This is a genomic window from Brucella sp., from assembly GCF_032066345.1.
Lineage (GTDB): Bacteria > Pseudomonadota > Alphaproteobacteria > Rhizobiales > Rhizobiaceae > Brucella > Brucella pseudogrignonensis.
In genome coordinates, this window is the sequence record NZ_DAMBKZ010000006.1 from 170,688 (window position 1) to 228,358 (window position 57,671).

A 57,671-nucleotide genomic window follows, 5' to 3' on the forward strand; every position below is an offset into this window, starting at 1 on the left:
TCACGGCTGAGATCACTATTGACGGAAGGCTGTCACGAGCGAAAATATCCAGATCATTCGAACGTGATCTTCAGCCAGCCGCGGTCCGCACTATTTTGTTTTCAATCATTCAATTGCTGCTATCCTGCGATCGCGTTGGTGAATATCAGAACCACTCAAACGCTGAGCCCCGGCAGACTTCACGGTTTGCCGGGGCTTTTGTTGGGCATTCATGCGGGATTGACGCAATCCTGGGTTTTCACGGGATCACGAAGTGCCTATCAGCTTGAAATGTCTCATTCTATCCTCTGGCCTTTTGCGCGTCTTTCTGGGATGATCGGCGGCGCTGTCAACCGAACATCGTTCTGGCGATCGTGCAACCCCGGCCAGGTCGCGCGCTGACCTCCGGGGTTTTTTCTTGCGCTGCAGCTGCGCCAGCTGATGATCGGACACGGTAAAAGCGATATCATCTCGACGCCGCGTGTCAGTCACGGGGTTTATAGCAGAAAGCCATCCACAAGCATTGATGCTCAGTGGCGGAGCGAGGCTCATTTGGGAACAATATGGAGCGGTTTCAGTTAACCTGCTGAAACAATATAAGGAGCTCCGATGTTTAAGAAATCCTGGATTGCGGCTTTCAGTTTTGCTGTTGCTGCAACCTCCTTCACCCCGGTGATTGCTTCGCCTCTGTATCCGACCTCGGATGCAGCTATCAATTCATCACAAGTTCAGCAGGTTCAGCACAGACGAATTATCGACGAACGTCGTAACAATTGGAAACGTTCGCATCGCGACGGATGGCACAATGGTCATCGTGGCTATCGCGAACATCGTCGTGGCTATAAGCGCCATTCAGATGGCTGGTGGTATCCCCTGGCGGCATTTGGAGCGGGCGCGGTCGTTGGTGGCGCTTTGAACAATCAGCGGCCAGCAGCGCGTGGTTATGACAATCGTCATTATCAATGGTGTTCTTCGCGCTACCGCACCTATCGTGCGTCCGACAACACCTATGTCCCAAGTGTTGGTCGCCGTGCCGTCTGTAACTCACCCTATAGCTAAGCGATGCTGATAGAATGGATGCCTCACGACAACCCGTCGTGGGGCATCTATGCGCAATGCCCCGCCTATCGGCACATCATCCTCATCCCGTTCACCGAACTATTGCGCCTTCGCGTTATGAAATAGCAGTTGCCGTGAAGGTTTTGCCTCTGGTCGGATTGGCATAGGGCAACGCGTCTGCGCTTCATCGCTTCAATCGAGCTTCGCTTTGAGATCGGCTTTCCCAAGCGCTATGCATCAATGCCTGTCGCCACTCCGACGCAAGCTGCGCCATCCTCGGTTGTTCTGAGCTCCTATTCAAGACAGCCACGGCTATGCATGTGGGGGGCTGTGCTGCATCCCTGCTTCGTCAAGCGCGCACGACTGTGCCATAAGGGCAGAATTAGTCGCGGATTTCAATCAACGCGATAAGACCGACAGCAACAACAAGCTGCCTGATCAACTGAATGCAGACATAGCGATTGAGAAAAGCAAGTGAGAAGAAGCAGGTGAGCAGAAGTAAGGGGGGCACTCTGGTAAACCGTGATTGCTTGGAGGCAAGTATCACCAGAGTGCAGCGCTTGCAAAATGAATAAAGCAAGCGATATCCGCTTAAACCATAATGGCCTGATGCCAACAATCGTAAGAGTGTGGGAGGAATATCAGGGCTTGCTGCGCTTCGCCCTTGCTGGCATCCATGGTTTTCATCCCTGTATTTTTCCAGTGGTAGTGACCCGGTTGAAAGAAGACACGGACCTGGCACTGTCACCGGCTCGTGCGGATCAAAGGCCGCAGCGGTAGCATGGGAGTGAAATCCACCCTATCTGCGCAGGTGGAATGTCTGTCTGGAACTGGCCCCAATGCCCCCATCAAGCACCGGGACCTATGCGCCTCCGCATCGCCACAAGAGGCAGCATTCGCGTGGATCCATAGCAGTCTCTCATCATTTTAGAAGAAACCCGCCGAAGCCAGGGTCTAATCGGGAGACATGTTTAGCTGTTAGCCTGCACTTAGAAAAACATAAGCGCAATTCGCAAATTGTTGGGTGTTCACCAGCTGAGGACCGCTGAGATGAGGTTAGGCGCAAGATTAAGAGCATCGCCAGTCCCCTGGCAAAGGAAGAGAGGTGTTTGCAAACCACACACCCTGAAAAAATGCGCGTCGCATCAGCGAATATCATGCTCTGGCTTGCCGCAGCATCACCGCGTCGTCTGCCGCTCACCCCCCAGGAAGAAACTCCGCAATCTCGGGATGATCATTCAGGCCGAGGCTTCACCGCAAGGCTCACTTGTCCCCTGAGCCGTTCTCCTGCTTCTTGAACTCCATTGTATATCCCAGTCGAAACAGGACCAAGCCGACATATCGGATTGACGGATTCGTGCCCTCCATGAACAGTTGACTGACGCGGGATCTCGATACACGGAGAAGTTCAGCCAGATCGGAATGGGACATTGCCTTCTCCTTGAGAGCGGTCTTTAAGACCTCTTGAAATGCGATCACGTAATCCTCGGAAATATAGTTCTCGACGTCATCCCATCGCCGCATAATTCTTTTCAACTGTGCCTCCAGCAGACTGTTTGAAATAGGTGGCAAAACGCGAGAGGATCTGAATGAGACCCAATGGCATTTGGGTTCAAATCCTTAAGCTCTTCCTAGGAACAGCGTGTGACTCCCCTCACGGCATTCAATCTGACGCTCTTGCGCTGCGCGGCAAGAAACTTCAGCGACGTCCACGATGTCGCGCTGTATGCCATCATAGAGCTTGATGATGGTTTCTGCCACTGCTCTCCCGCATTCTTATAGTCACTTGATTTCAAGAGTATCGCAGCGCTTGAAAAAATCGCAGCATACGCGCAATTTCTGGCGCACGCCCGCTCAGCGCCTTTGTTTGAAAGAGGATGACCTGGCCTCAAGATCATCGAAAAGTTGTCACCCAATCGATAGCAGTCCTTGGCTGCTCACCTATAGGCCTGACCCGAAGGAACAAGCTGCGCCGTAGCACGTTTCATCTTTTTATGGAGAACGAGATGCGAAAGTCTGTTGTGTTATTTGTGTTGGCGGTGGCAGTTGTGCTCGCGTTCATCGTCGCAACGCCCTATTATTATGGGGCCAGCCCGCAGAACAAAGGTGAACAGTCAGCGCCTGCAAATTAGTCGATCCACTCAAACTCTCTCAAGGCGATCGTGTAAACAAAAGCCTCGGCTTGACCGAGGCTTTTTTTGGTCATGACTGCAATCGCCGCGTGTGGTTTCTTTGATATTTAATCTCTTTCCAAGCCAGCATTGTTACGAGATAGCTCAGAGCGGCGATGATAATTCCTTCAATGATCAGAAAATAGAGCATAATCCCCTCCTAGGCTTGCATTCTTCCGCCGCCAGATCTTTTACTGCTCATCCAGGGAAGTGCGACATCTGGCTTTTCCAGAATCCCACGTTTGCTGGCGAAGCCCCGAATGGCGCCTTCTGCTGCATCGACTGGTTTGAGGCCGTCGTGAGCATCGCAGCACGCCTTCCACGCTGTCTCATGGATCAAATCGCGGTCGTGCTCGGGCCATTGATCGAGAAAATCAAAAGCGTCCCCGAGACTGGCAATCTCGCGAACAAGAAAAGGGCCGTCCTTCACGAAAACAGGACTGTCAAACAAACGGTCGCTCATCGAAACCTCCATTTGATCGAACGTGTTAAGTCGGATTGACGGTCTCGATTTAGGAATGCGTTCTTAAGTTTCAAGATCTCCATCGAGTAAAATCGCCTGATAAAACAAGAGGGGAATTGCACGCATAGACGCGAGGCTTCGGGCTTTCTGGCGGTAGCAGATTGCATGGTCAAGCCATGGACTGCGGGAGCGGCACCTCCCACCGCACCAATCACTCTTCAGCTCACCATCCTCATATCGATAAAGCTGTGGTGGGTCTCATACCAAATCCTTTTGAGAACAGATACCGGTAACAAATTCGCGCCGGCTCCCACGATAAGACCGAGTGCATTTGCGGTACAGGCAGCGCGACGAAGGGCCATGCTTTGCAAGAGGATTCATCGCAGCAAAATTCCGCCGACCATGCCTGCGATCAGCATAAAACTGCGGGCATACCGAAGCCGGACCATCTGATGAGCATTGTAGAAATTTCCCGGTTCTTCTCAGGCAGCTGTGTTCATGGTCTCGCTGCCGCAGGCGGACAAGCTCGGATATTCCCTGATAAAATCAGATTGTGGCCACCCTTCTTGTATCAGGAAAGGACCGGCTGATGGTATCAACGCCTCGCGAGGCCAGCAGCGAAAGCGTATCCATCGAGCATTGGGACCACCCGAGGAAGCTATGATGCTGCGCGCGGATTGTCAGTGCTGGAACGCAGAGCTCCGCTTGCTGCCCGGCAGATTGTGGTTGCAGCGATGCTGCTGGAGAAGTCCTTGACCGCAGATCCCAGTGATTGTCAGGCTGTCAGTATCCGCCACCCTAAAAACCCCGGCAGCGGGTTGTTTATCGCCGCCTAGCAGAACCATTCTGCCGCATCATGCCCGCGATATTTCCGCAGGATTTGCTCCTTGTTACGGTGTTTTTAAAATCTTTGTTCAAACACGATTGGAATTCAGCACGGAAGACTTCTCTCCTCTACTATGCTGTTTGATGTGCAATGTCCTGACATGAAGTGTGGTTGATATGAACGAAATAGAGATTCTTGCCGCTTTGGTCGGCTTCCCATCCGTTGTTGGGACCAACAACAATGCGATTGTCGACTGGATCAGTTCCTATGCAAAATCGGTCGGTGCTGACGTCTCTGTGTTGACCGGACCGGAGGGGGACAGGGCTAATCTGTTGATGAGCATCGGTCCACGCAATGTACCGGGCTATGTTCTTTCTGGCCATACTGATGTTGTTCCTGCGCAAGAGGCAGAGTGGGTGACGGATCCGTTCAAACTGCACAGGGCCGGCGACAGGCTTTACGGACGCGGTACCACCGACATGAAAGGCTTTCTGGCCTGTGCGCTTGCAGCTCTGCCCATGCTCGCCTCCATGGCACTGAAACGGCCGGTTCATCTGGCCTTTTCTTATGACGAGGAAGCGGGTTGTCGGGGTGTTCCACATCTGCTCAAAGCGCTTCCAGATCTTTGTGCAAAGCCAGTCGGAGCGATCATTGGCGAGCCGAGCCAAATGCAGCCTGTCCGGGCCCATAAGGGGAAGGCCGCGGCGCGGCTTGAAATCATTGGCCGATCGGGCCATTCGTCGCGGCCCGATTTGGGATTGAATGCCGTGCATGCCATGGCAGGCGTGATTTCGAAAGCTGTCGCCTATGGGCGCAGTTTGGAAACCGGACCAGCCGACACCGATTTTGAGCCGGCCTCATCCACGTTGCAGTTTGGTGTCATCTCTGGCGGACAGGCGGTGAATATCATTCCTGATCGCTGCACGGCCGATATTGAAGTGCGGACAATTCCTGATGTGTCGGCCATCGCCTTGCTGGAACCGGTAAAGGCCGAATTATACGCTTTGCGCGACAAAGGCTTTGACGTTCTGTGGCACCCATTAAGCGCTTATCCAGCCTTCGCGATCTCAGATCAGAACCCACTCGCGGAGCTGATGGTCGCGCTGACGGGACAACAGACCGTGGCCGCCGTCAGCTATGGCACGGAAGCGGGTCTGTTCCAACAGGCAGGCATTGATGCGATCATCTGTGGGCCCGGTAATATCAGTCGCGCGCATCGTCCAAATGAATATATCGAATTGGCAGAAATGCAGGCCTGCAAGCAAATGATTGAAGGCCTTGCCGCGCATCTGGTCTCCTGAATCCGCAAGGCTGCGGAAATCACGCCAAGAGGCTTCTTTAACATGCATCGCGCAGAGCTTCGATGCTCGATGCGCCAGATTATTGCATCGGGTTGCCGGGTGCGGCTCTTCAGCTTGAGCGCATTTCAAACCTGCCCGCAAGTCAGGGCCGCTTTGAGCAGAATAATCGGCCGCTTTAGCCCGTTTGACGCAATTGCCCTCCGTCAGCCGGCCATTTTCAACCGAAAATGCGGCACGCCTTGCACTAGGCTTGAGGAGACAAATGCGAGGTGCGACATGACATTAAGCTTCGACCCCAAAACGCTTGAACTGCCGGTTTATCATTTTATCGGGGGGGAACGTCTGGATGCGACGGGCGGGCTAGAAATACACCGACCGTCGGATGGTAACCTTTATACCAGCTGCCCGATCGCCGATGAGATGCTGGTCGATCGCGCCGTCCAAAGCGCCAAGGAAACCTTGAAATCAAGCGGTTGGGCGGATAGTCGACCGCGGGAACGGCTGAATGCCATGCACCGCTGGGCAGACCTCATCGAACAGGAAGCGCTGGCACTGGCCCGGATGGAAGCGGTCTCCTCAACACGGCCCATTGCGCAGCTTATTGAAGGGGACATCGCCGTTACCGCTGAACAGATCCGTTTCTTTGCAGAATTTGCGGACAAGGAAGGCAGTGAGGTCGCCCCAACCAGCACCAACAGCTTTGGCATGACGTTAACAGAACCCTACGGCGTTATTGGGGCGATCACACCGTGGAACTTTCCGATTTCGATGGCGGGCTGGAAGCTTGGCCCGGCACTGGCGGCGGGCAACGCAGTGGTTCTCAAGCCGTCAGAAATCACACCCTTTACCACGCTTTATATGGCAGAACTCGCCGTTAAGGCTGGCATTCCCGCGGGCCTTATCAATATTGTTCTGGGGGATGGCCCCACCACTGGCAATGCCATCACCGGTCATCCGGATATTGCCAAGGTAAGCTTTACCGGATCAACAGCGGCAGGCGCGGCGATTATGGAAAATATCGCGCGCTGCGGTATCAAACCGATGACGCTGGAGCTTGGCGGAAAAAGCCCGCAGGTCGTGTTCGCCGATGCGGATATTGAACTGGCCGCTTCCGCTATCACCCGTGGAATTCTCAGCAATGCCGGACAGGCCTGCGTTGCTGGTTCGCGCGTCATTGTTGCAGAAGAAATTGCTGACGCTTTGAGCGAGGCGATCGCCTGTCATATGGCGAAAGTCACTCCAGGGGTGACCTGGGACGAAAAGACCCAATATTCGCCGATAATTTCCGAACGCCAGATCTGCCGTATCGACGAAATCGTGCAGAAAGCCATCCGACATGGCGCTCAAAAGGTTGTGGGCGGTAAAAGGATGGATCGCGACGGCTATTTTTATGAGCCGACGCTGCTTCGCGGCGTCGATGCAAGCTCTCCAGCTGTGAGCGAAGAAATCTTCGGTCCTGTTCTGACGATCCAGACATTCCGCGAGGAGGATGAAGCGCTGGCGCATGCCGATCATCCAACCTACGGATTGGCAGCAGGTTTGTTCACACGTGATTTATCGCGTGCAATCCGCGTTACCAAGGCTTTGCAGGCAGGCACCATCTGGATCAATCGCTATGGCCGTTCGCGCGATCATATCTTGCCAACCGGCGGTTACAAGAGCTCAGGGATTGGTAAAGATCTCGGGCGCGATGCCTATATCGCAAATCGCAAATCGAAAAGCGTGCTGATTGACCTCTAAAGTGCCTTACATATCCTGCGCGAAAATTCTTGGGACTTGCTGATTGCAGCAGCTGATAACGACAGGACGCGCGCGATTGCAACGCTCGACGCGCAAGATCGCGAAACGGTGTTGGCAAGGACGAAACGGAGATGAAAAGCCCCGTCTGGCCTGCAACGGCAAAGATCAACAAGCCGTTGCCGATCGGCGAACATCAGACACGAAAAACGGCGGTTTAACCGCCGCTTTTTCTCGCCGTTACGCATCCAAGCCTGTCGAGGCTCTTTGCGAAGAGGCCGGCCGACGGTCAGACGTCAGGACTGGGTGTTGAGGCAATATCAGCACGACGAAAGACCGTTTTAAGGTCGCTTAAGATGGGGCTTGCCCATCCGCATTAGCCGATGGTCGGGTGTTGCCTGCAAAAGGCTTCCTCTTCGGCTTTGGCAGCAAGCCTTCCCGTTGCGCTTTCTTCTTCGCGTCTTTTCGAGCCCGGGCGATAGCCGCTTCCTTCTCGCGAATGCGTTTTTCGGAAGGCTTTTCAAAGGCCCGGCGGGCTTTCATTTCACGGAAAACACCTTCACGCTGCAGTTTCTTTTTCAGAACGCGTAGGGCTTGATCGACATTGTTATCTCGGACAATAACTTGCACAATATCTCCTTTGTTGGCTTATAATAGTGAATCTCGGGCGATCCTCGCCGCCCTCAATCGCTCGGTTTTTGCAGAGGCCGCTGATTTTTCTTCATCCACAATGGCCTTTGCGGTGCGATCCGTTCGTGACTTCACGGTCGCGGGATGCTTGATAAGCGGCTTGAACAGCGTCTCATTCGGATATTCTACGGTCACTGCATAACTCTCCATGTGAAAACCAAACATGTAGCGCATGGGCTCAGCGCTTAAACGCCTGATAGCGTCGACATTTACAATCCTACCGATCCCAAGGTTAATCTCCTCGGATCGCAACCATTGACACCTCATCATGAATTCGACGCGCAGGCCAACAAAAAAGGGCCGAGCGTGCACTCGACCCCTTAAAAGTAAACCTCTTTCATCTCTGCCAGTACATCCGTGGTCAGAGGAAAGAAGAAAACCTATTAAGCAGCTTGCAGATTGCAGGCCGACATTTTGCCCGATTTCATATCGCGCTCCAGATCAAAGCTGAGCTTTTGACCTTCGAAGATTTCGCGCATTCCGGCGCGCTCAACGGCAGAGATATGAACAAAGGCGTCAGAGCCGCCATTGTCAGGCTGAATGAAGCCAAAACCTTTTGTTGAATTAAACCATTTAACTGTGCCAATAGCCATGATGAACCCTTTCGGTGAAATAAAAAAACAGCAAACGTCGCGATGACGCTAAGTGGAAACGATTTTTAAAGGGGGGTTCGATCAAGACGCGGTGCTAAACGCGCAATAAGCAAAACTCAACAAGAAAATATCGATGCTCAATACATAATATATGGATTGGAACTTGTCAAGTTATATTAAGGCGGCGCAAAATTTAGGATATTAGTCTGAACGAATACATATTCGGATTTGTATTTCACCACATCCCAAGTTGGGCGAGCCCTTGCACAAGATGCGCTCACCCAAATCAGACCGAGTGGATCACATCGTACAAAATGCCAGGCGGGGTGCAGGGAAGGCAGCGATATCAGCGCGATGGTCGCGCATCAAACCGGTCATGAAATTCTGCAAAACCAATTTAGACTGCTCAGAAAGCGGCTCGGGTAGCGGCTTTAACCTCGAGGTAACATACCCAGCTCTCGCCATCATCTGGTTGAGAATGCGGTTGTTGCCGTGACAACCGGCGAGATGTGTCGTGGAAGACATGATGTCCTCCTTTCAGATTGCGGGTCAGGATCATTGAATCCCCGCCAGCATGCCCAAGAAAAATGTAGGGCTGGCCATTCAGACTTATAGTGTGCGGCTAAAATAGCAAGAAGACAATTGGGGTAACTTAGAGGCATGATCTGCGTGACAACTCAAAACCAATACATGCATTCAGCATAGGAAAGCCGGACTAAATAGCCGGCAAACTGGCCTTTGCTCACACCGCCTTGGCAAAGAGTGCAGGTGCTGCAACTTGGGTCTGCCACCCGCTCATGGAGCCTCCATTCTCCGAGCTGTGCTGCGGCTCAGTCTTTAATGTTCGGCAAGCTCGAACGTCAAAGCGCTGTGGTTTAAGTTGTAATGGAGCAGTCCCTTATCAAATTCGATTGCAACGCACCGTCCTCGAGCTGAGTCGGTGCCCGGTCCTCGCCTTCGCTGCCGTCGAGTACGGCCGCGTAATCGGCCTCAAGCGACTTGGCGCGATGGCTTCACCATAACAATCCGTCTTGAATAGTGCCTTGGCTGATGTGGGAACTCACTTTCTAAAGCCGCTGCATGCCACGGCTATTCCTCTCTCATGCCAATGCAAAAAACCGCTGAATACGGCGTGAGTGCCGACTGTGTCGGCCCTTTTCGACGGCCACAATGATCCTCTCCCCGATCCTGGAAACAAAGGCTGGAAAGGCGATATCGGCTACGATCGGCCTTTGCTAGTTACCGGTGGGTTGAGTGGCGCCGGGTACATGGTCGGTCGGGATAATGCTTCGGCCTTGCTCGTATCGGGCGATCATCACCAGAGCACCCAGCGCGGCGATGACCGGTATTGCGATGCACAATATCCGCAGAACCGCGCCGACAATTTGAAAGAAACTGTGCGATCCCTGTCTCATGCTGCAATCCTAACAGCAAAGTCGTTAACTGAATACAAAGCGAGCCTTTAACCATTAAGGCAGCTGACGGAGGCGCAACCGAACCGCGAATAGGCGCATGCGCGGATTCACCATGCTGCTGGCCTGATCCGTATCAAAGCTATCGGAAAGGCATCGCGCGGCCCTCAATAAGCAGAGGCAAGAGCCGCGACTGCAGTCATTGGGGATGCCGCTGGGTTGAAATCGCGCTGAAGGCCTCGCTGATAGCATCGATCGCTTGTTTAAAAAAAAAGGAGCGTCTGGCGGCTCCTAGGGGCTTCTATTAGCGGCATTTTGACGGCGCGGTCGACCTTCACAAAGCCTGCTTGTCTTCTTCGCATGGGTTTAACCCCTTGGCTGGCCTCATATCGGGGTGAGGAAAGCGCATTTTGCGCGCTCGTTGAACAATCGAAGCTCAACCTTTCCAATGCGAGGTCGCAGCGATCGATCATCAAGACTGCGCGGTGATTGCCCGGTGCTGGACAAAAAAAGCCGCCCGGATTTCTCCGGACGGCTTTCAAACTCTCACACCGTGATGATTAGAATTTGTAGGCAACACCAAGACGAACTTCGTTGGTCTTGAACTTGTCGCGCACACCAGCATCCGGAACGCCAAAGTCGAAATCCTTATGACCGTAATCGGTATAACGATATTCGAGACGCACGATAACATTGTCGGTTGCCGCGTAATCAACACCTGCGCCAGCCGTCCAGCCGGTCAGCGTCTTGCTCTGCGACACGCTCACTTCGTCAATGCCATCTGTCGAAGACAAGGTGTTCTTCACGCTACCAAATGCAACACCACCTGCGATATATGGCAGGAAGCGATCCATTGCGACACCTGCACGGGCGCGAACTGCACCCGACCAGCGCAGCTTGCTCTCAAGGCTGTCGGTCACACCAAGATCAGTTTCCGAATAGCTGTCCTTGAGGTTGTTATAGGTGACGTCACCGTCAATACCCAGCACGAAGCTGTTGCCGAGATCGAAATTGTAACCGGCATAAAGACCGCCGAGGAAACCATCGGGCTTCACGTTGATCGCGGTGAATTCATTGCTGAAGCGCGACTTGCCCCAGCCATATCCGATCTGGCCACCGAGATAACCGCCGGTCCAGGAAAACACCGGAGCGGCAACCACTGGCACTGGCTCTTCATACTGAATGGCATCGGCAGCCTGTGCGCCAAATGCACCAGCAAGAATAACGGTCGAGGCAAGAAGAATGGACTTGATATTCATTTCTGATCTCCCAGCTCCCTTAAGAGCCCAAATTGTTCACTCACTTCAAGGTAGTGCATTGCACCAGAATGTCTGTAGCAACATGGCAACACCACCTACTCAAATGCGCGGTCTATATTTGACTTGGAAAAAACATCGCCAGGCCCTCAATCATGCGTTGCCTTCTGACCGATGCAGCCCCTGTGCGCGTGGCTCTGCCCGGCCTTGCTCAAAGGCGCTGGGCGCAAGACTGCATTCAGGCCCGCAGGTGAAACTGTTCTGGTCGGCTCATGCTGGAGAGCGCGGCAGGCCGCGACAGCCAACTATTGGCTCCCAGCCATGCCGGGCAGGCTCTGTGTCGACGTCAGGGCACCGGAAAAGAACGCTAGATTTGCGGCGGCAATCAATGCAGCCGTGTGCGCATCAGTCTGTGCCAATCGGGCGTCCAGCAGCCCATTATTGGTTTCATTCACCGTGGTGATGGTCCCAAGCCCATTGCGATAGGAATCGAGCGCGGCATCAAAGGCTGTGGCCGAGGTCGAAACCAGCACCAGCGCCGCCTTGTTGGCGGCAAGCGCCGTCTTCAGAGCATTGGAGGCCAGGACGATTTCGGCAACCGCATCGAGCTGGATATTGCGGAAGGTTTCACCCGCAGCATCCTGGGTCGATTGCGCCTGCTTGAGCTGCGCTGCTCGCAGACCGCCGTCGTAAAGCGGCATGGTGGCCCCAACCAGAATGCCAGCCCCCGACGACTGATTGCCGATCGAGGGCAAGCTGCCCGCATCAAAGCGGTTCGAACTTGACGACAGCGCGGCCGACACAAAAACCTTCGGCATAAATTCCGCCTGCGCCGCCTTGATGCCGGCCTTGCTCGCCTGCAACGCAGCATAGCTTGCAATCACATCCGGACGCCGTGACAAGGCGCTCTCCAGCATCCTTTGCGTGACGCCGTCAAATGTGGAGGGCAGCGCCCGGCGCGCCGAGCTGTCAATGTTGATTTTCAGCATGGCATTCACGCCCATGGCAGCCAGCAGTGCCTGGTAGGTATTATCCTGCTGTCCCTGCGCCTTCACCAGCCGCAGTTCAGACTGCGCAACCTGCTGGCGGGCAAGCGCCAGCTCGATGGTTGTGGCGCGTCCCTCATTGAGCCGCGCCTGAACCGCCGCCAGTACCGACTTGGCATTGCGCAGGGTCTGTTCAGCGATCCGGTGACCCGCCACCGATGCGCCATATTCGTAATAGGTGCGGCTCACATCAAAAATAAGCTTCTGATGCATGGCATTGAAGGTGACATTGGTCGCAAAGGAGCCCTGTCTTGCAACCTCCACCAGCGCATTGCGCTGACCAAAATCAAACACCAGCCATTGCAGCGCCAGCGCCGGGGTAACCCCTTTCAGCGTCGTGTCCACATCCCGTCGCCCGATGAGCGGAACGTCGACCGGGGTGCTTGTCTTCTGCACGCCACCAATTACATTGGCGGTGAGAACAGGCAACAGCGTGGCTTCCGCCATCCCGACCCCAAGCGCGGCCTGACGCGCCTTTTCCCAGGCATTGCGCGTGGTAGGATTGCTGCGCTGCGCCAGATCAATCAGTTGCGCGAGATCATAGGAGGGGCGGGTGTCGATGGCAACCGGACTTGCAATCAGAGCTAGCTCGGGATTGGCCGGCACACTGAAATCCTTGCGCTCGGCCAAGGATTGTGACGCGGCGGTTTTTAGACCCGGCTCCTTTGCGGCTTGCCAGGGTTGGTCAGCGGCCGAAGGCGCAAGCTTGAGGGCATCCACCGCACATCCCGCAACAGCAAGGCTCGCACTCAAAGCCCATGCGACAAACAAGAGCCTGGTGCTGCCTCTCATGCCCGCTCACCCGCAACCAGTGCTTCCAGACGTTCGAGACGCGTGCCGATCTGATTTCCCCCCGGATCCCTCGTCAAGCCTTCTGCAGCCTGCGATGTGTTAAAAAGACCAATTTCGTTGAAAGCCGCCTGTTCAATGCCCAGCGCCAGCGCTTCGAGCCGCCTGGCACTGTCATCAGCCTCTCCTTCACAGAAATAGACGTCCTTGTTGAGCGAGGCAAGTTGATCGCTCAGGCTCTCAAAGGTTTTTTCCATCGCCTCTGATGGTCGCAATCGCAAGGGTTCAAATGGCAGCAGATAAAAGCAATAACGCACCTCGCCCAAAAGCTGCTCTACCTCGGCTGCGGTGGTGATCATCTCCATGCGGGTAGCGGCAGGACAGGCGGCAATCTGTGCGATTTTTCTCGCGGCCTGTGCCAGATGCTGCCTTATCACGGTGACAACCGGTGCCGGCCAGATCAGGGTCGAGACGAGATAGACTGCAAGATTTCCGACCAGAACACCAAGAATACGGTCACGCGCGGTATCCATATCGGTGGTGGGACCAAATCCTTGCAGGACCGTCAAGGTGAAGGCGAGGCCGATTTGAACCCCGGCATAGGACAGCTTTTCGCTTCCCCCCGCAACCCAGGCGGCCAGCAGGGCGACAAAGAAGACCAGCAGCATCAGACCGCCAACGCTTTCCATCTGCGGCATCAGGAAGATAATCGAGGCGACGCCAATCACCGCACCAATCAGACAACCCGCGATCCGCAGCGCAAGCTTGTGCAGCGTGTCGCCGGCGGTTCCCAGCGAGGCGACATAGCAGGTCACCATCGCCGTGTGGATGCCCTGCCAATTGATCGCTGCATAAAACATATAGCACAGAATTGCTGCCAGCGTGGTCTTCAGCGCAAAGCGTTGATAAGCGGGATTTGTGAAAGCATCGGCGGCAAAAAAGCGCTCGCCCGCCCCTTTTTTATAGGAGGGTTCTTGCTGTCCTGCCAGCGTATTCAGCGCCTGACGGATGGCTTTGAAAGGTCCGCAAGGCAGATCGTTCTCGGCAAACCCTGGCGGGGGCAGCGGCTCGCCGCGGTCAAGCGCATCCACCATTGCGTCGATCTCGCCGGCAATGGACTGCCGGCTCTCAACGCTTGCCACTTGCGGAACCGCGCTGACCGCAAATAATAATTGATAGGAGGCGGGAATATCCGCCTTGATCTGTGCTGCATTCTGCTGCGATGTCTGATGCAGGATCTTCACCAGCATTGCCCGCTTGCTTTCGACGTCATTGCCTTCAGCAAGCTTGTCGGTAACAAGCGGCGAGGGGCCATTGAGCAGGGCCTCGCGCGCCAGCAGCAATCTGTCGCGCAATTCCTGGCGCAACAGCCAGACACTCCAGCCTCCAAAATACAGGCTGAAAACCGCAATCACCAGCATCGGCAGGATCGCCATTTCCCAGGCATAGCGCAGCGCAATCGAAATCACCCCATTGACCGGTACCTCGTTGACCAGCGTCAGAATGAAGGCGATGATCAGCGCCACAATGCTGCCGCCCTCACCAAGCTTGCTTGCCGCGCCCAGGAATATGAAGGCGAATGACACCGCGATCATGATTACAATGCGCAGTGATGCCGATTCCACCGTCCATTGGATGATCGGGATCATCAGGGCAATCAGCAGGGTGATGGCAAGGGTTGCGGCGATGGCCACCACCAGGTTTTCTGCGCCATCGGCCTTCATCAGGAAAATTACCAGATAGCAGCTGATCGCCGATTCAGGGATGTTGAACATCATCGCGATCCCCGCAACCAGCGCGCAGACGGCTGCCACCCGCCAGGCCGTGGCCATTCGGCCCGGGAAGGGCGCCAGGTCGCTGACTGTCTCGCGAAGGGCGGCGCTCAGCCCCCGTCTAGCAGGTGCTGCCATCATGCACTGTCACCACAGCCGAGGCGCCCGCTCGCGTCAGATCGGCAGGCGGATCGATCAGTTTCACCCGCACAGGAAAACGCTGCGCAATCCGCACCCAGTTCAGATTCTTCGGCACATAGGGCAGATTGCGCGGAATATTGATCAGCTCCTCCGAGGTCACACCCCAGCCAATGCCTTCCACCCGTCCCTTGATCACCACCGCACTATCAGCGAGAATGCGCACATGCGCGCAAGCGCCGACCTTGATGCCGCGCAACTCCGTCTCCGGAAATGTCGCTGTTGCATACCAGCTGTCGGTGTCAATCAGTGTGAATACCGACTGGCCCGGCGCGATGATCTGTCCGGTGCCATTGGTGATCCCGACCACCCGTCCTGCATGCGGCGCACGCACCACCGCATTGTCGAGATTATGCTGCGCCAGTGCCTGGGCCGCGCGCCGGGCCCGTACCAGAGCCTCGGCGCTGTCAAGCGATCCGACCAGTGTATTGGCGGCCTCCGCCTGTTTGACGGCTTGTGCCAGGCTGATCTGCGCATCATTCCGCAGCGTGGTTGCGTCATCGACCTGCTGGCGTGTGACATAACCCTTGGGGCTGAGCGCCGTCAAACGCTTCAGCGTGACCTCCGCAAGATCAAGATTGGTCCGCGCCCGCGTCACCTGCTGATCGGCGATCAGCGCATTTTGTGTCTCGGCCTTGGTGGCACGACGCTGGGTCTCAAGCGCTGCCTGCGCGATTTCGAGATCGGCTGTCGTCTGCTCCACAATGATACGCAAGGGCTCGGGATCAAGGCTGAACAGCATCTCGCCTTGTTTGACAGCCTGGTTCTCGGCAACATCGATCGACAGAATCCGGCCCGGCACGCTTGCAGCAATATTGACTATGCTCGCGCCGATCACCGCGTCATTGGAAAGCGGGTGGTCATGGGCCTTGCGCAGATAAAGCCAGGCCATCAAAACAGCGATGATCACAATGATGATCAGGATCACAATGCCGGCAAGGCTCAAGGGCTTCTTACTGTAAGCGTTGGTTTCCATACTCACCGACCATAGACGAAAAGAGCAAGACCACAGGCGATCGCAATAACTATCCCCGTATAGGTGATAAGACGAAAGGCCAGAATGTCGTCAAGGCCTGTGCGGATGAAAATAGCCCGCAACACCACCGTGACGATAATCGCGATCCCAAGACACATCATCCAGGATGGGAAATAAGCCCCGAATAAAGCAAATGACGGACCTGACACAGCTTGCGGTCTCCATTGTCCCTGCTGCACGCACCATGCGATACAGCTTCCTGCCCAAGGCCCATGATTACGCAATGCCGGCGCGCGCCGCAAGCCACACAGTGCTGTTTCAGCAATGACTTAAGTACCAGACGCAAAACAAAGATTCCGCTGTCTTGAACAGCCTGTGATCAGCTGATACCTGTTGAGCCACGGGCCTTGCGGTGACGCGTTCGATGTTTCAAAGGGGATGAAAAATGTCTTTTCTGTCAAATCTTCTACCACTGGTTTGTGACCTCTCGCCTTTGCAGGCGCCGCATGATCTTTTTTTCGCATGCACCGCGCTTTTGTTACGCGACGCCAATGCCGGTGCCTATGCCGGGCGGACCATGGAACTGTCGATGGAACTCCCCTATGTGATCGCCTCCATTCCCAAAGGCCACAGCTTCGCCTCAAGCGCCGATGGTCATCAACCCCTGCACTTTGTGAGCGACTACGCAATCTTTGCGATCGCAGTGCCTAATGGCAGCGTGGATGACCTCAAGATCGTCGAAGGCGTCAATGAACAGGGATTGAGCTTTAGTGTGCTCGCTTATGCGGGTGCCTCAGGTCCCGCAGACAATGCCGAAAAGACCAAAGCCATGTTGGCGGCAATCGATCTGGGTGCCTTTGTGCTTGGCCAATGCGCCACGACAGGGGCGGTCAAGGCGAAACTCGCCGAGAACCAGGTCCTTTTGACCGCACTGGCGCCGCTGCATGGGCCGACAACGCCGTTTCATTTTGTCGTGCATGATCGCGCCGGACAATCGCTGGTCATCGAATTCTCCGATAACAAGCAGAATGTCTATGACAATCCGGTCGGTGTGATGACCAATGGTCCTGCATTCCCCTGGCATCTCACCAATCTCAACAATTACACCTTTCTGAGCAATCGCGATCAATCGACCGGAAAATTTGGAGCGCTGACTGTCACCCAGCCCGATTCCGGCATTGCGACCGCAGGCCTGCCTGCCTCCAATACCTCGGTCGGCCGCTTCGTACGCGCAGCTTATTATGCGACTTTTGCGGAAAAGGCCGAGCCGGCCCGGGCTGTGCGCAGTCTCGCCCATGTCATGAATAATTTCGATCGTCCGCGCGGTATCACCATTGACCCGCCCCAGTCAGGTGGCCTTGATATTGAAGGCATTTCCGCAGCACCGGGCCAGGCCTACAAGACCGAATATACCTCCTGGACCGTGCTGGCCGATCTTGGCAATGATCAGTTTTATGTGCGCACCTATGATGCCTTGAATTACATCCGGTTTGACCTCAAGCGTATCTTTGCGGCAGCATCCCTCAAGGTTGTGCCCCCTTGATCAGATCGCCCAGATCGAAACATTGGATGCGACAGAAACCTTGTTGCAGTAGCACTGAGCCGATCCGGTCTGCGTTTGTTCAGTCCCGGATCGCTTTCGCGGCCTTGAGGGGCGGCTACGGGGGGGCAATAATGCGCGTGCCACGTGCGATCTCCGCCTCGGTTTGTCTTGCCAAAGCTGAAAGATCGACGGGCTTGCCTCGAAGTTTGCCGATCGCTGCCATCACCAGATTACGGGCAACATGATCGGACTTGTGCCCCATTCCGCGGATGACATGAAGCTCCGCGCCTTTAATTGCCCGGGCCAATGGCCTGGCGTGAACATCGAGGGAAACGATTTCGTCGCTGTCACCACTGATGATGATGCTCGGCGCCTTGATTTCACAATAATGCGGCGATGCGCCTGCAGCCCAGGCGCTCAGCGCCCCCAGTTCGCGGGCATTATGTCTGAATTGGCGCGGCCGCAGCGCCTGCCAGGCCTTGCTCTGGCCAATATAGGCTTTTGGCAGAGGATTGGGGTCGAACACGGAACGGGTGGCTTGGCGCAGCAGCAAGGCGCCAAAGGGCGGGGCGATAAAAAAACTGAACAAGGCCCCTAGCACCGGCAACCGCGCCACGCTGTTAAACCAGGAAATTCCGCCAACCCACGGATAGGCTGCAGGCGACAAAAAAAGCAGGCCCGAAACCCGCTGCGGATGCCGGACTGCGAAGGCGGCGGCGACCGCACCGCCATAGGAATGGCCGACCATGATCGCCTGCTCGATCCCGCGCTGTTGCATTAAAAGCGCCAGAGCATCGGCTTGCGCGTCCGGAAGCAGCATCGAGGCGGGACCAAATTCCGATTGGCCATGGCCGGGCCGGTCGACGAAGATCATTTCCATCTCTGGCGGACACAGCGCTCTGAAGGTGAAAAGCGGGTCAAGCAGGCTGCAACTGGCGCCATGAATGAACACAACCGTGACCTTCGGGTCTTGCCCGGCAATCACCACACTGCGCAGCCGAAAGCCGCCGACATCCACGTGCTCTTCTTCGTATTTCATCCCCGCATGCCCAATCGATTGCGTTGCAGCCGGTAAAGTCTGCGCGCCGCCGGCGCGTGTTTTGCTGCGCATTTACGATGACAGCCGCATATGCTGGAGAATATGCGCCATATCATAGGGCTTTGCATAAAAGGGAACCGGTGTGTCGAGCATCAATTGCGGGGTGGTGGACAAGCCGGAAACAAGAATGACCTTGATGGCCGGATAGCGGCGCTGGACAAGTTTTGCAAGCGCAACTCCATCTATGGCCCCCGGCATGTCGATATCGGTGAACAGGAAATCGATTGAGGGTTGCGTCGCCAGGATCTCGAGCGCCTGGCTGCCATTGCTCGCTTCAAGCGCAATCATGCCGGCATCCTCAATATCGGCGACCGCGACAAGCCGCAGCACAGGCTCATCTTCAACGACCAGAATTGTCTTGGGGCTTCGCGTCTCAGTGCGCATGTCACATCCCTAGGCTTGCGTTGGATGATGCATTATCATCGCCAATGGTGCACGAAACGTTGCCATTAAACCGGTTGACCGGTAATCGAGCTCCGACTGACCGGTGCCGCCCAGCCCCAACCGGATCAATCTCGACCCGAATCCGGTCTTGTCGGGTCGGGTAATCAGCGGCCCGAGCCGCTCTTCCCAGACAAGCTTTAAATGCGGATCGCTGCTGTCGCCATCCTGCACGCTCCAGGAAATATGAACCTCTCCCAGATCATTGGAAAGGGCGCCATATTTGAGAGCATTGGTGCCCAGCTCATGCAGCAGCAAGGCGATCGAAAGCCCTGCCTTCGGGCCCAGCGTGGTTGGCGGGCCGCTTAAAAACACCCGTGCTTTGTCCGCGTGAAGATACATTGCCTGCTCAATGACCTGACGCAATTGCGCCGAGGACCAGGACTGCTGCAGCAAAAGTTCATGGGCGCTGCCCAGCGCCTGAATGCGACCGGACAGGGCTTCCACCGCATCTCTTTGGGTGACGCCTTTCAGGGTCTGACCGATCAGCGCGTGCACAATCGCCAAGCTGTTTTTCATCCGATGGCTGAGTTCATGATTGAGAATGCGCTGTTCGGCCTCGGCATGAAATTTGGCGATCGCCGCATAGGTGCGATCGGCAACACCGGCTGCGAAATCGAGCTCTGCCTTGCTCCAGAAATGCGGCCGCTCGTCATGGGCAAACAAGACACCAACCAGCCTGTTATCCTTGATCAGCGGGACTTTGATGAACGAGCGGATATTCAGATCACGATAGATCGCTGCTTCGTCCTGCAGAAAAGCTTCCCCATGGGTGTTGGCCACTGCCACGAGCCGCCCTTCGCCAAGCCGGGCGATCGTTTGTGCGTAATCAGCGCTGTGATGGCTTTCCACCTGTCGCGCCATCCCCGGCTGAACATGCTCATATTCGATTTTGATCGATTGCCCGCCCGTGTCAATGCTGGCATAGCCGCTCCGATCAACGCCCAGGCCCTCACTGAGGATCTCAGACGCAATCCTTGCAATATCGTGCAGCGAGCTCGCAAGGCTGAGCCGATCCCCCAGTGCCAGCAATGCAGCCACCCGGGCATCCTTGCGCTTGGCATCGGTGACATCAATCGCCACCCCCACCATTTTCAGTGGCTTGCCGTGTTCGTCTTCCAGAAACTGGGCTCGCCGTGCAATCCATCGCAGGCGCTGATCCGAGGCCCGTCGAATGCGATATTCGACGTCAAGAACAGCCGATGCGCTGGTGCGGCTTTCGCTTGTGGATGCATGATGACGGTCCTCAGGCAGGATCAGATCCTCAAACAGGCGAGCCGGATAGCTCCTGGCTTCGGCGACGCCATAGATACGGCAGAATTCGCTGGAAACCGTGATCGTGTTGAGACTTGTATCCACCTCAAAAATGCCGACGCCACCCGCAGCCTGCGCGGCCGCATTGCGCTCATCGTCTTGTTTGAGTTGTTCGAGCCTGGCGTCGGTACTGGCGACGCGGACCTGTCTTTTGGAAGAAAGGCGGCGTTCCACCGTCAAATCATAACTGAGCTCGGCAATCCGCCGCCGCAACTCGAGCTGGGAGATCGCCTGACCTGCCAGCACCTTCAACGCAAATTCCTGCTCCTCGCTCAGCGTATTTGCCTGATGTCCCAGTACACAGAGCGTGCCAATCGGATAGCCGTTCTCGGATTTCAGCAGGGCGCCCGCATAAAACCGGATATATGGCTCTCCGGTCACCAGCGGATTGCAGCGAAACCGCGCGTCGCGTGTGGCGTCGGGAACCAGCAGAAAATCCTCTTCGAGAATTGCCTTGGCGCAGAAAGAACTGTCCAAAGGTGTCTCGCGCACCCCCAGTCCGACCTCGGCTTTGAAAAACTGTCGATCACCGGCGATAAAGTTCAGCACGCCAATCGGCGTGCCGCAGATCCTGGCAGCCAGAGCCGCAATATCATCGAATTCCTTCTCCCGTGGCGTGTCGAGAATGTCATAGGTCTGAAGCGCTGCAAGCCGCAGCGCTTCCCTGTTCCGATCATATCGCTTCATCTGATCCATCAAATCTTGCACCGGGGCGTGAACATATTGCGAACATAATAGCGGATAGTCATCCCTATGGATATAGATGAATAAAATATAAAATTATCTCCCAATGTATACTTGTAGACATTGGGAGAAAAATACTTGTTTTTACTTTGTCAGAAGTTTGCCAGTATTGGGGTTCGCACCTCGTTATTCCTGAATAAATGCAAGGATATCCTCGTTAAGGCGCTCCGCTGCAGTTGCAAACAGTCCGTGCGGCTCACCACTATATTCAATCAGTCGTGAGCCTGGGATCCCCTTGGCCGCTGCGCGTGCCGAGGGTTCGATCGGAACCGTATTGTCGTCGGTGCCGTGAATAATCAATGTCGGCATGGTGAAGGCTGCGAGGTCGTTGCGGAAATCGGTCTTGCCAAATGCGTCGATACAGTCATGGGTGGCTTTCGGGCTTGCCATGATGGCCAAAGCAAAGCTCCAGTCGAGCAACGCCTGACTGACCGGGCTGGTGACAAATCCGACCCCGTAAAAGGCCTTTGCGAATGACTGCAAAAACGCAAAGCGATCCTTTCTGACCTGGGATTTCATATCCTCAAAGATCTCGGGCGCCACGCCGTCCGGATTGCTGTCATCCCGCAACAGATAGGGCACTACCGAGGCGACAAGGGCCACTTTTGCCACCCGTTCGCTGCCATGCCTCGAAAGGTAGCGGGCAATCTCGCCGCCGCCCATCGAAAAGCCAACCAGAATGACGTCATTGAGCTGGAGTTTTTCCATGACCGCCGCAAGATCGTCGGCAAAGACATCATAATTATAGCCTTCGGCCGGATGCGACGATTGTCCAAAGCCGCGACGGTCATAGGTGATCACCCGATAGCCTGCCTCAAGCAGCGCCATTGTCTGAAACTCGAACATGTCGCCGGTAAGCGGCCAGCCGTGAATGAGGATTACGGCTCTGCCATGTCCGATATCCTTGACATGAAGATTGGTCTGATCGGCGGTTTGAATGAATGGCATCTCGGGCTCCTTTGCAACCTTCCCTAACAATGCCGGCACCGGCGTTAAGGTTCCTTGGGTTGAATCAGAAACCAGCCCGGTCGGGCTAAAAATCGGGCAATGGTTTGTAAAGGCTCGATGATTGCAGCAAGGCGTGCGCTTTTACGGATGCGGCACTTCTTCGCGCGCGCCTTCTGCAGTTTTACCGCGCCGCGATATCCGCCTTGTTCAAGGTCGAGGACCGCTGATTGCTCTGTTCGGTCGGGCGGATTCCGCTTCGCGCAATGCCTTGAAATAATGGGTCAAAGAGCCTTGGCAACCGGAAAGCCAAAGCAAGCACAATTGCGCTCGGCCGCCTCGGGCAGGGTGGCTAGAATGGCAACAGCCCTTCGACGCCACGTTCGACAGTGCGAAACGCCCCACCGAGCTCGATTTCAGCGCGCGACGATTGGGCAGGCGATCCGGCACAGCTTTCTTAGCGAGGGGGAATGGGGTGTGTGAAAGGACTGTGTTGACGCATAGCTCGGGAGGTCTTAGCTATGTTATGAGCGACACCTGTAACAGACCCATTATCCAACGCCTCGCGGTGATCGCGACCGGCGCTTTGCCCTTGACGCCGCAAAAAAGCCCCTCCTTTTCTCACAGCAAGAAGTGCGTGAAATGCCGCAATCACATCTGTTCAAGCCCATCACGATCCGCAATCTTGAGCTGGAAAACCGGATCACCATCGCGCCCATGTGCACCTATTCGGCCGTCGACGGCTGCATGACCGACTGGCACCTTATTCATCTGGGTCAGCTGGCTCTCTCGGGTGCGGCGCTTTTGACCATCGAAGCGACAGCCATCGTGCCGGAAGGCCGGATCAGCTATGCCGATGTCGGGCTCTATGATGATGCCACCGAAACGGCGATGAAGCGCGTCCTCGACGGACTTCGCGCCTGGACGACGATGCCGATCGCCATCCAGCTTGCCCATGCCGGACGAAAGGCATCAACCGATCTTCCGTGGCTCGGTGGCGGGCAGATCGCTGCGGATCACCCACACGGCTGGCAGCCAGAGGCCCCTTCCGCGGTAGCCTTCAATCCCAAGGACCCGGCGCCGATCGCGCTTTGCCGCGCGCGGATGGATGAAATCCGCGATGCTTTTGTCGCGGCTGCGCGGCGCGCCGCGCGACTTGGTATCGATGCGGTCCAGCTGCACGCCGCGCATGGCTATCTGCTTCATTCCTTCCTGTCGCCGCTCTCCAACCACCGCGATGATGACTATGGCGGCAGCCTTGAAAATCGGATGCGGTTTCCGCTGGAAGTCTTCGATGCGGTGCGGGCGGTGTTTCCGCAGGAAAAGGCCGTTTCGGTGCGGGTCTCGGCGACCGACTGGACGCAAGGCGGCTGGACGCTCGATGACACCATTGCCTTCGCTCAGGCGCTGGAACAGCGCGGCTGCGATGCGCTCAATGTTTCAACCGGCGGATTGCATATCACGCAGGATATTCCACTTGCGCCGAGCTATCAGGTGCCTTTTGCACGCCGGATCAGGGAAGCCGTCACCATGCCGGTTGTCGCGGTTGGCCTGATCACCGAGCCCGCGCAGGCGGAGGCGATTATTGCCACCGGCGATGCCGACCTGATCGGTCTGGCAAGAACCATCCTCTACGACCCGCGATGGCCATGGCATGCAGCCGCAGCCCTTGGAGCAACAGTCACGGCAGCCCCGCAATATCTGCGCAGCCAGCCCGCGACCCTCAAGGCTCTGTTCAAGACCTGATGGATCGACCATGCGCCAAAAGCCGGTGATCCTGCGGTGGAGCACCCCACCGATATCGATTACCGGTGAGCCGCAACGCCCTTTCTGACTATGTCGGGCGATGCCTGAAGCAAGCCGCAGGCAGATGCAAGGCCAGATCTTTCAACGCAGCCGGGCCCAAGGCGCGCCGCCTTAAATGCGTGGATGTCAAAAGCCAGGTTTTATGGTATTTGTTGGGGGCTGATCATCGACATTTGGAGGAGATTGAGATGAGAACGGCTATCTATGGCGCATTGATGACATCTGTCATCGCCCTTTCTTTGACAGCTTGCACCACCGATGAAAGGCGAACGGCCGGCTATGGCGTCGGCGGCGCTGCAGTTGGAGCGCTGGCTGGTGGCGCAATCGGTGGCAATGCACGGGGCGCACTCACAGGCGCGGCGATCGGTGCTGCTGCCGGAACATTGGTTGGTGTTGCGCAGACCCGCAATGGCGTGCAGTATTGCCGCTACCGGGACCATAACGGCCGCGTTTTCGAAGCCCGCTGCCGCTAGGTCGCCAAACCGTCTCTGACATGATCTCTCGCCAGCCTGGATGATAATCTGCTGGCAGTTGCCTTTTATTGAGCTGCATAAAATCGTCGATCCCACATGAAGGATAAAATGATGTGGCGCGTTTTTTTCATCACCCTGCTCATGATGGTCTTTGTTTGTTCTGACGCGGTCATTGCTCCCGCGCCGGCCTTTGCTCAGGGACGCTCCGTGCAGGTCGGAACCACCATCAATCAAGGTCACCGCATCGGTTGTAGCCAGGGCAGCAGATTGTTGCGCATGCGAGGGTTTCATACCGTCCGCACCCTTGACTGTCGTGGCAGCCATTTCCTTTATCGGGCAACCCGGTTGGGGCGGAGCTATGACATCACGATCAGGGCACGTGATGGACGCATCACCCATTCACGCCCGTTCAGAGTGCGCCGCTGATGCACCTGCTTGGCGGCAGGTCGACAGGGTGCGAGCATGACGTGAGCCCGTCATTGACACGGGATCAATGGGGGCCTGCGCCTGATGGGTGCTTTCGCGCGGGCGCGCGCAGTTTGTTTGCGCGGCGATTGCCCGGACATGCAATCGCGCGCTCAACCCCAACAGCCACGCTCGACGCAGGGGACGCCGTTTGTACCAGCGCATGATTGCTGCTATTTTTTTGCTGATCGTCAGCGGCTGCGCCGGCAACCGCGCGGTCACCGGGCTTGATCACCCCGCGCCACAGGACCAGAGCGGTGCTGTGGTTTCGCTCAATATTGCAAGCGTGCGGCAACGCGATGACCAGCCGTCGGTCGCCTACTCGCGCGCACGCGCCCCGGCGCTCAATCTATCGAGGATCCGCGTGCATGTCCCGCCCGCTCATCGTCCCGGTAACGTCGAGACATCCTCAGTGCGTCCCGATCCTCAAATCCATTTCCGCGCCTCCGATTACCAGCCCATTGCCGACCGGGCGGCAATGATCCGCACGCTCAATCAGCAATTGTCCGAACGTGCGCCAGAGCAGCGCGAAATCTTCATTTTCGTGCACGGCTATAATAACAACTTTGCCGAGGGCCTGTTTCGCAACGCCCAGATCGTGCATGATTACGGCGTCAATTCGGTTCCCATCCACTTCGCCTGGGCCTCGGCTGCATCCTTCACCCGCTATCTCTATGATCGTGACAGCGCCATCATCGCGCGCAGCGGATTGGTCGAAACTTTGGAAATCGCAGCCCAGACAAAAGCCAGGGGCATTGTGATTGTCGGACACTCGATGGGTGCGGTGGTGGTGATGGAAGCGTTGCGAACATTGGCGATTGGCAAACGCCACGACGTGCTGACGCGCATAAACGGTGTGCTGCTGGCCGCAGCCGATATTGACCCTGATCTGTTCCGTGCCCAGGTCGAGGACATCGATGAATTGCCGCAGCCCTTCACGATAGTGGTGTCGCGCCGTGACCGCGCACTCGATATATCCCGGCGACTGGCGGGTGGCGCAGCCCGTATCGGCAGCGGCTTTGATATTGCCTTCCTGCAAAACAAGAATATTCAGGTGCTCGATATTTCCCAGGTAGACCGTGGTGGTCACAGCCTGTTTGCAAGCTCCAACACCCTGATCAAACTGCTGGGATCGGGCTTTCTGCTGCGGCGCCTCATCACCGACGAATATGCGGGTTTGGATGACAGTTTCGTTGCCGCCGGGCAGGGGGCTTTCGAACAGGCCTCGCTCGCCCTGCATCTGCCGGTGCGCGTGATCGATCGCCTGCAGAGCCGCTAGCGCGACAGGCCACCATCCTCGATAATGAAGTCGATGACCCGATCAAGTCCGCTGCCGCGCGTAAGATCGGTGAAGCCGAAGGGTCTGCCGGTGCGCATCCGTTCCGCGTCGGCCTGCATCACATCGAGATCCACATGCACATAGGGCGCGAGATCGCTCTTGTTGATGATAAGAAAGTCCGATCGCGTGATGCCAGGGCCGCCCTTGCGCGGGATTTCCTCGCCCTGGCAGACCGAAATCACATAAAGGGTGAGATCCGCAAGATCCGGCGAGAACGTGGCTGCGAGATTGTCACCACCCGACTCGATGAACACAATATCGAGATCCGGGAATTTCCGGTTCATCTCGGCAATGGCCTGCAGGTTGATCGATGCATCCTCCCGGATCGCCGTATGCGGACAGCCACCGGTTTCCACGCCTAAAATTCGGTCCTCCGACAAAGCCTGGCTCCTTGCCAGGATCATGGCATCCTCCTTGGTGTAGATGTCGTTTGTGATCACCGCGATCGAATATTGCGCACGCAGTGCCTTGCAGAGATGTTCGGTCAAGGTCGTCTTGCCAGAGCCAACCGGTCCGCCAATTCCAATGCGCAATGGTCCATTGTTCGAAGCCATCAAAGCTTTCCTCCCAAGACAAATTGACAGGCACTACCGCGATTGCTCATGCTCATGCTCATGCTCATGCTCATGCTCATGCTCATGTTCTTGACTGTGGCTGTGACTATCGGCGTGACTGTGTGGATGACCAGGGCCATCGCCCCGACTGTGATCATGACTGTGATCGTGCCTATGATGGTCATGACTGGCGTGGCCGGAATAGGCACCGCGCAGCGGATTGAACGGTGCCAGAATCTCGGTGACTTGAGCCCCCAGTCCCTCCAGCATGGTCTTGATGACATGATCGCGCAGGATCAAGATCCGTTCAGGCGAAATCTCGGCTGGAAGATGTCTGTTGCCGATGTGCCAGGCAAGCTCACTCAGCGCCTTGTCACTTGAGGCAGTGATCGCATAAAGCGCTTCATCCATGGCCTCGATCAACACCAGGGCGCCATCCTCAAGAATGAGCGCGTCGCCGCTTTTCAGAACAACGGGCTCCGGCAGATCAAAGAAAATCCGGTTTCCATCCGTTAGTTCAACAGCTTTGCGACGCAGATGCCGCCCATCATGGGCAAGGATCAGCCTGCCGGTTACCGCCATGCCCTCGTCCCGACTGAGTTCGGAACCAGGTCGGATCGCTGTCACTTTGCGCATAGGTCCTCCACTAACTTCAAAGTGTTACGAGAAGAAGACAAGACTTAATCAGGACCAAACAATTCCCGATACAGGCACAGGCCCTTTTATAATTAAGCTTGTAGAAGACAAATTGTCGAGTTATTGTCTTTCAACTTTAGCTTTTTTAGCATTTTCTTGCCGGATATCCCCATCGCATCGAAGTTCTTAAGCTCCATGGGAGTAGCAGTCGTTGATGAGCAAAGGGTGGCATGCCGAGCTCGAGCTGTGGTTCGAGCACAAAATCTCCTCCACCCGGCTCGTTCGGCGGCGGCATGTGGGTCCGCTTGCTGTGCAACGTCCGTTCTACCCGGAAGCCGATGGCAGCGCGCATGTCTATCTCCTGCATCCGCCCGGTGGGGTCGCCGCCGGCGATATCCTCTCGATCAATTGCCATCTGGCCGATCGCTCCAGAACTGTGCTGACGACGCCGGGCGCCACCAAGTTTTATTGTTCGCAACAGCAAAGAAGTACTCAGTCGACCCACATCGCGGTCGGGGCGGGCGGCATATGCGAATATCTCCCGCAGGAAACCATTGTCTTCAACGGCGCCCGCGCCGCAATCAACACCAGGGTCAACCTGACCGGCGATGCACGTTACCTGGGATGGGATATTGTCTGCCTGGGCAGGCCTGCCTGCGACGAGCGCTTTAAGCAAGGCGAAATCCGCCAGCGTCTTGAAATCTTTCGCAATCAAAAACCGATCTGGTTCGAGCAGTTCTCTCTGAAGGGCGGCGACGCGGCCTTTGACGCCGCCTTCGCCTTCAATTTCCAACCCATTCTCGCAACTCTGGTCTATGCCGGAGAGGCCGATGCGGACGCGGTTGATCGCATCAGGGCGGCACAATCGGGCCCATGCGCAAGCCTGTTCTCGGTCAGCCGGCTCGATCGGGTGATCGTCTGTCGCTACCTTGGGGGACGCATGTCGGAGGCCAAGCAGCTGTTGCGACAGGCATGGGAAGTCCTGCGGGAAGCGGGCCTCGGCAAGGTGGCCGCCCCACCCAGGATCTGGGCCACATAAATCAGTTTGTTTGGAGAGGGTAAGCCGATGGAATTACTGCCACGCGAAAAGGATAAACTGCTGATCTTTACCGCAGCACTGGTTGCCGAGCGCCGCAAGGCAAGGGGACTGAAGCTCAACTATCCGGAAGTCGTGGCCTATATTTCGGCCGAAATCCTGGAGGGGGCAAGAGACGGCAGAACCGTTGCGGAACTGATGTCGTTTGGTGCGACGCTCCTCACCCGCGATGACGTGATGGAGGGCGTGGCCGAGATGATCCATGACATCCAGGTCGAAGCGACTTTCCCGGATGGAACCAAACTCGTCACCGTCCATAACCCCATTCCCTAGGAGGGTCGCATGATACCCGGAGAATATTTCATCGAAGACGGGTCGATCACGCTCAATGCGGGTCGCGAAACCCGCAGCCTGCGGGTCGAGAATAAAGGTGACAGACCGATCCAGGTCGGCTCGCACTATCATTTCTACGAAACCAACGAGGCGCTGATCTTTGAGCGTGAAACCACACGCGGATTCCGGCTCAATATCCCGGCCGGCACTGCGGTGCGTTTTGAACCCGGACAGGATCGGGTGGTCGAACTGGTGGCGCTCGACGGCGCTCGAGAGGTCTATGGCTTCAATGCCCGGGTCAATGGCAAGCTCTAGGAGGGACAGATGGGAAGCATTTCCAGGCAGGCCTATGCCGAACTTTACGGTCCCACCACCGGCGATCGACTGCGTCTGGCGGATACCGAACTGATCATCGAGATCGAGGAAGACCGCTGCATCTATGGCGAGGAAGTCACCTTCGGAGGCGGCAAGGTCATTCGTGACGGAATGGGCCAGGGGCAACGTCCCGCAGCCGAGACCGCCGATCTGGTCATTACCAATGTGATCATTCTGGATTATTGGGGGATCATCAAGGCCGATGTGGGTATCAAGAATGGTCGCATTAGCGGGATCGGCAAGGCCGGCAATCCCGACATTCAACCCGGTGTTGATATTGTGATCGGTCCCGGTACCGATGTGATTGCCGGTGAAGGCAAGATCCTCACCGCCGGTGCCATCGACACCCATATTCATTTCATCGCCCCGCAACAGGCAGAGGAAGCGCTGGCCAGCGGAACCACCACTCTGGTGGGGGGCGGCGCCGGTCCCACTGTGGGAACACTGGCCACCACCGTTACCGCCGGCCCCTGGGCGATCCACCGCATGCTTGAGGCCATCGAAGCGCTGCCCATCAATGTCGGCCTGCTTGGCAAAGGCAATGCGAGCATGCCCGAGCCCTTGCGTGAACAGATCCGGGCCGGGGCGGTCGGTCTCAAGCTGCATGAGGACTGGGGGACCACACCGGCTGCGATCGACACCTGTCTGACCGTCGCCGATGAGGAAGATATTCAGGTGGCCCTGCACAGCGATACGCTCAATGAGAGCGGCTTTGTCAAGGACACTTTCGCTGCCATGAAAGGCCGCACCATCCATAGCTTTCATACCGAAGGTGCCGGTGGCGGTCATGCCCCCGACATCATCACAGCGGCGGGGGAGGAGAATATCCTTCCCTCCTCCACCAATCCAACCCGTCCCTATACGATCAACACGGTTGATGAACATCTCGACATGCTGATGGTCTGCCATCACCTCAGTCCGAAGATTCCCGAGGACGTGGCCTTCGCGGAATCCCGGATCAGACGCGAGACCATCGCCGCCGAGGATATTCTTCATGATCTCGGTGTCTTCTCAATGATGTCATCGGACTCCCAGGCCATGGGCCGGATCGGCGAAACCACCCTGCGCTGCTGGCAGACTGCCCATAAAATGAAGGTCCAGCGCGGCCCGCTTCATCCCGACAGCAGCCGCAATGATAATTTTCGCGCCAAGCGCTATATCGCGAAATACACCATCAATCCGGCCATCACCCATGGTTTCGCCCATGAAATCGGGTCTGTGGCGGTCGGAAAAAGAGCCGACCTCGTGTTGTGGAAGCCCGAATTCTTCGGGGTGAAGCCGAGCCTGGTCATGCTGGGCGGGATGATTGCAATGGCACCGATGGGCGATCCCAACGCCTCCATCTCCACGCCGCAGCCGGTTCACTACCGGCCGATGTATGGGATCATGGGCCGGGCCATCGGCTCGACCGGCGTCACCTTCGTGTCCAAGGCCGCGCTCGATGACGGGATTGGCGAAAAGCTCAAGCTGCAAAAACAGCTGGTCGCGGTCAAGGGAATAAGGACAATCCGCAAGAAGGACATGATCCACAATGGCCTGACGCCAAAACTGGAGGTCGACCCGCAAAATTATCAGGTGCGGGTCGATGGAGAACTGATCAGCTGCGAACCGGCTGACGTGTTGCCGATGGCCCAGCGCTATTTTCTGTTCTAGCAAAGGGGACAGGAGGAAGAGGGGAATACCCTATGCCCGTTTCAAATGTGACTGACCATCCTTCCCTGCGCTTTGTTGACTGGACCTTGCGCGGCATCTCCCAGGTTGTGTTTCAGAATAATCCGCTCTCGGGCCTGATCATTTTGCTCGGCATCCTGTTCAATTCCTGGATCTACGCCGTGATCTGCCTTTCAGGCGTCATGGCCAGCACGCTGACCGCCCTGCTGCTCAAAGCCGACAGGGCGCTTATTCGCGACGGGCTTTATGGCTTTAATGGCTGTCTGGTCGCTCTGGCGCTTGTCGCCTTCACCAGCGCGGATTTTCAAACGGGTGCCTTGCCGTCCCCGGCCATGGCGGTTTATCTGCTCTGCGGCGCTGCCTTTTCCACCATGGCCTTTGCAGCCATTGCAACGGTGATGGCACCCTATAAGGTCGCCCCGCTGACCATGCCCTTCGTCCTGGTTGGCTGGCTGCTGCTGTTTGCCGTCCTTAAATTTGATGCCATCGATGCCGGTCCGATGGCAAAGCCCGTCTCTCCGGAACAATTCTCCTACGCCGCTCCCTATCTGTTGCCTACCTGGTATATGGGGATCGGAACCGCGATCGGGCAGATCTTCTTCCAGGATAACTGGATCACCGGCTACATCATCCTATGCGCCATCGCCGTCAATTCCCGCATTTCCGCAATGATGGGGCTGTTGGGTGCCGGCACCGGTGCTCTGGTGGCCGCTCTTTTCGGGGGGCCGGAAGGCGCCATTCGCGATGGCCTGTTCGGCTATAATGCCGCGCTCACCGCCATGGCCCTGGGCGGTTTCTTTCTCGTGCTGAACTGGGGCAGCTTTCTCTATGCACTCTTTGGTGCTGTCATCGCCACCTGGCTCTGGGCTTCGGTTGCAATCTTTCTCAAGCCGATTGGCATGCCAGTCCTCACCTCGACATTCGTTATCGTCACCTGGATCATGCTTTTGGGGCAATATGCCTTCAAAGCGCTGATACCGGTGCTGCCGGCCGAGGCAACCACACCAGAGCAAAATCGCACGGCCTATCGCAACGCCAGCCGCTCAGGAACGGAATAGCCGGCTATATTGGGTTTCATGCCAGGCACTGGCCATCGCCAGTACCGGCGCCACATTGCCAATATCCTCATCGCTTATGGTCGCAGCCTTCTGCGCCGCAGTCTCAATAGCATCAATGGCGGCAATGAGAATCCGCTGACCCGCCGTATGGCCGAGTGGTACCAGGCGGATCGCAGCCGTCACCTGACTTTCCACCACCGCCCACATCAGACCCCGCAACGCATCAAATGCGGTGATATTCCATTGATGGGCAGCAAGCGCAAAGGCTGCCGGATAACTCACATGGCCACTCAAGCTCAAGCGCTCCGCCCCGCCGTCGTTCAAACTGTGCAGCAGTGACAATAAGGATTCCGCCATTCGCCGGTCTTCCAGTTCCAGCTCATGGCTTTCGCGACTGGCGCCAAGCCAGTCATTCAAGCGCTCGAATTCGGCCTGGTCCTGTCGCTGCAAGGCCTGCATCATCCGCCAGAACAGCGCACCATCAAGCGTCGCGTAGCTGTGTTTGAGCAGCCCGATGATCCAGGCGGCGCAGCTTTTTTCATCCGTGACGATTTCTGCGTGCACTGCCCATTCCAGTCCACGCGAATAGGAAAAGCCCCCCACCGGCTGGTTGGGGCTTACCAGCCGCAGCAGATGCAGCGCCGAGGTGGGCGACAGACCATGGCGCGCGTCTGCCTCATGGCTACTCTCAGCGCCACGCTCCAGACCGGTTGAGGCGTCGGGTTGCCGTCGCGCAAAAGTCGGGGAAACGACGCGCACCTTATCCAATGGCCAGATAAACCCCGCTCAACGCGGCCAGTGAACCGGCAATGCGGACGGCAAGCTGCCCGGTTCTTCCCTTTGCCAGACTGCCAAGCGCAAGACCGACCGCAATACCTGCTGAATGCAGCAGGGCGGTGGCAAGCGCGAAGCCGGTTGCATAGGAGAAGAAACTGGCGCTGCCGATTTCGCCGCCATGGGCAAACCCATGGAAAAATGCGAAAAAGCCAACAATCAGTGCGGCATTGCGCGTTGAAGCATGAAAGGCCAGCGCCACCAGAAGTCCTATCACAATGACCGAGGCGAGAATGACCGGTTCCACATAAGGCAGCGGCAATCCCGAAAGCGCTGCCACAAAGCCCACAACCATCACGCCGACAAAACTCAACGGCACCGCATAAAGCGCGCGTCCACCCAGCATCGCCGCCCATAGACCCACCGCCACCATCGCCAGAATATGGTCCGCGCCGGTCAGCGGATGGGTGAAGCCGGCGGCAAACGAGCCATGTTCCGCAGGGTTCAAATGCGCGAATGCAGGCGTGCTTGTCACCATGAACAAAAGAGTTGCATAAACCGAAGAGCTTTTCATTGTCGCGTCCTTTCGACAAAAGAGCACAGGTTAGAACGAACCAAACATCGATCCCAGGATGAAGACAGCGGCCAGCGAAATGATCACCCCGACAATCACCGTCATCACCATGTCAAAATAGCTCGAGGCATGGGTCTGCTTGCTGATCTGCAACAGCAACAGCACGGTACCGTTATGCGGCAATGCATCCAGCGTTCCGGCACTGATCACCGTCAGGCGATGCATCAATGCCGGATCAATGCCATATTGGTTGGCAAGCTGCATATATTGCTCGCCCAGCGCATTGAGCGCGATCGCCATACCGCCCGAAGCCGTGCCTGTTAAAGCTGCCAGCGCGTTCATGGCGACCACCAGTGATACCAGCGGGCCGCCGGGGACCTCAAGTACCGCATCGCGCACCAGCGTGAAAGCCGGCATGGCAGCAACCACCGCGCCAAAGCCAACAAGACTGGCAATCGTCAGGATCGGCAGAACCGAGGAATTGGCACCGGCATCCAAGCTTTCTCGAATGGCCTTCAAACGGGTGAAATTGGCGATGATCAGGGTGATGATCGCAGCGGCAAGCGCAATCAGCACCGCCCATAGCCCGATCGCCGAAGAGACGTCAATTCCCCAGGGCGGTTGGCTCAGGAAGGAAAAATCCAGCCGCGGGAGAATGATCAGCGCCATCAGGAAATTGACGACAATCACCACCAGAAGCGGCAGCAGCGCCACAAAGAAGGAGGGCTTGTCGGTGGCGCGGACGCCATGGTCAAGCTCGGCCGGATCGAAGTCCCCGGTCAGGGTGGATTGTTCCCTGAGTTTCTCGGTGATTTCCACCTCGTTTGGCTCATCAACATAGTTTTCGCCCGCCAGCCGCGCCCGCGCTTCCGCGCGCTGCAACCACCACATGCCAAAGGCCAGCGTGATGATGGAGGCAATGATCCCCAATCCCGGCGCGGCAAAGGTCGTGGTGCCAAAATAGGGCATCGGGATGGCATTGTTGGTCGAGGGCGTGCCCGGCATCGCCGACATGGTGAAGGTGAAGGCGCCAAGGCCAATCGCTGCCGGCATCAGTCGCGCCGGTATATTGGCCGCCTTGAACATCTCCCGCGCCATCGGAACCAGCACGAAAAACGCGACAAACACACTCACCCCGCCATAGGTCACCACGGCCGAAGCGAGCACCACCGAAAGCATCGTACGCTTCACGCCAAGCCGCTCTGTCAGCGAATGGGCGATCGCGGTGATCGATCCGCTGTCATCCATCAGCTTGCCAAAAATACCGCCCAGCAAAAACAATGGAAACCAGCGTGCGACAAAATTCGCCGTCCCGGACATGAAGGTGGTGGTCCAGTTCGCCAGCAGCGGCTCGCCGGAAATCAGCGCCGCCAGCAGGGCTGCCGCCGGCGCAAGCATCAATACGCTCCAACCGCGATAGGCAAACCACATAAGAAGAACGAGGCCGAGTAATATTCCGAGCAAACCCATATTATCTGACCCCTCAGTCGATACTGGTAAGAATGCCTGCGAAATTTCCTTCATAAAACAACTTTAATTTGGAGAATACAAGCATCATAATGAAACGATATTTGTGACAGCGCTGTTATTGCTCGAATAAAGTCGCAATCAACTGTTGAGTCCCAAGTCCTCGCAGCCATTCGTGAAGTCGGAGCAACCATGGATTCTTTTCTGCTGCCACAAGCCGTGGACTTGACCGGCCGCAGGCAGCGAGCCGTCGCAGCCCTGCCTTTCGCTCTCGTGTCCTGTCCATACCGCAACGCCCAGCGGGCAATCAGGCCCGGGCGCCACGCTCCAATAAAAGAAGCGCTTTGATGACGGAAATTCTCGCACTGCAATCCATCATGCTCAATCTTTGTCTGGCACTGCTGCTCGGATCGGCCATCGGGCTGGAACGCCAGTTGCGGCAACGCCATTCCGGACTGGTCACCCATGGCCTGGTGGCGCTGGGGGCTGCCGCTTATGCCTCTCTCCCGCATGCGCTGGGCATCGTTGCCGATCCGCGCATGGGCGCCCAGGTGGTCACCGGTATCGGCTTTCTGGGGGCCGGTCTCATCATCAAGGATGGGGCCAGCATCAAGGGCCTGAGCACGGCAGCGACCATTTGGAGTACCGGCGCCGTCGGCGTGCTCACCGGCTATGGCTTCTGGTTTCTGGCGATCGAGACCGCATTTTTCATTGTCTGCCTCAATCTCTCGCTGCCCAAGATCGGCACGCTGGTGGACCGCTATTCCTTCGTCACACCGCAGAGCGAACAATATTACCGGGTTCGGTTCCGCTGTCCGCCTGAAAGCGAAATCGCGGTGCGCGCCTTGCTGATCCAGGCGCTGGATCTGAAAAAACTGCGCTTTCACGCCATTCGCAGCCATCGTCTGGAAGGCAGTGATGACATGGAAGTCGAGGCAACTCTGTTCACCGACAAAGAACAGGATGCCGCTGTGGAGGCGCTGGTTGCCCAGTTAAGCTTGCGTTCAAGCATAATTTCGACCAGCTGGGTAAAACTTGATGAGAGTGACTGGCCGCATCAGCATTAACTTTGCCAATATTATGCTCTGTACTCTCAAATACAAACGTGCTCATATGAGCAGACCATCACATATTGCCAGCAAGCAGTCAGTCCGTTTTCAACCCTGTGAGGATTGAGGGATGAATGTTCCCCAATTGCTGAAAATGCAACGCAGGACCGTTGAGCAGCGCAAATGGCGCGGCTTCCTGCTGCTGGGCATGCTGCTGCTGCTGGGCGGGGTGGCCTGCCTGCTCTTGCCGGTCTTTTCGGAATTTGCGGCCAGCACGGTGTTTGGACTGGTGCTTGTGGCGATCGGCGTTATCAAGATCATCCAGTCCTTGTGGGTGAAGAGCTGGGCCGGATTTGTCTGGCAGGAATTGTCCGGCGCCGTAGAGCTGGTCGGTGGTATCATGATCTGTCTTAATCCGCTCAAGGGCGCGCTGGCAATTACGCTTCTGATCGCCATTGTGGTTTTTGTTCATGGCTTTCTTCAGATCGCCATGTCGTTGAAAATCCGACCCGAGAGCGGATGGTGGTGGTTCACCTTGTCGGGGATCATCGCCTGGATGGCCAGTGCCGCGCTTGTTCTCAAATGGCCGCTGATCCGCGAGCTGCCTTCGGGGTCGATCGCAGGCATTGCCCTGCTGATCGCCGGCATCGCTTATGTGGGAATTGCCTTTACGACCAGAAATGCGTGACTGAACACCCACCATCTTGAGGGAGATCCGGCGGTGAAAAGGGCTCTGGTTTATCGAAATCTGAAGGGGGCCCTGCTTCTGGCGGTTCTCATCATGGCATCGGCCACCGCAGGCAAGGCGCAACAGCCGCCAGCCGAGCCAGCACCCGCTGTTGTTGTCGAGACCGTCGCTATCGCCCCTGCTGCGGCACCGCAACGGTTCAACGGACAAATCGAAGCCATTGAGGCGGTCGATATTCAGGCGCGTATCACCGGCTTTCTCAAAGCCAAGGCCTTCGAACAGGGTGCGCGCATCAAGACCGGTGATCTGCTTTTTGAGATCGAACCCGATGCGTTGCAGGCGGCGCTCACGCTGGCGCAGGCGCAGCTCGCGCGCGCAACCGCCAATCAGAACGCCACCCGCCAGACGCTGCAGCGCACCAGAACGCTCGCCAATCGCAATACCGCCTCGCAGGCGGCGCTCGATGACGCACAGGCCGCCTTCGATATTGCGAGCGCCGACGTCAAGGGCGCGGAGGCCAATCTCAACACGGCCCGACTGAACCTGTCCTACACCCAGATCCGCTCACCGATCGATGGCACCATTGGCCGCTCGCTGGTGACGGTTGGCAATCTCGTTGGTCCAGGCAGCGGAGCGCTTGCGCGCATTGTGCAGCTCGATCCGGTGCGTGTGGTGTTTTCTGTCACCGACCGGGCCCTTGTCAGCCTGCGCCAGCAGGAAGCCGCCGGACAGACCATCACGCCGCAACAGTTCAAGCTGAGCCTTGTTCTTGCCAATGGCAGCACCTATCCGCAGCGTGGAACCATCCAGTTCATCGACAATGAGGTCAGTACCCAGACCGGAACCGTGGCCGTGCGTGCGCTGTTTGCCAATCCAGATCAGATCCTCGTACCGGGTCAGGTAGTCGCTGTTCAGCTTCTTGATGAAGCCATCGGTGAGCTTCCCGTCGTTCCGATGGCGGCAGTGTTGCAGGATCGTCAAGGCAAATATGTCTTCGTGCTCGGTCAAGACAACAGGGTGTCGCGACGCCCAATTGTCACCGGTGCCCGCATCGGCAATCGCTGGGCCGTCACAAGCGGCGTCAAGGCAGGCGAACAGATCATCACGCAAGGACTGCAACGCATTGCCGATCAGCAGCTGGTCTCACCGCGCGAAGCCAATGATAACGAAGGGGCGGAACAATGATTTCCGAGACCTTCATCCGCCGTAGCCGCCTTGCCATCGTTATTTCAATCCTGATCTCGATTGCCGGTGCCATTGCGATCTTTGCTCTGCCCATCCAGCAATATCCGCAGATCTCGCCCCCTACCGTTACCGTCTCCGCCTTCTATCCCGGTGCCAGTGCCGAAGTCATCGCCGATGTGGTGGGCGGCCCGCTCGAAACCGCCATCAATGGCGTGGATGACATGATGTATATGTCATCCACCAGTTCCAATGCCGGACAATATGCGCTTTCGGTGACGTTTGAAGTGGGTACCGATCCGGAACTCGCCCAGATCAATGTGCAAAATCGCGCGCAGCTGGCGATCTCGCGCCTGCCTGCCGCCGTCGCCCAACAGGGCGTGTCGGTGCGCGCCCGCTCGCCGGACTTCGTGCTCGGTATCGCGTTTTATTCCCCCGATGACAGCCTCAACGCCCTCGAGATCACCAATTTTACCACCACAACCATCGTTGATGCGATTTCGCGGGTGGCCGGGGTCGGTGAGGCAAGCGTGGTGGGGGCTTCCGAATATTCGATGCGGGTGTGGCTCAACCCTCAAAGAATGGAGGCACTTGGCATATCGGTTGATGAGGTTTCAGCCGCAATCCAGCGCCAGAATATCCAGGCGACGCTCGGCCAGGCGGGGGCGCCGCCGATGCGGGAGGCCACCGAACTGCAATATACGCTGGTCGCGGAAGGCCGCCTGCGCGATGCCGAGGAATTCGGCGCCATCGTCATTCGTACCGGCGCAGACGGAGCCAAAGTTTTCCTGCGCGATATTGCACGGCTGGAACTGGGTGCCCGCAATTACGCATCCACCGCAAGTTTTGCCGGCCATCAATCGGCGATGCTGCAGATCAATCAGGCCCCGGGTGCCAATGCGATCGACACCGCCCGGGCCGTTGAGGCAGAGCTTGAGCGTCTGTCGGCACGCTTTCCAGCCGGCCTGCAATATCATGTGGTCTATGATGCAACGCGCTTCGTCAAGGCCAGTCTGCAACTCACCACGCGAACGCTTCTGGAAGCCTTCCTGATCGTTCTCGCCGTCACATTCGTGTTTCTGCAGGACTGGCGCGCCACCCTGATTTCCGCCCTTGCCATCCCCGTCTCGATGCTCGGGGCCATCGCGGTGCTTTTGGCGCTCGGCTATTCGCTCAATATGATATCGCTGCTCGCCCTCGTCCTGGCGATCGGACTGGTGGTGGATGACGCCATTCTGGTGGTCGAAAATGTCAAACATGTGCTTGATGATGCACCGCAAATCAGCGTCATCGACGCCACCCGCACGGCCATGCGCCAGATCACCGGTCCCATTATTTCCACAACGCTGGTGCTGCTCGCGGTCGTGACCCCGACAGCTTTTCTGGAGGGAATTGGCGGGCAGCTTTATCGCCAGTTCGCTGTCACCATTTCATCAGCCCTCATCATCTCATCCTTTGTCGGTCTCACACTCAGTCCGGCACTCGCGGCGCTGCTGCTCAGACGCGATCAGACCGGTTTTAAACGCGGGCCGTTTGCCTGGTTTACCCGCTTCATGGAACGCACCCGCGATGGTTATGGTCATCTTGTCGGGCTGACAGTCAGACACTGGTATATCCCGCTTGCCGGCATTGTTGCCTGCTTTGCCGGCGCCTATCTGCTGTTTGCCAATCTGCCGGCAACGTTTCTGCCCGACGAGGATCAGGGCGCGCTGTTTGTGGATATTCAGCTGCCCAGTGCCGCATCGCTTGAACGAACCAATCGGATTGTCGAGGATGTGCGCAAAGTGCTCAGCGAGACTGCGGGTGTTGCAGACGTCATTACCGTGTCAGGCTTCAGCATCCTGCAATCCACCAGCACGCCCAATGGTGCCATGGCGGTTGCAGCCCTTGCCCCCTGGGAGGAACGCGAGACCCGGGCCCTGCAGCTCAACAGCATTATCGCCTCCCTGCGTAGCCAGTTCATGCAGATCCCGGGGGCCAATGTCGCAGTCTTCGCGCCGCCGGCCATTGCCGGCATCGGTTCGGTTGGCGGTCTCGATTTCCGCCTGCAGGCCCTGCAGGGCCAACCACCCGAGGATATCGCACAGGTCACCAGCGCTCTGCTTGGCTATATCAACCGGCAAGCGGCTATCGGTGGGGCGGCAACCACTTTCAACGCCAATGTGCCGCAAATCTATGTCGATGTGGACCGGGCGCGCGCCGAGGCGCTTGGCCTGAGCGTCTCCGATATCTATGCCGCCATCGGTGCCAATTTCGGCTCCCGCTACGTCAATGATTTCACGCTCAATGGACGGGTGTTCCAGGTCAATCTGCAGGCGGATTCCGACTTTCGCGCTCATGCGGAAGATATTCTCAAGCTTCATGTCAGAAATCGCACTGGAACCCTGGTCCCGCTGCGCGGTGTGGTGTCACTGACCACCGTGTTGGCACCCTTCGTCATCACACGGTACAATCTCTCCGTCTCCGCCCAGATCAATGCCCTGCCTGCCCCCACCGCCAGCAGCGGCGAGGCGATGAGCGCAATGGCGGATGTTGCGGCAACCGCGCTTCCCGATGGCTATGGCTATGAATGGTCCGGCCTGTCGTTTCAGGAAAATCGCAGCAGTGGCCAGGAGGCTCTGGTTTTTGCGCTCGCCTTCCTGTTCGCCTATCTGTTTCTTGTGGCGCAATATGAAAGCTGGAGTCTGCCGCTGGTGGTTATCGTGTCATTGGGCGCAGCTCTGCTGGGCGCCGTCGCCGCCCTCAGCCTGTTTGGACTGCAAAACAGCCTCTATGTCCAGATCGCGCTGGTGTTGTTGATCGGTCTCGCCGCCAAGAATGCCATTCTCATCGTGGAATTTGCCAAGGAAAAACGCGAGAGCGGCCTGAGTGCCGGTGAGGCCGCCCGGCTGGGCGCTGAACAGCGTTTTCGTGCGGTGATGATGACCGCCGTCTCCTTCATCCTCGGGATTTTGCCGCTCGTTCTGTCCTCAGGCGCCGGCGCCGGCGCACGCCAGGCCGTCGGTGTCACGATTTTCGGGGGCATGGTCGCCGCAACCACCATCGGCCTGCTGCTGACGCCGGGCATTTATTTCCTGGTGCAGCGGCTGAGCGAAGCCGTCAGCAAAGCCGAACCTGCGCTAAAATCGGACAATCCCTAAGGCTGTCATGGGTGCCCGTCGTGACTGGGATTGCGTAAATCTGGAGCCCCGAAACTCTGGGAGGATAACACTCTTGGCCGATGAACCTGAGGCCGATGAAACTGGGCCGATGAAACTGGGAGGGCACGGGGATTTTGGGGGGAGGACCAGGGGTCAGGATCAGGGTGCAGGCCTGCCATCGCGCAAGCGAGCAAAGCTTGCGCCACCACGCGCAATTATCGCGCATCAAGCGCTGCCTGATCTTAAGCGCTGTGCTTCCTTACTCACGCTGCGATGCGGCGCTGACAAGCAGGCGCCGACTGGCCCTTGCTCTGACAATATTGTGCCCATCAAGGCTGCGGATGCATTTCCTATAGTTTCAAAATAGAATAGTTCCAATAATCTAAAAGTATTATTCAATATATTTCCAATCGCTTCGTTATATGGACTTGATTAATGAAAATTACCGCTAGATAATTTTAATTGAAATCGAGGCTTGGAGGCACGGATGCATTGGCTTCACTCAATATTTCAGCAGGCTCCGGAAATAGCGCTGTTCCTGTCGCTGGCAGGCGGCTACGCTATCGGCAAGATAAATTTCGGCAAGTTTCAGCTTGGTGGGGTTGCTGGTGCATTGCTCGTCGCGGTGCTCATCAGCCAGGTCGGCGTTGAGATTGATGATGGTGTGAAGGCCATTCTCTTCGCATTGTTCATTTACGCTGTCGGCTTTGAAAGCGGGCCGCAATTCTTTCGCTCGCTGGGACGGCAATCCATCCGCGAAATCGCAATGGCTGCGGTGCTGGCGATCAGCGGGCTTGCGACCGTGGTCATCATGGCCCGGATCTTCGGTCTCGACAAGGGCATCGCTGCCGGCATTGCTGCCGGTGGGCTCACCCAGTCGGCAATCATTGGCACGGCAAGTGCCGCCATTTCAAAATTGGGGGTTGCCGCCGAGGAAGCGCAGCGGCTCCAGGCAAATGTTGCCGTGGGCTATGCTGTGACTTATATTTTCGGCTCTTTCGGCGCGATCATTATCTGCGTGAACCTGCTGCCCAGGATCATGGGCCGGACTATCCGCGATGATGCGATCAAGGCGGAAGCCGCACTCCTGTCCGGTCTCAGGGTTTTGGGGCAGGGGGAAAGCGATGCCGCACCCGATCTGGTCGGCCGTATTTACCGCGTAAAAGAGGCAGGCGGGAAGACAGTTGCCCAGAGCGAGGCACTTGTCGGACGTGATAGTCCCATTACGATCGAACGGGTGAAACGGGCAGGCAAGATCATCGGCGTGACGCCCGATCTCACGCTTGAGGACGGGGATGTCATCCTCGTTGTCGGGCGCCGCAAGGGCGTTGTTGCGTCGGGTGGGAAAATCGGAACGGAATTACAATCCTCCGACGGGATGGATGTGGTCGTAGCGCTTCATGATGTGACGATCACCTCTCATGACTATATTGGCAAGACCGTCGCAGCCATCAGAGACGGGATCAGCCCTGATCTGCGCCATGGTGTCTATGTTGTGGGTGTCAAACGCGCAGACAAGCCTTTACCACTCCGTCCGGACACCGTGATACAGGCCGGCGACGTTGTCTCCCTTTATGGTACCCAGCAGGATCTGCAACGCGCCGCACAATCCATCGGCCCCGTCCTGGTCGCAAGCAACAAGACCGACTTCGTGTTTCATGGCCTGGGGATTGCGCTTGGCCTGCTGATCGGGCTTGCGGTTATTCGCCTCGGCTCGATTCCCCTGACTTTGGGAAGTGGTGGCGGCGCGCTGCTGTCGGGATTGCTGTTTGGCTGGTATCGCAGTCGCAACATGACCATCGGCAATATGCCAAGCGGTGCATCGACCCTGCTGCGCGATCTTGGCCTTGCCGGCTTTGTTGCGGTTGTCGGCCTGCAGTCGGGCCTGCAAGCGGTGCAGACCATCATGAGCAGCGGCTTGACGATTTTTCTCGTCGGCATGGTGGTCACCATCCTTCCCTTGATCATCACGCTGTTTTTTGGGCTCTATGTGCTCAAATACGATAATGTGGCGATATTTGCCGGGGCACTTTCCGGATCGCGCAGCGCAAATCCAGCCTTTGGCGAAGTGCTCGACAAGGCAGGAAATTCCATTCCCACCACCCCGTTCGCAATCACCTATGCGCTGGCCAATGTCTTCCTGACATTGCTCGGACCGCTGGTTGTGGCTTTTTCATGAGGAACAGAACATGGTGAAGACTGATTACAGCAAATTTGCCAAGCTCAGCCCGTTTGAGCTGAAAGACGCGCTTATCGCAGTTGCCTCGGGTAAGAAAAACCACGCCATGCTCAATGCCGGACGCGGTAACCCCAACTTTCTCGCCACCGTGCCTCGGCGCGCCTTCCTGCGGCTGGGCCTTTTTGCAGTTGCTGAGGCGGAGCTCTCCTATTCCTATCTGTCGAACGGCATTGGTGGATTGCCAAAAATTGAAGGCATTGAGGGCAGATTTCAACGGTTCATTTCCGACCATAGCGATCAGGAAGGGGTGAAATTCCTCGGGCGCACACTGTCCTATGTGCGCGATCAGCTCGGCTTGTCTGCCTCTGAATTCCTGCATGAAATGGTGGAGGCTATCCTGGGTTGCAATTATCCCGTCCCACCCCGCATGCTCAAAGTCAGCGAAGAGATTGTGAAACACTATCTGGTCCGCGAAATGATCGGCGGCTATATGAGCTCTGAAACGATCGATCTGTTTGCGGTGGAGGGTGGAACCGCCGCAATGACCTATATTTTCGATACACTTAAACAAAACAGGATTCTCGAGGAAGGCGATACGGTGGCAATCGGTATGCCGACATTCACGCCCTATATCGAAATTCCGGAGCTGAACAATTATCGCTTGAAGGAAGTGCATATCAATGCCGACCCCAGGCAGGGCTGGCAATATCCGCAAGCCGAACTCGACAAGCTGCTCGATCCTGCCATCAAAGTGTTCTTCCTGATCAATCCAAGCAATCCGCCTTCCGTCAAGGTCGATCAGCGCGGACTTGAACAGATTGGCCGTATCGTTAAGGAAAAACGTCCTGACCTGATCATTCTGACCGACGATGTCTATGGGACCTTTGCTGATGACTTCAAATCGATATTCGCGGTCTGCCCCTATAACACCATGCTTGTCTATTCGTTTTCCAAATATTTCGGTGCCACGGGCTGGCGGCTGGGGGCGATCGCGATGCATAAGGACAATGTGCTCGATGCGAAACTCAAAGCACTCCCCGCAAATGTGCAGAGGGAATTGCGCGGGCGCTACGCATCGCTCGTTCCTGATGTCGCAACGCTTAAATTCATCGACCGTCTGGTCGCCGACAGCCGCACCGTGGCGCTCAACCATACCGCCGGTCTTTCAACACCGCAGCAGGTGCAGATGGTGCTGTTCTCCCTTTTTGGCCTGATGGATGAGAAGGATGCCTATAAGGCCCAGCTGAAGAAACTCATTCGCAATCGCGAGGCCGCTCTCTATCGTGAACTGGGCCTGCCACCGCAGTCCGATGAGAATGACGTCGACTATTATACGCTGCTCGATCTCGAAGATATCGCAAGGCGGCTTTATGGGGATGACTTCGCGGCCTGGGTCAAAAAGAATATCTCGCCCACAGAACTGCTGTTCCGCATTGCGGATGAAACCGGGATTGTCTTGCTGCCGGGGACCGGCTTCGGCACCCTGCAGCCGGCAGGACGCGCTTCCCTGGCCAATCTCAATGAGTATGAATATGCCGCGATTGGTCGTGCGCTCAGACACATGGCCTGCGAAATACATGACAATGACTATCAAAAGCGCACGGACGATCAGTAATTCAATACAAGAAAGCCCGCCGGTAAAACAGCTGGGCCAAAAAACAGGCTGGCCGATGTCGCTTTTTGCCTGCGGACCTCAAAACCGGTGACAGACTTTGTTCGAGACTGGTGATCAAGATCACAGTCATTCCGGCAGTGGCTGCTCACTCTGAATTGGGCCTCACAATGGCGGGCAAAGCAATGCAGCCAGAAGACGTGCGTGCCTTCTGGCTGCAGCAGCGTCAGAGGGTGTCATTTCTGCGTCGGCATCGTGGTCTCAACGCTCGCCGTCGTCTGCGGCTTTTCCATCTTTGTCGATTGCGCGCTATGGTTCGGGCAGTCCGCCATCGCAAATGTCACGGACAAAACGAGCGCTGCTGTCGTCAAGAAAGCGAGTTTCATTGCTGTCTCCTGGCTTTTGTTCGGTGATTGACCCGGCCATTCTAGCAGTTTTTGCACAGCGAGTCTGTTCACGTCTGACTTGTCCATCCTGCCTCAAGCCAACCCGGACCGCGTCTGAATGGGTCTATTCCTTGAGATAATGAATATGCGGGCGCAGCGAATGGCTGGAGATTTCCACGCGCGCATCGACCTGAAACACGTCCTTGAGAAGCCTCTGATGGATCACCTCTTCGGGTGTGCCATAAGCCACAATCTTACCTGCCTTTATCACCAGCAAAGCATCACAGAACATCGCCGCATGGTTGAGGTCGTGCATGGCGATGATGCTGGTGATCGGCAGACTGGAAATGAGTTTCAAGAGGCTCATCTGGTGCTCAATATCAAGATGATTGGTCGGCTCGTCGAGAATGAGTTCCTTTGGCTTTTGCGCCAGAGCCCTTGCGATATGGGCGCGCTGCTTCTCGCCTCCCGACAGGCTCTGCCAATGATCTTGTCGCTTGGCCTGCATGCCGGTGCGCGCAAGTGCATCCTCGACCGCATTTTCATCCGTCCCCGTCCAGCCAGAAAACATTGACCTGTGTGGAAAGCGGCCGAGCCTGACCACGTCAAGCACCTTCAGATTGGCATTGGTGGTGGCATGTTGCTCCACAAATGCCACGCGCTGCGCAAGCTTGCGCCGGGATATCGTGTTAAGATCAGCCGCATCCAGCAGCACCCGGCCACTGCTCGGGCGCTTCAGCCCGGCCAGCAGCCGCAGCAAGGATGTCTTGCCGGAGCCATTGGGTCCCAAAAGCCCGAGCATCTGTCCGGGCTTTGCCGCAAATGACACGCCATCCAGCACGGTCTTGCCGCCAATTTTGAAGGTGATATTGTCCGCCGTGATCGTCATGATGCGCGCTGAAACCGGTAAAGAATGATCGAAAAGAACGGCACGCCCACCAGGGCCGTCACCACGCCGATCGGAAGAACCTGCTGCGGAACCAGGGCGCGCGAGGCAATATCGGCCAGCACCATGAAAATCGCGCCCCCGATCGCGCAGGCCGGCAGCAAGCGGATATGCAGCGGGCCGACCAGAAAACGCGCTGCATGCGGCACAACCAGTCCGACAAAGCCAATGGAACCGACCATGCTGACAATTGTCGCTGTCATCATTGCGGTCAGTGCAAACAACACAATGCGGGCGCGGCCAACATGCACACCCAGCGATGCCGCGGCCTCGTCGCCAAAGGCAAATGCGTCCAGCACCTGCGCATAAAACAGACAGATCAGCAGCCCCAGGCCAATCACCACCCCCACCAGCATGAATTCTGGCCAGCGCACCCCACCAAAGCTGCCAAGCAGCCAGAACATCACATCGCGAGCCTGCTGGGCATTGCCGGATGTGGTGACGATATAGGAGGTCGCGGCATTGAAAAGCTGCGAGGCAGCGACCCCCGCAAGTATGGTGCGATCGGCGCCACCGCGCGTTCCATTGGAGAGAAGGGCGACAAACAGGAACGCAAGAAACGCGCCGGCAAAAGCGCCCGCTGACAGGGATAGCGCACCCGCCCCCAGACCCAGGATCACCACGGCAACCGCGCCAGTGGAGGCACCCGCCGAAATGCCGAGCACATAGGGTTCGGCCAGAGGATTGCGCAACAGCGATTGCAGGATCGCACCCGACAAGGCCAGACCTGCGCCGCAGAAGGCCGCGACCAGGGCACGGCTCAGGCGATAATCCCAGATCACGGTCTCATGAATGCGGTTGAGTTCAACCCCACTCCAGCCGAGCCGATTGGTCACCGCAAAAAACGTCGTGGACAGCGGGATCGGCAGATCGCCAATCCCCGTGCTGATGCCCACCACGAATAAGATTGCCAACAGCGATAGCAGGAGCACAACAGCGCCCGTCGCAGCTGTCCCAACGCTCCGGCGATACGCCATCACTGAAGCAGACCGAGCGCTTTGAGCTGTTCGGCGACCTGCTCCGCGCCATAAAGAGTGCGGATTGTCGGGTTCATTGCCTGGCCGTCCATCACCACAATGGCACGGTTCTTGACCGCCGGCATTTCCTTGACCGCCGGGTCGGAATTCAGGAATGCGATCTTGGCTTCCGGCTTGTCGAGTTCCCAGCGATTGCGGTCCAGATTGGCGACAACGATGACATCGGGATTGGCAGTGATAATGCTTTCCCAGCCAAGCGTTGGCCATTCGGCTTTGGCCTTGATGGCATTTTCACCACCCAGCACATCGGCGATGTAACTGGATGCACCATTGCCGCCGCCCAGATAAGCGTCAGCGGAAGGCGACTGGCTGGAGAACCAGAATAGGTAACCAAGCTTCTTGCCACCCGTTACAACACGGCCCCGCAGCGCGGCCTCACGCGCCTTGAAATCGGCGATCAGCGCCTGGCCGCGATCGGCCACATCAAAAATCTGCGAAAGCTCGTCAATCTCCTGATAGAGCAGATCCATCGTCCATAACTGATCGCGGCTGCCGTATTCATCCTTGACCTCAATGGTGCTCAAACAGGTGCTTGGCGACAGATAGCTCGGCACGCCAACCTTGTCGAAATCCTCGCGTTTGGCGACCTTGCTGCTTGGACCCACCAGGCTGGGCAGCGCTGCGGCAACAAAATCCGGGTCCTGCGCAAGCAGCGATTCAAACGTCGGGAACTCGACGGTCAGCAGCTTGACTTTGGCATTGGCGCTCGCAAGCTCTGGCAGCACCTTGCTTGGCCAGAATGCGGTGGCTGCCATTCGGTCCTCAAGACCAAGCAAAAGCAGGATCTCGGCGCTGTTTTGTCCAAGCCCGATGGCTCGCTGCGGGGCCTTGTCAAAGCGAATCTTGGCGCCGCAATTCTCAAGCACCAGCGGATAATGCGTCGAAGCCGCCGCCGCAAGGTCGAACGGGAATGCCAACAGCGCCGAAAAGCCCGCTGCGGCCAGAAAAGACTTCATTGTGATCACGGGGAGAGGTCCTCGGTTTCGTGCAGGGCGTATCAAGGCCTGTTCGGCCCGGATTTCCTATAATCCGAATGAACGTCGCAAAACAAGACCGGAGAACTCATATTTATCGGCTTTTGCGGCGGCCAGATTCTCACCTCCAGACGGTCCCAATCGCTCCGGCACCGTCGGGCCCAGAACCCGCTTAGTCGGGACAATAAAGCCGCGCGCCGTCATCTTTTCCAAATAGCACGCAGGGTCCCTGCGACCCGCGCGGATCATAGGCATAGCCTTTGTCGGTCAGGGCCTGGGTGATGTCGCGGATGCCGGCAAGCCCATAAAGATGATCGTGCAATTCGAGGAAAACGCGATCAATACCTGGCAGAGCAGCGTTGGAAAGCAGATCGCGTTCCGCTCCCTCAATGTCCATGACGAGAACGTTGATGGCGTGAGCGGTGATGAAATCATCAATATTGGCGGATGGCAGTTCAATGCAGCTCTGATAGGGCCCTTGGGCTTCATCCATCGATGACATCCACAGATCCTGCCTGACATAAAAGACATGCGATCGCGGCTCTCCTGCAGTGAGAATACCCTGGTTCAAGACGACGTTGTGGATTTCATTGGCCGCAATCACCCGTGCGGCGAGGGCTGCGGTGGCAGGGTTTGCCTCAAACGCCCAGACTTTGACATCAGCGATGCCGGCGATGGTTGCGGTGATGACGCCGATGCCCGCGCCCAGTTCCAGCACCCGGTCGCCGGGTTTGACCGCCTTGAAGACCGACCGCGCCTCCTTGGCCTCATAAGACTGGTTTTCAAGAGCCTGCCAGATGATCGGAGAAACCTCCTCCGATGTGATCGGCACACGAATGCCATGTACGTTCAACACGTCTTTGCCCGGTTTCCCTGCGTCTGACGCAGTCGAGTTTGCGATGGCACCTGACCTAGCTGATTTGCAAGGCCGCCGCCAGCGCTAAGCGATGCGACCGATTGAGAGGATCAAATCGCCGCTTTCAGATCGTAGCGGTTGCTTTGATGCATATTGCGGAGTTTTGATGCCGGAACCGGTTTGCCGATCAGATATCCCTGCACCTGATCGCAACCGAGCCGCTTGAGACATTCAAACTGTTCTTCGGTCTCGATCCCTTCGGCAATGGTGATCATTTTGAGGCTGCGTCCGACGCCGGTCACAAGTTCGACAATCGCCAGCGCGTCAAGGCGCGTGGTGACATCGCGGACGAAGGAGCGGTCGATCTTGATCTTGTCAAACGGAAAGCCGCTCAGACTGCCCAGAGAGGAATAGCCAGTGCCGAAATCATCCATGGCAATCTGGATGCCGAGCGCCTTCAATTGCCGCAACGTATTGAGCGTCTGCTCATTCTTGTCCAGCAGGACAGATTCGGTAATCTCGAGTTCCAGCCGATCGGCTGCAAGCCCGGTTTGCTCCAGAACCTGCGTGACACTCTCAATCAGGCCCGCGCTGCGAAACTGCACCGGCGAAAGATTGACGGCTATCTTTAACGGCCTGTTCCATTTTACCGCTTCAAGGCATGCCGCCCTGAGCACCCATTCCCCCAGCGTATTGATAAAGCCGATCCGCTCGGCAACCGGGATAAACTCCATTGGTGAAACCGCGCCACGCACAGGATGGTTCCAGCGAACCAGCGCTTCATAGCCACAGATCTCCCTTGTGTCTGTCCGCGCCTGCGGTTGATAGAAGACGGTCATTTCCCCGTTGAGCAGCGCCTTTTGAAGATCCGCTTCAAAGGATTTCTTCTCGCGCAACCGGGTTTGCATCTGCGACCGGAAGATACTGGCATGGCCCGGTCCGAGCGCCTTGGCTTCATAAAGCGCAAGATCGGCATGTTTGAACAATTCTTCCGTATTGGGCTCGCCCTGCGAGATCGCGACACCGACGCAGGTTCCAATCTTTATTTCCAGCTCGCCGATCAGATAGGGTCGGCTGATGGCCTCCATCAAATCCGATGCAAGTGAGAGCGCGTCCGCTTCGGAAATGCCGGTGGTCAGAAGCGCGAACTCGTCGCCGCCCAACCGGCAGACCACGTCACCATCCCCACCAATCTTTGCCAATCGACTGGCAACCGCCTGCAGCAAGGCATCGCCGACATCATGGCCGAGCGTGTCGTTGACGTCCTTGAAACCGTCAAGATCAAGAAGCAGGATCATTGCCGACTGCCGGCCGCTCTGCGCTGCGCGTAGCCGCTCCTCCAGATCTTGCCGAAACAGCACGCGATTGGGCAAACCCGTCAGCGCGTCGTGATGGGCATCATGTTCAAGGCGGTAATTCTGGGATTGCAACTCGCCGGTCGCTTGCTGAAGGTCATTGGTCAGCCGTTGCATCTTGCCATGCGCGCGATCCAGCAGCTTGTTGTGGCGCAACAACAGCAGCACAAGAACAACACCACACAGGATCAAACCGGCTGCAAGTCCTGTATAGATGAGATGCAGTTGCCGCACTTCCGCCTGAGCAGTGTCGATGAGGCCGACATCATACTCAACCGCTGCGGATGCAAGCGCAGTCATCGGGCCGTCAAGCGTGGCCATGGCCTGCAATTGCTGTTTGAGCGTCTCGCCATCCAACTGCTCGAAACCGGTGTCAAGCTCGTGCAGGCGGCTGCTGAGCGCAAGAAACAGCGCGCGGCGCTGCGGATCATCATGAATGAAGGCGCGCAGATTGCCCTGCTGGAGCAACTCAAGGCGTCCCAGCATGATGTCAAGCCGCAAACGCGCCTCTTCGCGCTGCTCATCGGTTGGATCAAGTGCATAGGCGGCCAGGACGTGCTCCAGCCGCATATATTCCGATACGGTCTGGCCGATCGACCAGGAATCATTATAGCGCGAGAATTTCTGAAGCGCAGTCTGTCGCTCGGCAATGACATAGGCAATATAAGCCGTTGCCAGCACGAAACAGAATATAATCACGCCCAGGATACGTCTCACATTTTGCCTCTATTCAACGATGAGCTTGGCTACCTGCCACGCAGAGCGCGTGTAATAGGTCTGACTCTGGAGCTGCGGGTCGCTGTCATATGGGTAAATGATGAACAGCGGCCCCTTGTCGCGGACCGCCATGTAATTGCCATCGCGCTTCATCGCGAGAATGACGTTGAATTTCTTGAAATCCTCCATCGGCAACGAACTGACATAGTCGTTCAACGCCACCGCAGTCACCTTCGTTCCCTCGGCGCCGACCAAACGCATCAGCTTGTCGATGGATACGCCCTCAAAACGCACACGACCATCATACCAGGGATTGGCCGTTTCAACGGTTTCAAGGCCGAGCGCTTCCAGCATGTCGCGGTCAAACTGGGCAGTATCGCCGACATTGGTATTGGTAATCTTGCCGGATATCACCAGGATGGGCTTTCCTGCAGGCCTGGCAAGCGGCTCAGCTTGGGCGCCGCCATTCCATGACAGGGACAAACACAAGCAGAGGGACAGGCAAAGGGATAGGCAAAAAAAGGAACGAATAAGCTTCATCGCATTTCTCCATGATAGGTAAGATCAGTAAAGAGAATTGCCTAAATCAATGTGAAGATGGCATATTTTATCTATATATTCACGTGCTTATATAATCCGGTCCCGCACTATTTCCAGTTTGTGCACAAGTCCTGCCCCGTCGTGCGGCACAACCCATTCGGCATTGCGCGTGAGCCGGGTGTTCCACCGCATTCCACAATCAGAATTCTTTGATCCGGCTGTGATCGATTCCGTATTTGAGAGGCGGTCGGCCGATCAAGGCTTTCTCATCACCATCTGATCGTTGCGAAAAAATGCTGCCTGCCGGCAAACCGGCGATAGCGGCCAGGACTGCTGTCAGGTCGGGCTTGAGCAGAGCGGATCTGTGGCAAAGGGCGGAGGGAGGAAAGGTGCTTGACAGGCAACCTACTAGAAGGTAGATAGCGATATGACCGCATATTCAACAACCGCCGATGATATTCTTGCCTGCGCAAAACGCCTGATCCTGAAGGGCGGCTATAACGGTTTCAGCTATGCCGACATCGCGGCGGTGGTGTTGATCCGCAAGGCCAGCATTCACCACCATTTTCCCAGCAAGCTCGATCTGGTGACCGCTCTCATTCATCGCCACCAGACGGAAACGAAAGCAGGGTTCGCCCAGCTTGAGGCCGCGATCGCGGAACCTGACGGGCAATTGCGCGCCTATATCCACTATTGGCGCGACTGTATTGAGGGCGGGGAAACGCCGTTTTGTGTCTGCGCATTGCTGGCAAGCGAATTGCCGGTTCTGCCTGAGCCGCTAATTGTCGAGATCGAGGCCTATTTCAAGTCCTTGTCGCGCTGGTTGACCGCCGTACTGGAGCGCGGTCAGGCGGATGGCTCGCTTTGTCTTAAGCAATCGCCGCAGATCGAGGCGGAAACCTTCATGGCTGGCGTGCATGGCGCCATGCTCTCGGCACGCGCCTATGGCGATCCGAGCATGTTTTCGAAAATTACCGAACCGCTTTTGCAGCGCCTGACCGAGCAATGATCGAGTGATGATCGCGCGCTGATCCCGAAGGGCGCGATGGGCGCCCAATTGCTCTGAAAATCTACCTTCTAGTAGGTATACCCGTTCATCAAGCCGCTTGTTTACTGGAGTTTTATCATGTTTGGAATTTCCCCCCTGGGCTGGTTGCATACGCTGGGCAGTCTCCCTGCAATCCCGCTGGCCCTATATATGTTCCTGCGCTACGGTCGAATTGTGCCTGCATCCTTGGCGGGCAGGCTCTATCTGCTGTTCATGCTGATTGGCGCATTGACCACCTTTCTCGTCGCGCGACAGGCGGTGAGCGCAATCATTGGCGCCGTGACGCTCTTAGTCCTGATCGCCGGCTACAGCGTTGGCCACCTCAGATTTTTGGGCGCTGCGTCGCGCTATATCGAAACGCTGCTGCTCAGCCTGTCAGCCTTTCTGCTGATGGTGCCAGCGGTGAGCGAGATCCTGCGCCGTGTTCCCGAAGGCCACCCTCTGGTGAGCGACTTGCAATCGCCGCTATTGCTCGGGGCCCAGGCGGGATTGCTGGTTCTTCTGGTCCTGGGCGTCACGGCGCAGTTCATCGCTCTCGTCCGTCGCAAAGGCCGGCCGCTTTAAATGTTCCCGATGCGCCATCAGCCGCGTCTGCTGCCGCGCCTCGCGATGGCCCGAAAAGCTTCCATTCGGGACGAAATGATCCGCGTTCAGCCAAGCGTGCTTGCCCGCTGTTCTAGTCGTCCTGGCGCTCCAGATAGGGCAGGTCATATGGCTCGATCGTGCCGGCAATGGTTTGAACGCGCAGCATCGCGCGCTCATGTGAAATCTTGAGATGATCGACCAATGCCGCCTGCGCGCCTTTGAGATTACCCGATTGCAATGCATCTACAATCGCCAGATGCTCCGGCAAAAATGGCTCTGTCTCAAAAAGTCCGGAGGTCCATTGATAGAGGAAGTGGTGGGCGACCAACAAGGTCTGTGGCAGTCGCACCGCTTCCAGAAGCGCCTGGTTGTCACAATATCCAAAGAGCTCGACATGAAGCTCCTGTTCCAGCGCGTCCAGCGTTGCCGCGCTCACCTGCGCGGCGAGCGTCGCCGCCTCGAGATTGGCGCGTAACCTATTGAGCAGACCCTCGGGAAGACGCGGCAGCGCCTTCTCAAGCGCCAGCGGCTCAAGAACCCAACGCAGTTCGAACAGATCATGCAGGCGCTTGTCGGTCAGTGCCGGCGCAAGCCAGCGACCGCCTTCCGCCTTGTCGATGATGCCCCGCTGCTGCAAACGCGCCACTACGTCACGTGCAACCGTCCGACTGACACCATAATGCCTGGCGAGCGCCAGTTCATTGACCCGCCAGCTGGCAATCGACGTGCGGGCAAAAATCTCCCGCTCGATCTCACTATAGATGCGTTGCCAGCTCGGCAGAAACTGGATCGGGCCGCGCTTGGCAGCGCCTCCCTCATCAAAGCCTGTCTGCCCCCCAAATGCGGACACCACATAACCGCGGCGGCCCTGTTCCTTTGCGAGCAGGCCCTGCGCTGCAAGTTCGACAAGTGCCTGGCGCGCGGGCGCGCGACTGATGCCGAAATGCTCAGCCACCCAGGTCTCGGACAAGCGCTGGCCTTCGACCAGACCACCATTGGCGATGTCGAGCGCAAGTCTGTCGCGCGCACTCTGATAAAGCCTGGGTGCTGCACCCCGCATCACAATGTCCTTCCACTGATCGGCCGCATTGCTCTCGCTATCCGCGACTGCGCAGATGAATAGGCCGGGCCACAACCGGTTTCAGATCCAGAAAGACCACGTTCAACGCATTGAGTAAAGTGGCCTTTCGCATTCTTGCCGTGCTCAATCGCTGAGGACGGAGCACGACAAGAGGTGATCCTGCATGGCCGCTGAGCGCCAGGATTTTTCATGGCGGACTGCGTTGACAGAGATTATTGTATAGTGCATGCATAAGACATTATGAGCTGGAGGAGTACCATAATGCAGCTGTCTGATCATGAGGCCGCCTTTTCACTCGGCGCGCTTGAGCGATTTTGCACGGAAGTTCTCACCGCCTGTGGCGCTGATGATGCGACCGCAGATGCCGCAACCCGCGCCATGATGCACGGCACCCGCCTTGGCGTGGACAGTCACGGTGTGCGTCTTTTGTCGCATTATGTCACCGCACTGCTCGGCGGCCGCATTAACAAGACACCAAGCCTTCGGGCGGTCCGCAGTTTCGGAGCCATCGAAACGCTCGATGCCGATCATGCCCATGGCGCTCTTGCGACTTTTACCGCGATGGCGCGGGCCACCGCGCTTGCCGATCAGTTTGGTATCGGTGCTGTCGCTATTCAGAACAGCTCGCATTTCGCCGCCGCCGGCGCCTATGCGCTTGAGGCCGCGCGTCAAGGTTATATTGGCATTGCGGTCTGCAATTCCGACAGCTTCGTGCGCCTGCATGACGGCGCCATGCGTTTTCATGGCACCAACCCTATCGCGGTCGGCGTTCCCACCACCGGACCCCAGCCGTGGCTGCTCGATATGGCCACAAGTTCAATCCCCTATAACCGCGTCATGCTCTATCAGAGCCTCGGCGTGCCGCTGCCACAAGGCGTGGCCTCCGATGCGGATGGCGTTGACACGCTTGAGGGAAAGAAGGCCGCAATGCTGGCACCAATGGGTGGTGAATTCGGCTTCAAGGGGGCAGCGTTGGCAGGGCTTGCAGAAATTCTCAGTGCCGTTCTCACCGGGATGACATTGAGTTTCGATATCGCGCCGATGGGCGGGCCGGATTTTTCCACTCCGCGCAAAATGGGGGCCTTTGTCCTTGCGCTCAAGCCGGACGCCTTTATCGACCCTGCGCTGTTTGACGCCGGCATGACCCGCTATCTTGACACGCTGCGCACGTCGCCGGCCCGACAGTCCTGCACTGTCATGGCGCCCGGCGATCGCGAATGGCAGGTGGCAAAGCAGCGTGATGCGCACGGTGTGAAGATTGATCCGGTGACGATGCAATCATTTGCCGATCTCGCTGCACGCTTTCGCGTCGCCCCGCCTGCGCCGATTGAACAATCGGGCTGATCAGCACCATTGCCCCTCAGAGACGAGCGAAGATACATCCCGGGAGGAAATTGGGAATGGACACTTCAAAAAAGGCGCCATCTGGTGCCACACGCTTCCGTTATTTCATTCTTTTCATGTGTTTCATCGGTATTGCGATCAATTACCTTGACCGCGCCAATATGAGCGTTGCTCTGCCTTTCATCGATCAGGAACTCGGCCTCAACCTCACCAATACCCAAAAGGGTCTGATCCTGGGTGCGTTTTTCTGGGCCTATGACGGCATGATGCTGTTTGCTGGCTGGATCACCGACAAGCTGGGCGCGCGCAAAAGCTTTTCACTTGCCGCAGTCTGGTGGTCGGTCTTCACCGCGCTGACGCCGCTTGCCAACAGCTTCTGGAGCTTTTTTACCGTTCGCTTCTTTCTTGGCGCCGGCGAGGCACCGGCCTATCCCGCAGCAACCAAAGCGGCATCGCGCTGGTTTCCCAGAAACGAACGCGCCTTTGCAACTGCTGTCATTGATTCCGGCTCGCGCGTCGGGACTGTCCTGGCATTGCCCATTGTCACCTCGATCATCGCCTTTGCGACATGGCATTATTCCTTTATCATCTTGGGCGCCATCGGCATCGTCTGGGCGCTGCTATGGTATAAAACCTATCGGGATCCCAATGACCATCCACGCGCCAATGATCTCGAGCGTCAATATATCATCCAGAATGGCGCCCGTACCGATGACAATGACGATCTGGAAGCCCAAAAAATTCGCTGGATCGATCTGTTTCGCTACCGCACCGTCTGGGGAATGATGCTCGGCTTCTTCTGCCTGAACTTCGTCATCTATTTCTTCCTGACGTGGTTTCCGACCTATCTGAAGACCGCCCGTGGACTTAATCTCACCGAGCTCGGACTTTACGGCATGTTGCCCGGGCTTGCGGCGGTGGTCACCGCCTGGATCGCCGGCCTTCTGGCCGACCGGGCCATCCGCAGCGGCACCAATGTCACCACCGTGCGCAAGACGGTGATGGTCGGCGGCATGCTGGGCGGTGCAGCCATTCTGCCCGCCGCGATGGTTGAATCGCTCTACGCCGCGCTGTTCTTCCTCGCAGTTTCCTATAGCTCTCTGGCCATCGCCGCGACCGCGATCTGGTCGCTGCCGGCCGATGTTGCGCCAAGCTCGCACCATGTCGCATCGATTGGTGGCATTCAGAATTTTGCCTCCAATATCGCCGGGATCATCAGCCCGTTTCTGTTCGGATTCCTGCTCGATCAATTCGGGGGAAGCTACACACCCTCCTTTCTGATGGCTGCGATCATGGCGGTGGTTGGCGCGTTTTCCTATGCCTTTATCGTCGGCCGTGCCGAACCGCTTCCTGTGCTGCCGCCGCGGCATTAGAGCGCCGTGCGCCCTACCGGCGCCCAGACCTCGCCCTGCCAGATGCAATTTGCTGCATGATGCCTTAAGCTGATAGAAGTTTAAGGCATTATGCCGCGAGCCAGATCATCCATATCTCAGCCACTATGTTGCGGTTGAGCGGTTTCCTGTTCAAACAAATGCAGCGCCTTCACGCAATCCTCACGCCCCGTCTGGTCGCACTGCTTTTGCGATCAATTGTCAATTGAGGCGCCGTCAATCCTTCGTTCGCGCCAGGGATTTTGACCATTAAGCAACCATCCGATGCTCTGCTGCCAGAAGCCCATGCGATGACGGTCGTGAAAAAGATCAAAATGCCCGATACGGGCGCAGTGATAATCATCCGGCGAAATCATGATTAACTGCGCATCCGCAGCGCTATAATAGCTGAGCGCGCGACGGATTGCCCGCTCCGTGGCCAAGGGGTCATCGCTCACCGCCACGGCGAGAATGGGTGCACGGAAACTGCTCAGAGTGTTGAGCACCTCACCGCGCAATGGCTCTGGATAGCTTCGCTCAAAACGGGATCGACGCAAACTCCATTCATTGGCAACGCCTTTGGGCAGATCTTCAAGCCAGCCCAGCCGCTTGCCAGGAAAATATCCGAACAATGCGGTGAGCGCCGGCATGACCACATGCCACTTGA

Annotated in this window: 55 protein-coding genes (1 of these 55 only partly in view); 25 read left to right on the top strand and 30 right to left on the bottom strand. The window is 57.0% G+C overall.

Annotated elements, in window-relative coordinates:
- Positions 1-588 precede the first annotated feature (588 nt).
- Positions 589-1,038 (top strand): BA14K family protein, encoded by a 450-nt coding sequence (locus tag RT142_RS10150; protein WP_171380319.1) that lies wholly within the window; start codon positions 589-591, stop codon positions 1,036-1,038.
- Between the two features lie 1,263 nt (positions 1,039-2,301).
- On the opposite strand, the gene RT142_RS24365 is transcribed toward RT142_RS10150, so the two are convergent.
- Positions 2,302-2,562 (bottom strand): helix-turn-helix domain-containing protein, encoded by a 261-nt coding sequence (locus tag RT142_RS24365; RefSeq protein WP_007880799.1) that lies wholly within the window; start codon positions 2,560-2,562, stop codon positions 2,302-2,304.
- A gap of 482 nt (positions 2,563-3,044) precedes the next feature.
- On the opposite strand from RT142_RS24365, the gene RT142_RS10155 reads away from it, so the two are divergent.
- Positions 3,045-3,170, top strand: coding sequence for a hypothetical protein (locus RT142_RS10155; protein ID WP_268901672.1), 126 nt, complete (start codon positions 3,045-3,047; stop codon positions 3,168-3,170).
- Positions 3,171-3,369: 199 nt separating this feature from the next.
- On the opposite strand, the gene RT142_RS10160 is transcribed toward RT142_RS10155, so the two are convergent.
- Positions 3,370-3,672 (bottom strand): DUF982 domain-containing protein, encoded by a 303-nt coding sequence (locus tag RT142_RS10160; RefSeq protein ID WP_171380318.1) that lies wholly within the window; start codon positions 3,670-3,672, stop codon positions 3,370-3,372.
- Between the two features lie 1,002 nt (positions 3,673-4,674).
- Here RT142_RS10160 and argE point away from each other — a divergent pair.
- Together argE and RT142_RS10170 are read left to right on the top strand one after the other, a co-directional pair.
- On the top strand, positions 4,675-5,799 hold the full coding sequence (argE, locus tag RT142_RS10165) for an acetylornithine deacetylase (protein ID WP_007880797.1): 1,125 nt from the start codon (positions 4,675-4,677) through the stop codon (positions 5,797-5,799).
- A 276-nt stretch (positions 5,800-6,075) separates the two neighbouring features.
- Positions 6,076-7,539 carry an aldehyde dehydrogenase family protein gene (locus RT142_RS10170; protein WP_094544387.1) on the top strand — a complete coding sequence of 488 codons (1,464 nt, stop codon included), beginning with the start codon at positions 6,076-6,078 and terminating at the stop codon, positions 7,537-7,539.
- 348 nt (positions 7,540-7,887) lie between these two features.
- On the opposite strand, the gene rpsU is transcribed toward RT142_RS10170, so the two are convergent.
- The 10 genes from rpsU to RT142_RS10220 all read right to left on the bottom strand — a co-directional run bounded on the left by rpsU (position 7,888) and on the right by RT142_RS10220 (position 16,477).
- On the bottom strand, positions 7,888-8,166 hold the full coding sequence (gene rpsU / locus RT142_RS10175; protein ID WP_007880795.1) for a 30S ribosomal protein S21: 279 nt from the start codon (positions 8,164-8,166) through the stop codon (positions 7,888-7,890).
- An 18-nt stretch (positions 8,167-8,184) separates the two neighbouring features.
- Entirely contained in the window at positions 8,185-8,391 is a 207-nt protein-coding gene (locus RT142_RS10180) for a hypothetical protein (RefSeq protein ID WP_374891537.1), read from the bottom strand.
- 218 nt (positions 8,392-8,609) lie between these two features.
- Positions 8,610-8,819: a cold-shock protein gene (locus RT142_RS10185; protein WP_171380317.1), complete on the bottom strand. Its 210-nt coding sequence runs from the start codon at positions 8,817-8,819 to the stop codon at positions 8,610-8,612.
- Between the two features lie 300 nt (positions 8,820-9,119).
- Complete coding sequence (locus RT142_RS10190) at positions 9,120-9,344, bottom strand: hypothetical protein (RefSeq protein WP_007880792.1); 225 nt, start codon at positions 9,342-9,344, stop codon at positions 9,120-9,122.
- A 710-nt stretch (positions 9,345-10,054) separates the two neighbouring features.
- Positions 10,055-10,234: a hypothetical protein gene (locus RT142_RS10195; protein ID WP_171380316.1), complete on the bottom strand. Its 180-nt coding sequence runs from the start codon at positions 10,232-10,234 to the stop codon at positions 10,055-10,057.
- A gap of 557 nt (positions 10,235-10,791) precedes the next feature.
- Positions 10,792-11,490: an outer membrane protein gene (locus RT142_RS10200; protein WP_007880791.1), complete on the bottom strand. Its 699-nt coding sequence runs from the start codon at positions 11,488-11,490 to the stop codon at positions 10,792-10,794.
- Positions 11,491-11,792: 302 nt separating this feature from the next.
- Complete coding sequence (locus tag RT142_RS10205) at positions 11,793-13,253, bottom strand: TolC family protein (protein ID WP_313028489.1); 1,461 nt, start codon at positions 13,251-13,253, stop codon at positions 11,793-11,795.
- A 68-nt stretch (positions 13,254-13,321) separates the two neighbouring features.
- Positions 13,322-15,235: an FUSC family protein gene (locus RT142_RS10210; protein WP_171380314.1), complete on the bottom strand. Its 1,914-nt coding sequence runs from the start codon at positions 15,233-15,235 to the stop codon at positions 13,322-13,324.
- A complete protein-coding gene (gene mdtN / locus RT142_RS10215) occupies positions 15,216-16,268 on the bottom strand; it encodes a multidrug transporter subunit MdtN (RefSeq protein ID WP_171380313.1) in 1,053 nt (350 codons plus the stop codon). Before mdtN ends, RT142_RS10210 begins: the two co-directional genes overlap by 20 nt.
- 2 nt (positions 16,269-16,270) lie before the next feature.
- A complete protein-coding gene (locus RT142_RS10220; RefSeq protein ID WP_171380312.1) occupies positions 16,271-16,477 on the bottom strand; it encodes a YtcA family lipoprotein in 207 nt (68 codons plus the stop codon).
- On the opposite strand from RT142_RS10220, the gene RT142_RS10225 reads away from it, so the two are divergent.
- Both RT142_RS10225 and RT142_RS10230 read left to right on the top strand, forming a co-directional pair.
- The gene (locus tag RT142_RS10225) at positions 16,462-16,596 is read left to right on the top strand and encodes a hypothetical protein (RefSeq protein WP_268901666.1); all 135 of its coding nucleotides are present in this window, start codon (positions 16,462-16,464) and stop codon (positions 16,594-16,596) included. The genes RT142_RS10220 and RT142_RS10225 overlap by 16 nt on opposite strands.
- Before the next feature lie 117 nt (positions 16,597-16,713).
- Entirely contained in the window at positions 16,714-17,811 is a 1,098-nt protein-coding gene (locus tag RT142_RS10230) for a linear amide C-N hydrolase (protein ID WP_313028492.1), read from the top strand.
- Positions 17,812-17,926: 115 nt separating this feature from the next.
- Here RT142_RS10230 and RT142_RS10235 read toward each other — a convergent pair whose 3' ends face one another.
- The 4 genes from RT142_RS10235 to RT142_RS10250 all read right to left on the bottom strand — a co-directional run bounded on the left by RT142_RS10235 (position 17,927) and on the right by RT142_RS10250 (position 22,357).
- A complete protein-coding gene (locus RT142_RS10235) occupies positions 17,927-18,922 on the bottom strand; it encodes an alpha/beta fold hydrolase (protein ID WP_094544381.1) in 996 nt (331 codons plus the stop codon).
- Positions 18,923-19,294: a response regulator gene (locus tag RT142_RS10240; RefSeq protein WP_094544380.1), complete on the bottom strand. Its 372-nt coding sequence runs from the start codon at positions 19,292-19,294 to the stop codon at positions 18,923-18,925. It abuts the gene before it with no gap.
- A 9-nt stretch (positions 19,295-19,303) separates the two neighbouring features.
- Entirely contained in the window at positions 19,304-21,361 is a 2,058-nt protein-coding gene (locus RT142_RS10245; protein WP_171380309.1) for a GAF domain-containing protein, read from the bottom strand.
- Between the two features lie 174 nt (positions 21,362-21,535).
- A complete protein-coding gene (locus tag RT142_RS10250) occupies positions 21,536-22,357 on the bottom strand; it encodes an alpha/beta fold hydrolase (protein ID WP_171380308.1) in 822 nt (273 codons plus the stop codon).
- A 639-nt stretch (positions 22,358-22,996) separates the two neighbouring features.
- On the opposite strand from RT142_RS10250, the gene RT142_RS10255 reads away from it, so the two are divergent.
- The 4 genes from RT142_RS10255 (at position 22,997) to RT142_RS10270 (ending at position 26,377) form a co-directional block, all read left to right on the top strand.
- Complete coding sequence (locus RT142_RS10255) at positions 22,997-24,100, top strand: NADH:flavin oxidoreductase/NADH oxidase (protein WP_171380307.1); 1,104 nt, start codon at positions 22,997-22,999, stop codon at positions 24,098-24,100.
- Positions 24,101-24,348: 248 nt separating this feature from the next.
- A complete protein-coding gene (locus RT142_RS10260; protein WP_113500265.1) occupies positions 24,349-24,633 on the top strand; it encodes a glycine zipper domain-containing protein in 285 nt (94 codons plus the stop codon).
- 96 nt (positions 24,634-24,729) lie between these two features.
- Complete coding sequence (locus tag RT142_RS10265) at positions 24,730-25,059, top strand: hypothetical protein (RefSeq protein ID WP_235972531.1); 330 nt, start codon at positions 24,730-24,732, stop codon at positions 25,057-25,059.
- Positions 25,060-25,249: 190 nt separating this feature from the next.
- A complete protein-coding gene (locus RT142_RS10270) occupies positions 25,250-26,377 on the top strand; it encodes an alpha/beta hydrolase (RefSeq protein ID WP_171380306.1) in 1,128 nt (375 codons plus the stop codon).
- On the opposite strand, the gene ureG is transcribed toward RT142_RS10270, so the two are convergent.
- Both ureG and RT142_RS10280 read right to left on the bottom strand, forming a co-directional pair.
- Positions 26,374-26,991 (bottom strand): urease accessory protein UreG, encoded by a 618-nt coding sequence (gene ureG, locus RT142_RS10275; protein WP_313028498.1) that lies wholly within the window; start codon positions 26,989-26,991, stop codon positions 26,374-26,376. The two genes, RT142_RS10270 and ureG, sit on opposite strands and share 4 nt — an antisense overlap.
- Positions 26,992-27,024: 33 nt before the next feature.
- Entirely contained in the window at positions 27,025-27,627 is a 603-nt protein-coding gene (locus RT142_RS10280; RefSeq protein ID WP_064322814.1) for an urease accessory protein UreE, read from the bottom strand.
- A gap of 214 nt (positions 27,628-27,841) precedes the next feature.
- On the opposite strand from RT142_RS10280, the gene RT142_RS10285 reads away from it, so the two are divergent.
- From RT142_RS10285 to RT142_RS10305, 5 genes are read left to right on the top strand one after another with little or no spacing between them, the layout of a single operon-like run.
- Entirely contained in the window at positions 27,842-28,666 is an 825-nt protein-coding gene (locus tag RT142_RS10285) for an urease accessory protein UreD (RefSeq protein WP_064322813.1), read from the top strand.
- A gap of 27 nt (positions 28,667-28,693) precedes the next feature.
- Positions 28,694-28,996, top strand: a complete 303-nt coding sequence (gene ureA / locus RT142_RS10290) for an urease subunit gamma (RefSeq protein ID WP_007880740.1) — start codon at positions 28,694-28,696, stop codon at positions 28,994-28,996.
- Between the two features lie 9 nt (positions 28,997-29,005).
- Positions 29,006-29,311, top strand: coding sequence for an urease subunit beta (locus RT142_RS10295; RefSeq protein ID WP_064322812.1), 306 nt, complete (start codon positions 29,006-29,008; stop codon positions 29,309-29,311).
- 9 nt (positions 29,312-29,320) lie between these two features.
- Positions 29,321-31,024 carry an urease subunit alpha gene (gene ureC / locus RT142_RS10300; RefSeq protein ID WP_064322811.1) on the top strand — a complete coding sequence of 568 codons (1,704 nt, stop codon included), beginning with the start codon at positions 29,321-29,323 and terminating at the stop codon, positions 31,022-31,024.
- 32 nt (positions 31,025-31,056) lie between these two features.
- Positions 31,057-32,100 carry an urea transporter gene (locus tag RT142_RS10305; RefSeq protein ID WP_171380305.1) on the top strand — a complete coding sequence of 348 codons (1,044 nt, stop codon included), beginning with the start codon at positions 31,057-31,059 and terminating at the stop codon, positions 32,098-32,100.
- Here RT142_RS10305 and RT142_RS10310 read toward each other — a convergent pair.
- From RT142_RS10310 to RT142_RS10320, 3 genes are all read right to left on the bottom strand, one after another.
- Entirely contained in the window at positions 32,086-32,757 is a 672-nt protein-coding gene (locus tag RT142_RS10310) for an urease accessory protein UreF (RefSeq protein ID WP_064323247.1), read from the bottom strand. The genes RT142_RS10305 and RT142_RS10310 overlap by 15 nt on opposite strands.
- 103 nt (positions 32,758-32,860) lie before the next feature.
- Complete coding sequence (locus RT142_RS10315; protein ID WP_064322809.1) at positions 32,861-33,448, bottom strand: HupE/UreJ family protein; 588 nt, start codon at positions 33,446-33,448, stop codon at positions 32,861-32,863.
- Positions 33,449-33,478: 30 nt separating this feature from the next.
- Positions 33,479-34,918 (bottom strand): GntP family permease, encoded by a 1,440-nt coding sequence (locus RT142_RS10320; RefSeq protein ID WP_171380303.1) that lies wholly within the window; start codon positions 34,916-34,918, stop codon positions 33,479-33,481.
- A 344-nt stretch (positions 34,919-35,262) separates the two neighbouring features.
- Between RT142_RS10320 and RT142_RS10325 the strand changes: the two genes are divergently transcribed.
- From RT142_RS10325 to RT142_RS10350, 6 genes are all read left to right on the top strand, one after another.
- A complete protein-coding gene (locus RT142_RS10325) occupies positions 35,263-35,982 on the top strand; it encodes an MgtC/SapB family protein (RefSeq protein WP_171380302.1) in 720 nt (239 codons plus the stop codon).
- Positions 35,983-36,094: 112 nt separating this feature from the next.
- Positions 36,095-36,652, top strand: coding sequence for an HdeD family acid-resistance protein (locus tag RT142_RS10330; protein ID WP_171380301.1), 558 nt, complete (start codon positions 36,095-36,097; stop codon positions 36,650-36,652).
- A 33-nt stretch (positions 36,653-36,685) separates the two neighbouring features.
- The gene (locus tag RT142_RS10335) at positions 36,686-37,837 is read left to right on the top strand and encodes an efflux RND transporter periplasmic adaptor subunit (protein WP_171380300.1); all 1,152 of its coding nucleotides are present in this window, start codon (positions 36,686-36,688) and stop codon (positions 37,835-37,837) included.
- Entirely contained in the window at positions 37,834-40,974 is a 3,141-nt protein-coding gene (locus RT142_RS10340; RefSeq protein WP_313028504.1) for an efflux RND transporter permease subunit, read from the top strand. The genes RT142_RS10335 and RT142_RS10340 overlap by 4 nt, the downstream gene beginning before the upstream one ends.
- Before the next feature lie 487 nt (positions 40,975-41,461).
- Positions 41,462-43,153 carry an aspartate-alanine antiporter gene (gene aspT, locus RT142_RS10345; protein ID WP_171380298.1) on the top strand — a complete coding sequence of 564 codons (1,692 nt, stop codon included), beginning with the start codon at positions 41,462-41,464 and terminating at the stop codon, positions 43,151-43,153.
- Between the two features lie 10 nt (positions 43,154-43,163).
- Positions 43,164-44,768: a bifunctional aspartate transaminase/aspartate 4-decarboxylase gene (locus tag RT142_RS10350; protein WP_171380297.1), complete on the top strand. Its 1,605-nt coding sequence runs from the start codon at positions 43,164-43,166 to the stop codon at positions 44,766-44,768.
- A gap of 233 nt (positions 44,769-45,001) precedes the next feature.
- On the opposite strand, the gene RT142_RS10355 is transcribed toward RT142_RS10350, so the two are convergent.
- The 7 genes from RT142_RS10355 to RT142_RS10385 form a co-directional block, all read right to left on the bottom strand.
- Positions 45,002-45,151: a hypothetical protein gene (locus RT142_RS10355; RefSeq protein ID WP_171380296.1), complete on the bottom strand. Its 150-nt coding sequence runs from the start codon at positions 45,149-45,151 to the stop codon at positions 45,002-45,004.
- 124 nt (positions 45,152-45,275) lie between these two features.
- Positions 45,276-46,040 carry an ABC transporter ATP-binding protein gene (locus RT142_RS10360; RefSeq protein ID WP_171380295.1) on the bottom strand — a complete coding sequence of 255 codons (765 nt, stop codon included), beginning with the start codon at positions 46,038-46,040 and terminating at the stop codon, positions 45,276-45,278.
- A complete protein-coding gene (locus RT142_RS10365) occupies positions 46,037-47,074 on the bottom strand; it encodes a FecCD family ABC transporter permease (RefSeq protein ID WP_171380294.1) in 1,038 nt (345 codons plus the stop codon). Before RT142_RS10365 ends, RT142_RS10360 begins: the two co-directional genes overlap by 4 nt.
- Positions 47,074-48,090, bottom strand: a complete 1,017-nt coding sequence (locus RT142_RS10370; protein ID WP_409558577.1) for an ABC transporter substrate-binding protein — start codon at positions 48,088-48,090, stop codon at positions 47,074-47,076. The genes RT142_RS10365 and RT142_RS10370 overlap by 1 nt, the downstream gene beginning before the upstream one ends.
- 190 nt (positions 48,091-48,280) lie before the next feature.
- Positions 48,281-48,964 carry an FkbM family methyltransferase gene (locus RT142_RS10375; protein WP_171380292.1) on the bottom strand — a complete coding sequence of 228 codons (684 nt, stop codon included), beginning with the start codon at positions 48,962-48,964 and terminating at the stop codon, positions 48,281-48,283.
- A gap of 110 nt (positions 48,965-49,074) precedes the next feature.
- Positions 49,075-51,036: an EAL domain-containing protein gene (locus RT142_RS10380; protein ID WP_313028509.1), complete on the bottom strand. Its 1,962-nt coding sequence runs from the start codon at positions 51,034-51,036 to the stop codon at positions 49,075-49,077.
- Between the two features lie 9 nt (positions 51,037-51,045).
- The gene (locus RT142_RS10385) at positions 51,046-51,576 is read right to left on the bottom strand and encodes an oxidoreductase (RefSeq protein WP_171380290.1); all 531 of its coding nucleotides are present in this window, start codon (positions 51,574-51,576) and stop codon (positions 51,046-51,048) included.
- Between the two features lie 427 nt (positions 51,577-52,003).
- Between RT142_RS10385 and RT142_RS10390 the strand changes: the two genes are divergently transcribed.
- Together RT142_RS10390 and RT142_RS10395 are read left to right on the top strand one after the other, a co-directional pair.
- The gene (locus tag RT142_RS10390; protein ID WP_171380289.1) at positions 52,004-52,585 is read left to right on the top strand and encodes a TetR/AcrR family transcriptional regulator; all 582 of its coding nucleotides are present in this window, start codon (positions 52,004-52,006) and stop codon (positions 52,583-52,585) included.
- 117 nt (positions 52,586-52,702) lie between these two features.
- A complete protein-coding gene (locus RT142_RS10395; protein ID WP_171380288.1) occupies positions 52,703-53,188 on the top strand; it encodes a hypothetical protein in 486 nt (161 codons plus the stop codon).
- A gap of 112 nt (positions 53,189-53,300) precedes the next feature.
- On the opposite strand, the gene RT142_RS10400 is transcribed toward RT142_RS10395, so the two are convergent.
- On the bottom strand, positions 53,301-54,269 hold the full coding sequence (locus RT142_RS10400) for a GntR family transcriptional regulator (protein WP_313028512.1): 969 nt from the start codon (positions 54,267-54,269) through the stop codon (positions 53,301-53,303).
- A gap of 282 nt (positions 54,270-54,551) precedes the next feature.
- Here RT142_RS10400 and RT142_RS10405 point away from each other — a divergent pair, with 282 nt between their 5' ends.
- Entirely contained in the window at positions 54,552-55,634 is a 1,083-nt protein-coding gene (locus tag RT142_RS10405; protein WP_171380286.1) for an Ldh family oxidoreductase, read from the top strand.
- A gap of 56 nt (positions 55,635-55,690) precedes the next feature.
- On the top strand, positions 55,691-57,007 hold the full coding sequence (locus tag RT142_RS10410; RefSeq protein ID WP_007880707.1) for an MFS transporter: 1,317 nt from the start codon (positions 55,691-55,693) through the stop codon (positions 57,005-57,007).
- 212 nt (positions 57,008-57,219) lie between these two features.
- Here the strand turns inward: RT142_RS10410 and RT142_RS10415 are convergent, their stop codons facing one another.
- A protein-coding gene (locus RT142_RS10415; protein ID WP_171380285.1) for an alpha/beta fold hydrolase crosses the window boundary here: on the bottom strand, positions 57,220-57,671 show its end. 460 nt of this gene lie beyond the right edge of the window; only the last 452 of its 912 coding nucleotides appear in the window; the start codon falls outside the window, past its right edge; its stop codon occupies positions 57,220-57,222.

Excerpts from the sequence above, each read along its gene's own strand:
- RT142_RS10150 (WP_171380319.1), top strand. The coding sequence starts at position 589 with ATGTTTAAGAAATCCTGGATTGCGGCTTTCAGTTTTGCTGTTGCTGCA.
- RT142_RS24365 (WP_007880799.1), bottom strand. The coding sequence starts at position 2,562 with ATGCGGCGATGGGATGACGTCGAGAACTATATTTCCGAGGATTACGTG.
- RT142_RS10155 (WP_268901672.1), top strand. The coding sequence starts at position 3,045 with ATGCGAAAGTCTGTTGTGTTATTTGTGTTGGCGGTGGCAGTTGTGCTC.
- RT142_RS10160 (WP_171380318.1), bottom strand. The coding sequence starts at position 3,672 with ATGAGCGACCGTTTGTTTGACAGTCCTGTTTTCGTGAAGGACGGCCCT.
- argE (WP_007880797.1), top strand. The coding sequence starts at position 4,675 with ATGAACGAAATAGAGATTCTTGCCGCTTTGGTCGGCTTCCCATCCGTT.
- RT142_RS10170 (WP_094544387.1), top strand. The coding sequence starts at position 6,076 with ATGACATTAAGCTTCGACCCCAAAACGCTTGAACTGCCGGTTTATCAT.
- RT142_RS10180 (WP_374891537.1), bottom strand. The coding sequence starts at position 8,391 with ATGTTTGGTTTTCACATGGAGAGTTATGCAGTGACCGTAGAATATCCG.
- RT142_RS10185 (WP_171380317.1), bottom strand. The coding sequence starts at position 8,819 with ATGGCTATTGGCACAGTTAAATGGTTTAATTCAACAAAAGGTTTTGGC.
- RT142_RS10190 (WP_007880792.1), bottom strand. The coding sequence starts at position 9,344 with ATGTCTTCCACGACACATCTCGCCGGTTGTCACGGCAACAACCGCATT.
- RT142_RS10195 (WP_171380316.1), bottom strand. The coding sequence starts at position 10,234 with ATGAGACAGGGATCGCACAGTTTCTTTCAAATTGTCGGCGCGGTTCTG.
- RT142_RS10200 (WP_007880791.1), bottom strand. The coding sequence starts at position 11,490 with ATGAATATCAAGTCCATTCTTCTTGCCTCGACCGTTATTCTTGCTGGT.
- RT142_RS10210 (WP_171380314.1), bottom strand. The coding sequence starts at position 15,235 with ATGATGGCAGCACCTGCTAGACGGGGGCTGAGCGCCGCCCTTCGCGAG.
- mdtN (WP_171380313.1), bottom strand. The coding sequence starts at position 16,268 with ATGGAAACCAACGCTTACAGTAAGAAGCCCTTGAGCCTTGCCGGCATT.
- RT142_RS10225 (WP_268901666.1), top strand. The coding sequence starts at position 16,462 with ATGACGGACCTGACACAGCTTGCGGTCTCCATTGTCCCTGCTGCACGC.
- RT142_RS10230 (WP_313028492.1), top strand. The coding sequence starts at position 16,714 with ATGTCTTTTCTGTCAAATCTTCTACCACTGGTTTGTGACCTCTCGCCT.
- RT142_RS10235 (WP_094544381.1), bottom strand. The coding sequence starts at position 18,922 with ATGCGCAGCAAAACACGCGCCGGCGGCGCGCAGACTTTACCGGCTGCA.
- RT142_RS10240 (WP_094544380.1), bottom strand. The coding sequence starts at position 19,294 with ATGCGCACTGAGACGCGAAGCCCCAAGACAATTCTGGTCGTTGAAGAT.
- RT142_RS10245 (WP_171380309.1), bottom strand. The coding sequence starts at position 21,361 with ATGGATCAGATGAAGCGATATGATCGGAACAGGGAAGCGCTGCGGCTT.
- RT142_RS10250 (WP_171380308.1), bottom strand. The coding sequence starts at position 22,357 with ATGCCATTCATTCAAACCGCCGATCAGACCAATCTTCATGTCAAGGAT.
- RT142_RS10255 (WP_171380307.1), top strand. The coding sequence starts at position 22,997 with ATGCCGCAATCACATCTGTTCAAGCCCATCACGATCCGCAATCTTGAG.
- RT142_RS10260 (WP_113500265.1), top strand. The coding sequence starts at position 24,349 with ATGAGAACGGCTATCTATGGCGCATTGATGACATCTGTCATCGCCCTT.
- RT142_RS10265 (WP_235972531.1), top strand. The coding sequence starts at position 24,730 with ATGAAGGATAAAATGATGTGGCGCGTTTTTTTCATCACCCTGCTCATG.
- ureG (WP_313028498.1), bottom strand. The coding sequence starts at position 26,991 with ATGGCTTCGAACAATGGACCATTGCGCATTGGAATTGGCGGACCGGTT.
- RT142_RS10280 (WP_064322814.1), bottom strand. The coding sequence starts at position 27,627 with ATGCGCAAAGTGACAGCGATCCGACCTGGTTCCGAACTCAGTCGGGAC.
- RT142_RS10285 (WP_064322813.1), top strand. The coding sequence starts at position 27,842 with ATGAGCAAAGGGTGGCATGCCGAGCTCGAGCTGTGGTTCGAGCACAAA.
- ureA (WP_007880740.1), top strand. The coding sequence starts at position 28,694 with ATGGAATTACTGCCACGCGAAAAGGATAAACTGCTGATCTTTACCGCA.
- RT142_RS10295 (WP_064322812.1), top strand. The coding sequence starts at position 29,006 with ATGATACCCGGAGAATATTTCATCGAAGACGGGTCGATCACGCTCAAT.
- ureC (WP_064322811.1), top strand. The coding sequence starts at position 29,321 with ATGGGAAGCATTTCCAGGCAGGCCTATGCCGAACTTTACGGTCCCACC.
- RT142_RS10305 (WP_171380305.1), top strand. The coding sequence starts at position 31,057 with ATGCCCGTTTCAAATGTGACTGACCATCCTTCCCTGCGCTTTGTTGAC.
- RT142_RS10315 (WP_064322809.1), bottom strand. The coding sequence starts at position 33,448 with ATGAAAAGCTCTTCGGTTTATGCAACTCTTTTGTTCATGGTGACAAGC.
- RT142_RS10320 (WP_171380303.1), bottom strand. The coding sequence starts at position 34,918 with ATGGGTTTGCTCGGAATATTACTCGGCCTCGTTCTTCTTATGTGGTTT.
- RT142_RS10325 (WP_171380302.1), top strand. The coding sequence starts at position 35,263 with ATGACGGAAATTCTCGCACTGCAATCCATCATGCTCAATCTTTGTCTG.
- RT142_RS10330 (WP_171380301.1), top strand. The coding sequence starts at position 36,095 with ATGAATGTTCCCCAATTGCTGAAAATGCAACGCAGGACCGTTGAGCAG.
- RT142_RS10340 (WP_313028504.1), top strand. The coding sequence starts at position 37,834 with ATGATTTCCGAGACCTTCATCCGCCGTAGCCGCCTTGCCATCGTTATT.
- aspT (WP_171380298.1), top strand. The coding sequence starts at position 41,462 with ATGCATTGGCTTCACTCAATATTTCAGCAGGCTCCGGAAATAGCGCTG.
- RT142_RS10350 (WP_171380297.1), top strand. The coding sequence starts at position 43,164 with ATGGTGAAGACTGATTACAGCAAATTTGCCAAGCTCAGCCCGTTTGAG.
- RT142_RS10355 (WP_171380296.1), bottom strand. The coding sequence starts at position 45,151 with ATGAAACTCGCTTTCTTGACGACAGCAGCGCTCGTTTTGTCCGTGACA.
- RT142_RS10360 (WP_171380295.1), bottom strand. The coding sequence starts at position 46,040 with ATGACGATCACGGCGGACAATATCACCTTCAAAATTGGCGGCAAGACC.
- RT142_RS10365 (WP_171380294.1), bottom strand. The coding sequence starts at position 47,074 with ATGGCGTATCGCCGGAGCGTTGGGACAGCTGCGACGGGCGCTGTTGTG.
- RT142_RS10370 (WP_409558577.1), bottom strand. The coding sequence starts at position 48,090 with ATGAAGTCTTTTCTGGCCGCAGCGGGCTTTTCGGCGCTGTTGGCATTC.
- RT142_RS10385 (WP_171380290.1), bottom strand. The coding sequence starts at position 51,576 with ATGAAGCTTATTCGTTCCTTTTTTTGCCTATCCCTTTGCCTGTCCCTC.
- RT142_RS10390 (WP_171380289.1), top strand. The coding sequence starts at position 52,004 with ATGACCGCATATTCAACAACCGCCGATGATATTCTTGCCTGCGCAAAA.
- RT142_RS10395 (WP_171380288.1), top strand. The coding sequence starts at position 52,703 with ATGTTTGGAATTTCCCCCCTGGGCTGGTTGCATACGCTGGGCAGTCTC.
- RT142_RS10400 (WP_313028512.1), bottom strand. The coding sequence starts at position 54,269 with ATGCGGGGTGCAGCACCCAGGCTTTATCAGAGTGCGCGCGACAGACTT.
- RT142_RS10405 (WP_171380286.1), top strand. The coding sequence starts at position 54,552 with ATGCAGCTGTCTGATCATGAGGCCGCCTTTTCACTCGGCGCGCTTGAG.
- RT142_RS10410 (WP_007880707.1), top strand. The coding sequence starts at position 55,691 with ATGGACACTTCAAAAAAGGCGCCATCTGGTGCCACACGCTTCCGTTAT.